General features: G+C 42.5%; 51 protein-coding genes (2 of these 51 running past the window's edge). 38 read left to right on the plus strand and 13 right to left on the minus strand.

Going from position 1 to position 57,671, the window contains the following annotated elements:
* The 4 genes from ACEN9X_RS13495 to ACEN9X_RS13510 all read right to left on the minus strand — a co-directional run.
* On the minus strand, nt 1-83 hold the start of the coding sequence (locus ACEN9X_RS13495) for a TerC family protein (RefSeq protein ID WP_413670857.1). Its footprint begins 691 nt before the window's first position; only the first 83 of its 774 coding nucleotides appear in the window; the start codon lies at nt 81-83; the stop codon falls past the left edge of the window.
* 88 nt (nt 84-171) lie between these two features.
* Nucleotides 172-2,007: a glutamine--fructose-6-phosphate transaminase (isomerizing) gene (gene glmS, locus ACEN9X_RS13500; protein ID WP_413670858.1), complete on the minus strand. Its 1,836-nt coding sequence runs from the start codon at nt 2,005-2,007 to the stop codon at nt 172-174.
* Nucleotides 2,008-2,197: 190 nt separating this feature from the next.
* Nucleotides 2,198-3,550 carry a DUF4270 family protein gene (locus ACEN9X_RS13505; RefSeq protein WP_413670859.1) on the minus strand — a complete coding sequence of 451 codons (1,353 nt, stop codon included), beginning with the start codon at nt 3,548-3,550 and terminating at the stop codon, nt 2,198-2,200.
* Between the two features lie 66 nt (nt 3,551-3,616).
* Complete coding sequence (locus ACEN9X_RS13510) at nt 3,617-4,441, minus strand: glycogen/starch synthase (RefSeq protein ID WP_091219890.1); 825 nt, start codon at nt 4,439-4,441, stop codon at nt 3,617-3,619.
* 153 nt (nt 4,442-4,594) lie between these two features.
* Here ACEN9X_RS13510 and panC point away from each other — a divergent pair, with 153 nt between their 5' ends.
* The 3 genes from panC to ACEN9X_RS13525 all read left to right on the plus strand — a co-directional run bounded on the left by panC (nt 4,595) and on the right by ACEN9X_RS13525 (nt 6,922).
* Nucleotides 4,595-5,425 (plus strand): pantoate--beta-alanine ligase, encoded by an 831-nt coding sequence (panC, locus tag ACEN9X_RS13515; protein WP_413670860.1) that lies wholly within the window; start codon nt 4,595-4,597, stop codon nt 5,423-5,425.
* 149 nt (nt 5,426-5,574) lie between these two features.
* Complete coding sequence (gene panD, locus ACEN9X_RS13520; RefSeq protein ID WP_110587810.1) at nt 5,575-5,925, plus strand: aspartate 1-decarboxylase; 351 nt, start codon at nt 5,575-5,577, stop codon at nt 5,923-5,925.
* Nucleotides 5,926-5,950: 25 nt separating this feature from the next.
* Complete coding sequence (locus ACEN9X_RS13525; RefSeq protein WP_413670861.1) at nt 5,951-6,922, plus strand: TonB family protein; 972 nt, start codon at nt 5,951-5,953, stop codon at nt 6,920-6,922.
* A 2-nt stretch (nt 6,923-6,924) separates the two neighbouring features.
* Here ACEN9X_RS13525 and ACEN9X_RS13530 read toward each other — a convergent pair whose 3' ends face one another.
* A complete protein-coding gene (locus tag ACEN9X_RS13530) occupies nt 6,925-7,452 on the minus strand; it encodes a hypothetical protein (protein WP_413670862.1) in 528 nt (175 codons plus the stop codon).
* A gap of 336 nt (nt 7,453-7,788) precedes the next feature.
* Here ACEN9X_RS13530 and carB point away from each other — a divergent pair, with 336 nt between their 5' ends.
* Nucleotides 7,789-10,605, plus strand: a complete 2,817-nt coding sequence (carB, locus tag ACEN9X_RS13535) for a carbamoyl-phosphate synthase large subunit (RefSeq protein ID WP_413670863.1) — start codon at nt 7,789-7,791, stop codon at nt 10,603-10,605.
* Nucleotides 10,606-10,704: 99 nt separating this feature from the next.
* The gene (locus tag ACEN9X_RS13540; RefSeq protein ID WP_413670864.1) at nt 10,705-11,352 is read left to right on the plus strand and encodes a hypothetical protein; all 648 of its coding nucleotides are present in this window, start codon (nt 10,705-10,707) and stop codon (nt 11,350-11,352) included.
* Between the two features lie 239 nt (nt 11,353-11,591).
* Here ACEN9X_RS13540 and ACEN9X_RS13545 read toward each other — a convergent pair whose 3' ends face one another.
* Complete coding sequence (locus tag ACEN9X_RS13545; RefSeq protein WP_413670865.1) at nt 11,592-12,476, minus strand: hypothetical protein; 885 nt, start codon at nt 12,474-12,476, stop codon at nt 11,592-11,594.
* Between the two features lie 198 nt (nt 12,477-12,674).
* Nucleotides 12,675-13,139, minus strand: coding sequence for a DUF4920 domain-containing protein (locus ACEN9X_RS13550; RefSeq protein WP_413670866.1), 465 nt, complete (start codon nt 13,137-13,139; stop codon nt 12,675-12,677).
* A gap of 216 nt (nt 13,140-13,355) precedes the next feature.
* On the opposite strand from ACEN9X_RS13550, the gene ACEN9X_RS13555 reads away from it, so the two are divergent.
* Complete coding sequence (locus ACEN9X_RS13555; protein WP_413670867.1) at nt 13,356-14,723, plus strand: hypothetical protein; 1,368 nt, start codon at nt 13,356-13,358, stop codon at nt 14,721-14,723.
* 327 nt (nt 14,724-15,050) lie between these two features.
* Here ACEN9X_RS13555 and ACEN9X_RS13560 read toward each other — a convergent pair whose 3' ends face one another.
* Nucleotides 15,051-16,583, minus strand: a complete 1,533-nt coding sequence (locus tag ACEN9X_RS13560) for a serine hydrolase (RefSeq protein WP_413670868.1) — start codon at nt 16,581-16,583, stop codon at nt 15,051-15,053.
* Nucleotides 16,584-16,691: 108 nt separating this feature from the next.
* Here ACEN9X_RS13560 and ACEN9X_RS13565 point away from each other — a divergent pair, with 108 nt between their 5' ends.
* Nucleotides 16,692-18,875, plus strand: a complete 2,184-nt coding sequence (locus tag ACEN9X_RS13565; RefSeq protein WP_413670869.1) for a S9 family peptidase — start codon at nt 16,692-16,694, stop codon at nt 18,873-18,875.
* A gap of 355 nt (nt 18,876-19,230) precedes the next feature.
* Nucleotides 19,231-19,725, plus strand: coding sequence for a hypothetical protein (locus ACEN9X_RS13570; protein ID WP_413670870.1), 495 nt, complete (start codon nt 19,231-19,233; stop codon nt 19,723-19,725).
* A 94-nt stretch (nt 19,726-19,819) separates the two neighbouring features.
* On the opposite strand, the gene ACEN9X_RS13575 is transcribed toward ACEN9X_RS13570, so the two are convergent.
* Nucleotides 19,820-20,230: a single-stranded DNA-binding protein gene (locus ACEN9X_RS13575; protein ID WP_413670871.1), complete on the minus strand. Its 411-nt coding sequence runs from the start codon at nt 20,228-20,230 to the stop codon at nt 19,820-19,822.
* A gap of 24 nt (nt 20,231-20,254) precedes the next feature.
* On the minus strand, nt 20,255-21,301 hold the full coding sequence (mutY, locus tag ACEN9X_RS13580) for an A/G-specific adenine glycosylase (protein ID WP_413670872.1): 1,047 nt from the start codon (nt 21,299-21,301) through the stop codon (nt 20,255-20,257).
* Nucleotides 21,302-21,817: 516 nt separating this feature from the next.
* On the opposite strand from mutY, the gene ACEN9X_RS13585 reads away from it, so the two are divergent.
* The 5 genes from ACEN9X_RS13585 to ACEN9X_RS13605 all read left to right on the plus strand — a co-directional run bounded on the left by ACEN9X_RS13585 (nt 21,818) and on the right by ACEN9X_RS13605 (nt 26,519).
* Nucleotides 21,818-22,114 carry an HU family DNA-binding protein gene (locus ACEN9X_RS13585; RefSeq protein ID WP_090534644.1) on the plus strand — a complete coding sequence of 99 codons (297 nt, stop codon included), beginning with the start codon at nt 21,818-21,820 and terminating at the stop codon, nt 22,112-22,114.
* Between the two features lie 12 nt (nt 22,115-22,126).
* Entirely contained in the window at nt 22,127-22,981 is an 855-nt protein-coding gene (locus ACEN9X_RS13590; RefSeq protein ID WP_413670873.1) for a tetratricopeptide repeat protein, read from the plus strand.
* A gap of 311 nt (nt 22,982-23,292) precedes the next feature.
* Entirely contained in the window at nt 23,293-24,843 is a 1,551-nt protein-coding gene (locus ACEN9X_RS13595; protein WP_413670874.1) for an Rne/Rng family ribonuclease, read from the plus strand.
* Between the two features lie 635 nt (nt 24,844-25,478).
* Entirely contained in the window at nt 25,479-26,159 is a 681-nt protein-coding gene (locus tag ACEN9X_RS13600; protein WP_413670875.1) for a hypothetical protein, read from the plus strand.
* A 120-nt stretch (nt 26,160-26,279) separates the two neighbouring features.
* Complete coding sequence (locus tag ACEN9X_RS13605) at nt 26,280-26,519, plus strand: hypothetical protein (RefSeq protein WP_413670876.1); 240 nt, start codon at nt 26,280-26,282, stop codon at nt 26,517-26,519.
* Here ACEN9X_RS13605 and ACEN9X_RS13610 read toward each other — a convergent pair.
* Complete coding sequence (locus ACEN9X_RS13610) at nt 26,503-26,874, minus strand: barstar family protein (protein WP_413670877.1); 372 nt, start codon at nt 26,872-26,874, stop codon at nt 26,503-26,505. The two genes, ACEN9X_RS13605 and ACEN9X_RS13610, sit on opposite strands and share 17 nt — an antisense overlap.
* A 115-nt stretch (nt 26,875-26,989) precedes the next feature.
* Between ACEN9X_RS13610 and ACEN9X_RS13615 the strand changes: the two genes are divergently transcribed.
* From ACEN9X_RS13615 to radA, 3 genes are all read left to right on the plus strand, one after another.
* Nucleotides 26,990-28,015, plus strand: a complete 1,026-nt coding sequence (locus ACEN9X_RS13615; RefSeq protein WP_413670878.1) for a hypothetical protein — start codon at nt 26,990-26,992, stop codon at nt 28,013-28,015.
* Nucleotides 27,978-30,239 carry a hypothetical protein gene (locus ACEN9X_RS13620; RefSeq protein WP_413670879.1) on the plus strand — a complete coding sequence of 754 codons (2,262 nt, stop codon included), beginning with the start codon at nt 27,978-27,980 and terminating at the stop codon, nt 30,237-30,239. The genes ACEN9X_RS13615 and ACEN9X_RS13620 overlap by 38 nt, the downstream gene beginning before the upstream one ends.
* Nucleotides 30,240-30,318: 79 nt before the next feature.
* Nucleotides 30,319-31,737: a DNA repair protein RadA gene (radA, locus tag ACEN9X_RS13625; RefSeq protein ID WP_413670880.1), complete on the plus strand. Its 1,419-nt coding sequence runs from the start codon at nt 30,319-30,321 to the stop codon at nt 31,735-31,737.
* A gap of 221 nt (nt 31,738-31,958) precedes the next feature.
* On the opposite strand, the gene ACEN9X_RS13630 is transcribed toward radA, so the two are convergent.
* Entirely contained in the window at nt 31,959-32,270 is a 312-nt protein-coding gene (locus ACEN9X_RS13630; RefSeq protein ID WP_413670881.1) for a hypothetical protein, read from the minus strand.
* Between the two features lie 98 nt (nt 32,271-32,368).
* Between ACEN9X_RS13630 and ACEN9X_RS13635 the strand changes: the two genes are divergently transcribed.
* From ACEN9X_RS13635 to ACEN9X_RS13700, 14 genes are all read left to right on the plus strand, one after another.
* A complete protein-coding gene (locus tag ACEN9X_RS13635) occupies nt 32,369-32,662 on the plus strand; it encodes a nucleotidyltransferase family protein (RefSeq protein ID WP_413670882.1) in 294 nt (97 codons plus the stop codon).
* A 190-nt stretch (nt 32,663-32,852) separates the two neighbouring features.
* A complete protein-coding gene (locus ACEN9X_RS13640; RefSeq protein ID WP_413670883.1) occupies nt 32,853-32,999 on the plus strand; it encodes a DUF86 domain-containing protein in 147 nt (48 codons plus the stop codon).
* 61 nt (nt 33,000-33,060) lie between these two features.
* Complete coding sequence (locus ACEN9X_RS13645) at nt 33,061-34,935, plus strand: M61 family metallopeptidase (protein WP_413670884.1); 1,875 nt, start codon at nt 33,061-33,063, stop codon at nt 34,933-34,935.
* A 2-nt stretch (nt 34,936-34,937) separates the two neighbouring features.
* Nucleotides 34,938-36,245, plus strand: a complete 1,308-nt coding sequence (locus tag ACEN9X_RS13650) for a M28 family metallopeptidase (RefSeq protein ID WP_413670885.1) — start codon at nt 34,938-34,940, stop codon at nt 36,243-36,245.
* A gap of 115 nt (nt 36,246-36,360) precedes the next feature.
* Nucleotides 36,361-36,894 carry an AAA family ATPase gene (locus ACEN9X_RS13655; RefSeq protein WP_413670886.1) on the plus strand — a complete coding sequence of 178 codons (534 nt, stop codon included), beginning with the start codon at nt 36,361-36,363 and terminating at the stop codon, nt 36,892-36,894.
* A 467-nt stretch (nt 36,895-37,361) separates the two neighbouring features.
* Nucleotides 37,362-37,940, plus strand: a complete 579-nt coding sequence (locus ACEN9X_RS13660) for an RNA polymerase sigma factor (RefSeq protein WP_413670887.1) — start codon at nt 37,362-37,364, stop codon at nt 37,938-37,940.
* Entirely contained in the window at nt 37,937-38,512 is a 576-nt protein-coding gene (locus ACEN9X_RS13665; protein ID WP_413670888.1) for a hypothetical protein, read from the plus strand. The genes ACEN9X_RS13660 and ACEN9X_RS13665 overlap by 4 nt, the downstream gene beginning before the upstream one ends.
* A complete protein-coding gene (locus ACEN9X_RS13670; RefSeq protein ID WP_413670889.1) occupies nt 38,493-39,953 on the plus strand; it encodes a hypothetical protein in 1,461 nt (486 codons plus the stop codon). Before ACEN9X_RS13665 ends, ACEN9X_RS13670 begins: the two co-directional genes overlap by 20 nt.
* 118 nt (nt 39,954-40,071) lie before the next feature.
* Entirely contained in the window at nt 40,072-41,004 is a 933-nt protein-coding gene (locus ACEN9X_RS13675) for a helix-turn-helix domain-containing protein (RefSeq protein WP_413670890.1), read from the plus strand.
* 688 nt (nt 41,005-41,692) lie between these two features.
* Nucleotides 41,693-42,433 (plus strand): SDR family oxidoreductase, encoded by a 741-nt coding sequence (locus ACEN9X_RS13680; protein ID WP_413670891.1) that lies wholly within the window; start codon nt 41,693-41,695, stop codon nt 42,431-42,433.
* A gap of 132 nt (nt 42,434-42,565) precedes the next feature.
* On the plus strand, nt 42,566-43,318 hold the full coding sequence (locus ACEN9X_RS13685; protein ID WP_413670892.1) for an SDR family oxidoreductase: 753 nt from the start codon (nt 42,566-42,568) through the stop codon (nt 43,316-43,318).
* 109 nt (nt 43,319-43,427) lie between these two features.
* Nucleotides 43,428-43,856 (plus strand): hypothetical protein, encoded by a 429-nt coding sequence (locus ACEN9X_RS13690; RefSeq protein ID WP_413670893.1) that lies wholly within the window; start codon nt 43,428-43,430, stop codon nt 43,854-43,856.
* A 389-nt stretch (nt 43,857-44,245) separates the two neighbouring features.
* On the plus strand, nt 44,246-44,818 hold the full coding sequence (locus ACEN9X_RS13695) for a Crp/Fnr family transcriptional regulator (RefSeq protein WP_413670894.1): 573 nt from the start codon (nt 44,246-44,248) through the stop codon (nt 44,816-44,818).
* Between the two features lie 81 nt (nt 44,819-44,899).
* Nucleotides 44,900-45,757 (plus strand): NAD(P)-dependent oxidoreductase, encoded by an 858-nt coding sequence (locus ACEN9X_RS13700; protein WP_413670895.1) that lies wholly within the window; start codon nt 44,900-44,902, stop codon nt 45,755-45,757.
* 114 nt (nt 45,758-45,871) lie between these two features.
* On the opposite strand, the gene ACEN9X_RS13705 is transcribed toward ACEN9X_RS13700, so the two are convergent.
* A complete protein-coding gene (locus tag ACEN9X_RS13705) occupies nt 45,872-47,275 on the minus strand; it encodes an MBL fold metallo-hydrolase RNA specificity domain-containing protein (RefSeq protein WP_413670896.1) in 1,404 nt (467 codons plus the stop codon).
* Between the two features lie 156 nt (nt 47,276-47,431).
* On the opposite strand from ACEN9X_RS13705, the gene ACEN9X_RS13710 reads away from it, so the two are divergent.
* The 8 genes from ACEN9X_RS13710 to ACEN9X_RS13745 form a co-directional block, all read left to right on the plus strand.
* Nucleotides 47,432-47,803: a BlaI/MecI/CopY family transcriptional regulator gene (locus ACEN9X_RS13710; RefSeq protein ID WP_090534685.1), complete on the plus strand. Its 372-nt coding sequence runs from the start codon at nt 47,432-47,434 to the stop codon at nt 47,801-47,803.
* A gap of 2 nt (nt 47,804-47,805) precedes the next feature.
* Nucleotides 47,806-49,806: a TonB family protein gene (locus ACEN9X_RS13715; RefSeq protein WP_413670897.1), complete on the plus strand. Its 2,001-nt coding sequence runs from the start codon at nt 47,806-47,808 to the stop codon at nt 49,804-49,806.
* Between the two features lie 104 nt (nt 49,807-49,910).
* A complete protein-coding gene (locus ACEN9X_RS13720; RefSeq protein WP_413670898.1) occupies nt 49,911-50,918 on the plus strand; it encodes a LamG-like jellyroll fold domain-containing protein in 1,008 nt (335 codons plus the stop codon).
* 290 nt (nt 50,919-51,208) lie between these two features.
* A complete protein-coding gene (locus tag ACEN9X_RS13725) occupies nt 51,209-51,838 on the plus strand; it encodes a class I SAM-dependent methyltransferase (protein WP_413670899.1) in 630 nt (209 codons plus the stop codon).
* Complete coding sequence (locus ACEN9X_RS13730) at nt 51,838-52,965, plus strand: glycosyltransferase (protein ID WP_413670900.1); 1,128 nt, start codon at nt 51,838-51,840, stop codon at nt 52,963-52,965. The genes ACEN9X_RS13725 and ACEN9X_RS13730 overlap by 1 nt, the downstream gene beginning before the upstream one ends.
* On the plus strand, nt 52,966-54,450 hold the full coding sequence (locus ACEN9X_RS13735) for a lipopolysaccharide biosynthesis protein (protein ID WP_413670901.1): 1,485 nt from the start codon (nt 52,966-52,968) through the stop codon (nt 54,448-54,450).
* Between the two features lie 323 nt (nt 54,451-54,773).
* Nucleotides 54,774-56,810: a gliding motility-associated C-terminal domain-containing protein gene (locus ACEN9X_RS13740; RefSeq protein ID WP_413670902.1), complete on the plus strand. Its 2,037-nt coding sequence runs from the start codon at nt 54,774-54,776 to the stop codon at nt 56,808-56,810.
* On the plus strand, nt 56,807-57,671 hold the 5' portion of the coding sequence (locus ACEN9X_RS13745) for a PorP/SprF family type IX secretion system membrane protein (RefSeq protein WP_413670903.1). 134 nt of this gene lie beyond the right edge of the window; the window shows 865 of its 999 coding nt (coding positions 1-865); the start codon lies at nt 56,807-56,809; its stop codon lies off the right edge, out of view. The genes ACEN9X_RS13740 and ACEN9X_RS13745 overlap by 4 nt, the downstream gene beginning before the upstream one ends.

Consider the following 57,671-nt stretch of genomic DNA (forward strand, 5'->3'; position numbering starts at 1 on the left):
TCGATGCCTAAAACAATCTCCAGCAAGGTAAGTGTGATTAAGGAGATCCATGATTCGGCCTGTTCAAAAATTTCAAAACTCATAGGTTGCAGGTATTTGTTTCTTCCCAAAAATAACAAAACCCCTGCCGTTACTGGCAGGGGTTGGTAAAAATAGGTTTATAAAAGGTTTTTATTCAACTGTAACCGACTTTGCCAGGTTACGGGGCTGATCTACATTACAACCACGCATTACTGCTATATGATAAGCCAGCAATTGTAGCGGGATAGTTGCAACCAGCGGTACAAAGGCCTCGTTGGTTTGCGGAATTTCTATCACGTAATCGGCCATGCCTTTAACTTCGGTATCACCTTCGGTAACAATGGCTATTACGTGGCCTTTACGGGCTTTAACTTCCTGGATATTGCTGATCACTTTTTCGTACGATGAATGTTTCGTGGCGATGAACACTACCGGCATTTCATCATCAATTAAAGCGATAGGGCCGTGTTTCATTTCGGCAGCCGGATAGCCTTCGGCATGGATATAAGATATCTCCTTAAGCTTTAAAGCGCCCTCCAGTGCTACGGGGAATGAACTTCCCCTGCCCAGGAACAGGCAATTGCTTGAATCTTTAAACCGCGCTGCAATTTCCTGGATATGATCATTTGATTTCAGGGCTTCCTGTACCAAATTCGGAATCTCGTTTAAACCAGTTAAATATTCAACCATTTTACTTTGGGTAATTTTACCCCGCTGTTGGGCTATGTAAAATGCAATGAGGGTTAATACGCTTACCTGGGCAGTGAAAGCCTTGGTAGAAGCCACACCTATTTCAGGCCCGGCGTGGGTATAAACACCGGCATGGGTTAAACGCGGAATAGATGCACCTACCACATTGCATATCCCAAAAATGGTTGCCCCTTTTTCTTTAGCAAGTTCTATGGCTGCCATAGTATCGGCAGTTTCGCCCGATTGGGATATGGCTATTACAAGGTCTTTTTCGGTAATGATAGGATTGCGGTATCGGAATTCCGATGCATATTCCACTTCTACCGGCACACGGGCATATTCTTCAATCAGGTATTCGCCTACTAAACCGGCATGCCAGGAGGTGCCGCAGGCCACAATAATGATCCTGTCGACGTTTTTAAGCTTCTCGGTGTATTCCTTGATACCACCAAGCTGAACTTTGCCCTGCTGCGGGTAAATACGGCCGCGCAGGCAATCGCGGATGGAGCGGGGCTGTTCATAGATCTCCTTCATCATAAAGTGATCGTAGCCACCTTTTTCCAGCATTTCAAGCTTTAGGTCCAGCTCCTGGATGTAGGGTGTCTGCACCGAGTTGTCGATATTTTTTACCAACAGGCTTTCGCGATGTACGTAGGCAATTTCGTTATCGTTAAGGTAGATCACATTTTTGGTATACTCCACGATAGGCGTAGCATCTGAAGCAATGAAGTATTCGCCTTTGCCTACGCCAATCACCATTGGGCTACCTTTACGGGCCGCAATAAGCAAATCCGGCTCATCAGCACTCATAATCACAATGGCATATGCGCCTATCACTTTATTTAAAGCCACGCGTACGGCATCTTTCAAATCAAGGCCGGTTTCCCTTTGGATATCCTCAACCAGATGTATTAAGACCTCGGTGTCGGTATCGCTTTTAAAAACGTGGCCTTTGGCTATAAGGGTTTCTTTGATCACCCCATAGTTTTCGATAATGCCGTTATGAATAATGGTGAGTTTCCTGTCGCCGGATGAGTGTGGATGCGAATTACGGTCGCTCGGCTCGCCGTGGGTTGCCCAGCGGGTATGCCCCATTCCCATTGAACCCTTCAGGTCGATACCCTTTACAAAATTTTCAAGGTCTTCAACTTTGCCTGCTTTTTTATAAACCTTAAGGTCCTGGTCAAGCAGGGCAATGCCGGCACTGTCATAGCCCCGGTATTCAAGTCTGTGGAGTCCTTTTATAACGATGGGATAAGCATCTCTGAATCCTATATAACCAACAATTCCGCACATAAAATAATCAAGTATAAATGTTAAACGCCGCAAAATAAACAGCTATATAACACATATCAGCAATAATTATTTTGATTTTTTGTGAAAAAGGCGAAGTTTTAAAATACTTAAAAAAGTATTTTAAGAAGTGGAATTGCCTTAAACAAAAAAATCCCCTAAGCGGGGATTCTTTTGTTTATTAAGAGATATCTTACTTGCGGATCTTGGTGTAAATGATATTCATCCGGATGCTGTATCCCGGTGTGTTTTTATCACTTCCCACTATCACGGAGCGGGCTGCCGTTTGTGTTGATGGAGCTACGTCGATACCTGTTGTGGTATTAACGAGTGTTGTATCAACAGGGGCAATATAAGTGCCGTAATCAACTGTTTTTTTACGGATCAGGTCCTGCACAAAAGCGGTAACCAGGAAGTGGTATTCTTTTGTAGTACGGTTATAACGACCGCCAAATAAACTTGTTTGTGAACGCGGGTCGCTTGAGCTGGCGTCCTGAATCAATGTTCTTTGTTTGGCTATATCCAGCTTGTACATGGTTAGCTTAGGTAAAGGCGCATAAGGTACCCCCGAGCCGGCACGCGGTGTTATCACAATTTCGGCACGGTTTAATACTACTGACGAATCAACAAGTTTATCAAGGCCCGGGAAACTGAGTTTAGCTCTTAAGCCCGCAAGCCCCTGGAGGTAAACCGTATTTTGCGACGTCGTTGTATTGCTCAGGGCAGCCTGGATAGTTGTACTATACGTATGCGTTACTTCGGCAGCGCGGTTAAAGAATGGCAGAGTTACTGATGCCGTATCAATGGTGCTGGATGTAGTACTGGTAGCAGCGGTAACAACCTTATAAAAAACGTCAATTTGCGATGAGCCAAGATTGAGCTGTATGATACCGCCTGCATCGCTGGCTTGTGCCTTCTCTAACGAGAGGTAAAGACCTTTTACCGTACTTTGAAAAGTTGTTGGCGACGCAAGTATTGTACCGCTCGCATTAAACAGGTTGCTATAGATAAAAGATTTGCTTAATGGCACACGCAACTGTGGCGCTACACGCTGAACAGTATCTAATGTATCGGTGCGGATACGGGTTATGGTAATACTGTCATGCGTACGGGCTGTAAAGGTTTTAGAGCCAAGTAACGTGCTGAGATCAGCATCCCAGTGGTTGTTGGTGTAATAGGTTTTGTTCTCTATCTTTTTTTGAAGCTGATACACGTTTATTTTATAGCGTGAAGCCAGCGAATCGCCATAAAAGCCGTCTGCATACTTAAGCACAAGCACAGCCGAATCAATTGTAAGTGTACCTGCAGGTACCGTATAAGCAGCGCCATTTGGAAGGTTAACGCCCAAGGCAACAACGCTTTTTGTGGTGCCGAATACAGGATCGGTAAAGTTGGCAAGCGGTGTTCTGGTCATGCCCGATGTGGCCGCGGTATCATCAGCAACAGTGTTAATAACAATATTGGTATCAACTATCAGGTTACCATTGATCTCGTTTTGATCATTGATGCCCAAACCGATACCATCCTGGCGTTTACAACTGTTCAAAATAAAAAGACTTATTAACAGGGTCAATAAGTCTAATCGGAAAAATTTCATATATAATATTAAGTCTTATGCAACATCCACCAATTCGTCGTTGGTAATTTCGTCGTAAAAATTGTAATAATTTTCGAAATCTGCGGTAGAATCAAATTCTAAAACCGATTTATTGCTGTTTTTAACATTATTTAACACATCTGCATCAATATCAGGGCTGCCTAAAACAATACCGTCTGAATAGTGAATGGCACCGGCGTATAACGCTGAATTAGTGCCGCCTTTGTAAGGTTCCACGTGTTTCTCGTTCATATTGCTCATGATGGCTTTTGTAGCAAAGTCATCATGCATTTTCTCTTTAAAATCATTTTCGTAAATAGAGTAAATGATTTTTGAGTGCTTAAATGTAGGGTCGTCTTTGTAAGTTGTTTTCAGATAAGCAGGCACGAGTGCGCTCATCCAGCCGTGGCAATGAATCACATCCGGTGCCCAGCCTAATTTTTTAACAGTTTCCAATGCGCCTTTGCAAAAGAAAATCATGCGCTCGTCATTGTCGGCGTAAAATTTACCGTCTTTGTCTGCAAACACATGCTTACGCTGAAAATATTCTTCATTATCTAAAAAATACACCTGCATACGCGCCGCCGGGATAGATGCTACTTTGATGATCAGCGGGTTATCATTATCGTCTATGATGATATTCATACCTGATAACCTGATCACTTCATGAAGTCTGTTCCTGCGCTCATTAATGTTGCCGAAACGCGGCATAAGGATACGGATCTCGTAACCTTTCTCCTGCATGGCCTGCGGAAGTTGGCGTGTTATTTCGGCAATTTTTGTGAGTTCAAGGAAAGGAGACATTTCATGAGTTATAAACAAAAGCTTAGATTTACCCATCACTAAATCAGTATTTAAAATGTAAAGAAGTCAAAAAATTTGAGTTTGCAAATATAACTAATATTATATAAACTGCCAACGAATTATGCAAGTAACTTTTGGTTATTTTTAAGCAATTGTACACCTTTGCCAAATTTTGTAATAACCATTACATTGAAAATATTTACCACCAAAAAAGAAATAACAGATTACTTTAACCGCAAGCCGGTAAAAGTAATTGGTTTTGTACCAACCATGGGTGCGCTGCATAAGGGGCACCTGGGTTTAATTGAACTGGCAAAGCAGCAAAGCACCCAGGTTGTTTGCAGTATTTTTGTAAACCCTACCCAATTTAATGATCCGAAAGATCTTGAAAAATATCCCCGCCCAATAACCGACGATATCCGCCGCCTTGAGGAAGTTAACTGCGATATTTTGTTTAATCCGCAGGTTACCGAGATGTATGATGATAATGAGAAATGGCATTTTGATATGGGTGATCTGGAGCACCTGCTGGAAGGGAAATTCAGGCCGGGGCATTACCAGGGCGTTACACAGGTAGTAAATAAACTATTTAATATTGTAAAGCCTGATATCGCATTTTTTGGCCAGAAGGATTACCAGCAGGTTATGGTAATCAGCAGAATGGTTGAAGCGTTGGAGATGCCAGTTAAGCTGGTAATGTGTCCTATTGAACGTGAGCCCGACGGCCTGGCCATGAGCTCGAGAAATATTCATCTTACGCCATATGATCGCGAACATTCGCTTATACTTTCAAAAACGCTAAACTGGGTTAAGGAAAATTTTGATGTTAACAATATCGATGCTTTACAGCAGCAGGCAGCTCAAATGATCAGCGCTGAACCGGGTGTTGAACTGGAATATTTTGAAATTGCCGATGGCAAAACGCTGCACCCCGCCACCCCGGCATCTGAAACTATTGTTGCCCTTGTTGCAGCCCGCGTAGGTAAAACAAGATTGATTGATAATGTGTTGATTGGGTAGCCTATGGTTCATAGATCATGGTTCATGGTTTTTAGCAAATTTGCTATTGGGTGCTTGGTTGAAATAATCATAAACTATTTACAATCAGCTAACAAATACTATGACCTATCAACTATGAACCATGAACTAAATATTCCTAACTTTGCGCCATGATAATTGAAATATTAAAGTCCAAAATTCACCGGGTTAAGGTAACGCAGGCGGAGTTGAATTATGTGGGCAGCATCACTATTGATGAAGACCTGATTGAGGCTGCAAATATCATCCCCAATGAAAAGGTTCAGATAGTGAACAATAACAACGGTGCCCGTTTTGAAACTTATGTTATCAAAGGCGAGCGCGGAACAGGTACAGTGTGCCTCAACGGAGCTACAGCTCGCCTGGCACAGGTGGGCGATATAGTGATCATTATGTCATATGCATACATGGAAACGGAAGAAGCCCGCAATTACGAACCTATTTTGATATTCCCCGATTCAGATAATAAACTGATTAAGTAAATTAGCGGCGCCTAAGCCGCAATTTATGAAACCATTTTTTACAATCACCCTTTTTCTTGTCACTGTAACCGGAGTTTTTGCGCAACGCCAAAACGTTTACTTTATCAAAAATAACGGCAAGTACGTTGATATACGTGATAGTGCCGATTATATTCGTGTGGTGCGCGAGCCAGACTCGGCTTCAACGTTATATAATGTTTTTGAATTTTATCTCAACGGAACTCAAAAACTCATCGGAAAGTCTGTAAAGATCGATCCGCCGCAATTTGAGGGACAGTGTGTTAGGTATTATGCTTCCGGCAAAAAGCAATCAGTTATCTTTTACAAAAATGGCATAAAGGCAGGCGACGATATAGAATTTTATCCTAATGGCAGGTTATATGCGCAGTTTTCGTATCCGAAAGATAACAAGGACCTTACAGCCGACAGGTCTGGCAACTACCTCATCATAGCCAATAAAGATTCATTAGGCAATACGCAGGTAACCGACGGGAATGGCTACTTTAAAGGTTACAATAGCAAGTTTGCTTATGTTGAAGAAGAGGGACCTGTAAAAGAGGGCAAACGCGATGGGCGGTGGAAAGGCGATTTTCAAGACTTCAAAACCACTTTTACCGAAATTTATGATAATGGGGTGTTGACATCGGGTACAGCTACCACTAAAGATGGAAAAGTAAATACTTATCTGAAGTCTCGTGAGGTACCTCCGCAATTTAAAGGTGGGCTTGAGCGGTTCGGCAGGTTTTTATCAAATAATATTAAATATCCCGATGATGCCCTTCGCCGGGGTATTGAAGGTACTGTGATTCTCTCTTTCGTTGTAGAAAAAGACGGAGCATTAACAGATATTAAAGTGAGTAAATCTGTTGTACCTGTTATTGATGACGAAGCTGTGCGGGTGCTCAACAACTCGCCAAAATGGGTGCCAGGAACGCAATTTGGCTTTCCGGTTAGGGTTAGCTACAGCGTGCCGGTCTCCTTTGCGATAAGCAGATAAGCCTAATTGGATGGATATGATCCTATTCCCAGCGATACTTTCAGACTTACATCAGTTGCGGCAGCTTTACGCAAACGGTAAACCATCCTGATACGTACGGCCGGTTCACGCACAAGCACATCTAAAAAGTGCGAGTTGTCAATATCCAGTACGATGCTGTTACCTGAGTTGGGCTGGATATCTTTGCGGATAGCTACCATCACTTCCTCGCTGCCATCATTTTTACCCATGTATACCCGCAGCGAAGAGATATTGCCAATGTTATAATCAGATGGATCACTCGATTGTAATTTGGCTGAGATAATACGAACCTCACTTATTTTATTGGCGTTGTTGCCGTCTTTAGTAAAATCCTGGTCAAAGCTGTTGCCCGTGCTTACAGCGGTTTGAGGTTCATCAATTGGGGCTGATGCCGGGATAACCATGGTTGCAGTGTACGGAAATGTTGATTTAACAACTGATTGCAGCATGGCGCAGCTGCCAAAAAATAAAATAGCCACAAGCAATAGAAAAACAGGCTTCTTTATCATAGTTCTTAAATATAAAAAGTATTTGCGGATTGGCGCAACTACAGGTTTAATTGGAATTTTTACAGGGCCGGTCTGTAAGTAAATATAATAAGATTTTACGGAAATATTAAGCCGATTGTTTTATGAAAAAGTGGCCTGATACTTAAAAAAAGCGGGGTGCGATTGTCGCAATGTTAAATCTGAAAAAAAAAAATAAATGGTGTCTGTTAAAAGTCTATCTTTGCACCCCGACGCTGAAGTCGGGATTTCTTGGCTTTCAGCGCATAGGAAAAACCGTTTAAAGGCTTAACCGTCTTTAACTTTTGACTTAGAACTTTTGAATTAAAAAAAAGCCCTATGCCCAAAGACACCTCCATTAAATCCGTTCTGATCATCGGCTCCGGCCCAATCATCATCGGCCAGGCTTGCGAATTTGATTATTCCGGCTCGCAGGCTGCTCTCTCGCTAAAAGAAGAAGGCATCTCCGTTTCCATTATTAACAGTAATCCGGCAACTATCATGACGGATAAAGTTATCAGCGACCATGTTTATCTTCTGCCGCTCACCTGCGAAAGCATTGAGAAAATTTTAACCGAACAACAGATCGACGCTGTTTTGCCTACCATGGGTGGCCAAACTGCTTTGAACCTGTGTATCGAAGCGTCTGAACGCGGCATATGGGAAAAGTATGGCGTTAAGGTTATCGGTGTAGATATTGCTGCTATCGAAAAAACCGAAAATCGTGAGGCTTTCCGCCAGCTGATGGTTGACATCGGCGTAGGGGTTGCCAAATCAAAGATCGCTAACTCGTTCCTTGAAGGTAAAGAAGGTGCACAGGAAATCGGTTTCCCGCTGGTTATTCGCCCAAGCTACACGCTGGGTGGTAAAGGCGCAGGTTTTGTTCACAAAAAAGAAGATTTTGACGCGGCCCTTAACCGCGGCTTACAGGCTTCACCAACTCACGAGGTTTTGGTTGAACAGGCTGTATTAGGCTGGAAGGAATACGAATTGGAATTGCTGCGCGATAGCAATGACAACGTGATCATCATCTGCTCTATCGAGAACTTTGATCCGATGGGGATCCATACCGGCGACTCTATCACTGTAGCCCCTGCCATGACCCTGAGCGATCGATGCTACCAGGAAATGCGCAATCAAGCAATCAAAATGATGCGCGCCATCGGTAACTTTGCCGGCGGCTGTAACGTGCAGTTCTCGGTAAACCCTGCTAACGAGGAGATCATCGCTATCGAGATCAACCCGCGTGTATCACGTTCATCAGCGCTTGCTTCAAAAGCTACCGGTTACCCTATTGCTAAAATTGCTGCGAAGCTGGCTATAGGTTATAACCTCGATGAAATTGAAAACCAGATCACCAAAACCACTTCGGCTTACTTTGAGCCTACATTGGATTACGTGATCGTTAAAATACCTCGCTGGAACTTTGATAAGTTCAAAGGCGCCAATAAAGAACTTGGCCTGCAGATGAAATCTGTAGGTGAGGTTATGGGTATTGGCCGCAGCTTTACTGAGGCTTTACAGAAAGCCTGCCAAAGCTTGGAGATCGGTCGTGCCGGTTTAGGTGCCGACGGTCGCCAGAGCCGCAACCTGGAAGAGATCATGGCAAGCCTTGAGCATCCAAGCTGGGACAGGTTGTTCCACATTTACGATGCGCTAAGCCTGGGTGTGCCTATAGAATCGGTTCGTAAAGTAACCAAAATCGACCGCTGGTTCCTGAACCAGATCCAGGAGTTGGTTAACCTGGAAACAGAGCTTCGCCGTTACTCGCTAAATAACGTGCCTGAAGAGTTCCTGTACACCCTTAAGCAGAAAGGTTTCTCAGACGTGCAAATAGCCCATATCTTGGGTAATGTAACCGAGGAAGATGTTTATCAGCGCCGCAAAGCCCTGGGCATGCACCGCGTTTACAAAATGGTTGACACCTGCGCTGCTGAATTCCCTGCTAAAACTCCATACTACTATTCGAGCTACGAGGGCGAAAACGAATCTGTAGCATCTGATAAGAAGAAGATCATTGTATTGGGTTCAGGCCCTAATCGTATAGGTCAGGGTATCGAGTTTGATTACAGCTGCGTACACGGTTTGCTTGCCGCTAAAGAAGCAGGATTTGAGGCCATCATGGTTAACTGTAACCCTGAAACGGTATCAACCGACTTTAACATGGCCGATAAGCTGTACTTTGAGCCTGTTTACTGGGAGCATGTACGCGAGATCATCGAACTTGAGAAACCTTATGGTGTAATTGTTCAGCTGGGCGGTCAAACTGCCCTTAAAATGGCTGAGAAAATGCACGAACACGGTATCCGCATTATTGGTACATCATTCGATAATATGGATATTGCAGAAGACCGCGGTCGTTTCTCTGATCTGTTGAAAGATCTTGACATTCCATATCCAAAATACGGTGTAGCCGAAAGCGCTGAAGAAGCCCTTGAAGTTGCTCACAAAGTTGGCTACCCAGTGTTGGTAAGACCAAGCTATGTATTAGGTGGCCAGGGCATGAGCATCGTGATCAACGATGAAGACCTGGAGAAAGCGGTAGTGAGCCTGCTGCGCAACCTGCCGGGTAACCGCGTACTGATCGACCACTTCCTTGACCGTGCCGCAGAGGCCGAGTCTGACTCGATCAGCGATGGCGAGGATGTACACATCATTGGTATGATGGAGCACATTGAGCCTGCCGGTATCCACTCTGGCGACTCATACGCGGTACTGCCTCCGTTCGATTTTTCGGATAGTGTTATCCACCAGATTGAAGAATATACCAAAAAGATAGCTAAAGCACTTAATGTACGCGGTTTGTTGAACATCCAGTTTGCAGTTAAGGATGATAAGGTTTATGTAATTGAGGCCAACCCGCGTGCTTCACGTACTGTGCCTTTCATTGCCAAAGCTTATGACGTGCCGTACATCAACATCGCAACCAAAGTTATGTTGGAGACCAACAAGCTTAGCGACTTTACTATCGAGCGCAAACTTTGGGGTTATGCCATCAAAGAACCGGTATTCTCATTCGATAAATTCCCTGAAGTTACCAAGGAGCTTGGCCCTGAAATGAAATCAACCGGTGAGGCTATCCGCTTCATCCCTAACCTGCAAGATCCATACTTCAGGCACCTGTACAAAGAGAAATCGATGTACTTGAGTAAATAATTAAAACATTAAATTGCAGCCTTTGTAGTTTAATTGCTAATAACGTGAACCTGCAACCCTAATTGCAGGTTCACTATTGTTGTATTTAGTTACTATAGATTGAAAGTTAATACGGCTAATGGTCAGGAAATCAACCTCAAGAGCGTTGATCCTGATGATATGGATGATGTTTTATTGAAAATTGAAAAATCATTTAACATCAGTTTAAACGACGCATCAGCAAACGATGTACAAAACTTTGGTAAACTTTGCGACGTTGTTCTCGAAAAAGTAAAGAAAACGAATGATGGCTGTACTACACAGCAGGCATTTTACAAACTTCGTAATGCTATCAATGCATCGGCAGGGCATGATAAGGATATCATAAAGCCCCAAACAAAACTGGCAGACATTTTTCCGCGCGATAGCCGTATTGAGGCTGTAGCGGCCATTGAAGAGGAGATGGGTTTCCAGATCAGCTTGCTTCAACCCAAACAATGGATAGTTAACCTGTTTTCGATGGTTTTGGTAGTTAGCTTCGTGCTGGCCTTCTATTACCTGGCTATAGGTATTGCCGGTATGGTAGTAGCCGGCATTGGCTTAAAACTTGCAGGCCGTTTCGGAAAAGAAATGCATGTGAAAACCATCGGCGACCTGGCCGAAAAAATTGCGCGCGAACACTATTTAAAATGCCGTCGCGATGCATCTACAGTAAATAAGAACGAAGTTTCTGAAAAATTAAGGCAGCTCATTGTAACAAATGCTTAATATTGATCGTCGGGGTTTATGTATCACAGATTAACCCTGGCTATTAATTGAATTTTCATGGCGACTACCTGAAAAAAGGGATCCGACCAACAGCTGTAGCTTGGGTACGACTTGTTTATAGTTTCTCGTTTACCCGGCTTGAATAGTGTCCATGCGCTTGTTTTCGGAAATGGCCTAAATAACAAAGGCATATCAAAAACGCGAGCTAACAGGCTTGGCGTTTTTGATATGCGAATTAATTACTTAACTTTTATTTCAATGTTGTAAGCAGTGCCTTTATGCTTGTAAGCAACGCTGAACGTATTATCTGTAAAGCTTGCTAATTGAAATACGTTATTGTTGCTTTCACCCTTTAGCTGGGCAGTTATCAGCACAATTCCATTCTCAAAGCTAACATTCGAGACGAGGAACGGCTTGTCAATTATATCCTGGGATACATCCGTATCACTCGCGCCCAATTCGTATTTTTTCTGAGCAGTAAAATCTGTTTTAGAGCCTATTAATAATTTGAATTTTTCGTAATCCGGCAAAATGTTAGAGTAGCCCACGCCGGTTAGGTTGGTTTCGGTGGTTGAGCCACTTTGAAAATAGCCTCCATATTTATTACCCTCGGTACGTTGATTGGTAAGATAGACAATATTAGCTCCGAACATTGCCGCCTGGATCTTCATTTTATGATACGCCCTGTCTTTAACCCTCTCCTGGTTTGAAAATACGGTAGTTCCTTTAGCTTTTGAACTCACATCCGTTAATTTGTATAGTCCTTTAACTTCACTTTCAACTGCGGTAATGGTTACTTTGTCATAATCCATTACTCCGTTAATTGTTTTATATGATGTTGCCTCGGCAAAAGTTTGAACACGGCCACTTTTGAATACTATTTTCTGTATAGTGTTTTTATAAACTGAATTTAGCAAATCCTCACCTGGGTAGGAATACTTAACTGCATCTGGGGTAATCTCTTTAACGTTGCAGGCGATTTTGGCATTGTTGGAAATAATGGTATCAACCTGAGCCTTGCTTGTAAGGGACGAAGCAGTGAACAAAATAGCTAAGGTAAATATTTTAAATAAAGGTAAAGGTCGAAAATTTTCGGTAAGCCCGAAAAGTAAAGTTTGATTCATGACACGTTTAAGTTAATTAAGTCATCAAATATAATAAAGATCACTTAATTAAGCTATTGTTCATTCTATTGATTAATTATATTTAATGAGCTTGTAGGTCAAAAATTCGGTTTTCGGCATTCGTTAATGCTTACTACATAGTTTTTATTAAGGGGTTGTTTTAATCAACCTCTTGTTATTTAACATAGTTTTGCCTGCCTATTTATCTACCATCAATCCCTTTACCTCAAAACTGATCTTTCGGTCGGAATTGGCGTTTGCCTTATGCTGTTTTTTGCCGTTAACGGTATCTCCTGCCATATGTTGAAGATCGTTGGCAATAAATTGTTTGGCAGCTACACCTGTAATGATTACTGTACGGCCTGCAAGCTGCTTTGGCAGGTTTATGCCTGCATTGGTAAAATGAGCGGAAATAATCCGGTTATAGCCAGCGCCAAGTTCAAACCAGCCTCCTTTTTCTTGGGTTACTTTAATCACCTTGCCGGTTATAACGGTAGTAATCCTTGTTTTTTTACCCATAAAGGTTTCCAGCTTTGAGGCTTGCATTAAGGCTGCGGTATCGGGCTTTTCGCCAAATACCATACCGTGTGGTAAGGGCACATGCTTTTGTGCAATAGCTACATTAGCAATTAAAATGGATATGAGCAGCAGTATTAGTTTCATGGTGCTTAAATAACAACCCTTCAGCAAAAATGTTGATGAGTTTTTGATTGCTTAGGTAATGCTACCTGTTTGTTTTTATGGTTTATAAGCTGTGATGAGCCCATCGCCTGTAATAAGTATGTTAATATTTGTTAAAATGTTACTTTAAAGTACTTTGCTACGTATTGATAAGTTAATTTTGCTTACTTTACTACATAATAACTTTTAAACTAACTCGTGAAAAAGAGCTTTACTAAAACAATTTTATTTGCCGCATTCTTAATAGCCGTTGCTTTAGCAGGCGCAAGCTGCAGTAAAAAAGACGCCACAGTTGTAAGCGTGCCAACTTTAACTACAATGGATGTGGTGACTGCCGAAACAGGAACAATAGCCTATACAGGTGGTTTATTCAACGGAACGCAGGATGTGAGCCTGAGCAGTTATGGTATTTGTTACAGCTCATCAAATCAAACTCCTACTACGGCCGACAATAAAACTAAAGATACCGTAATCCAGTTTGCCTATACTACCAAAATTACAGGTTTAAGCCCTAAAACAACTTATTATGCCCGGGCTTATGCTATAAACAGTGCAGGTACCGGTTATGGCAAGGTTGTTCAGTTCACTACAGGTGATGGTACAGCATCAACAGGTGGTACAGTTAGTACGCTTGCTGGTAATGACGGGGCCGACTTTATTGACGGTTTAGGCAGTGCTGCTTTTTTTAACAGTCCGCAGGGATTAACTGTAGGCACTGATGGGAATATTTATGTGGCCGATTCATTTAACAGTGCCATACGCAAAGTTACCACAGCCGGAAATGTTACCACGCTTTCGGGTAATGGTACTATAGGTTATGTTGACGGGCCTATAGCAACCGCGCAGTTTTATGCCCTGCAAGGTTTAGTTACGGATGCGTCGGGCAATATGTATGTTGCCGATTATGGCAACAACAATATACGCAAAATAAGCGCGGATGGCGTTGTAAGTACTTTTGCAGGCAGCGGCGATGCCGGATATACCGACGGTACCGGTACCAAGGCTACATTTAACAGTCCGCGTGCATTGGCAATTGACGGTTCGGGAAATATTTTTGTTGCCGATCTTGGTAATAACCTTATTCGTAAAATAACTCCGGCAGGTGTAGTTACCACGTTTGCAGGCAGCAGGGGCGCAAGTTACCTGGACAACGAAACTGCAACCAGCGCAACTTTTAATAAGCCTAACGGCATAGCTATTGATGCCAATAACAACATATATGTTGCTGAGGCGCTTAATCATACAATCCGTAAAATAACTCCGGAGGGTGTAGTTACTACTTTTACCGGTGGTAATAAACAAACGGCCCTTCTCGGCGGCCCTTCGGCCATTGCCTTTGATAAAAACTCGAACCTTTTCATTGCCGATCAGAATGGGAGGATCCTGGAGATTACAAAGGATAAAGTATTAAAAGTAATTGCCGGTAACGGAACAAACGGCTTTGCGGAAGGTGTTGGTACTGCCGCTAAATTTAACTCGCCGCAGGGTATCACTGTTGATGCCGGCAACAATGTTTATGTAAGCGATTATTACAATAACCGCATCCGTAAGATTGTGTTGCAATAAGCGGTTTACCTAACAGATATTTTTAACGCCATAACAACTTCCAGTTTTGGGAGATGTTATGGCGTTGATTCTTTATAGGGTTTTTTATTTAGAGAAGGGTCACCGGGATTTTTAAAACTCCCCTGTTGAGAGGGGGCGCGAAGGATCGGTGTGATAGAAGGGGTGTGCTATGCGCTTAGATCGAAGCGGAACACACCCCTCCGCCCCTCTCAAGAGGGGATTCGCACAATCCCACGCTTTTGTGCAGTCTGTCTTTCATTCATAGAATACAGGAATAGATTCAATATGTTTTTATTGAAATCCTGTCACCTAATTTAGTTCCTAATCCTAATTCTTCTTAAAATCATAAGCTCCCCGTTCCACAAAATCAGCCACTTTTACACGTACACCGGTAACCTCGCCATTTTGTACGGTAAAAGGAAATACTGCTTTACCGAGGGTTGGGTCAGAAAAGGTCACGTAAAAACGGTTGCCACCAAGTGGTTTTAACAAAGCATACATTTTGGGATGATGTTCAAAACGCATTTCAAGGTTGTTGCCTTCGCCCTGGGTAACTTCCATGCTGCCATAAAAATCATTGCTGTATTTGCCGATGTATTTGTTGGGCAATAGCAAAGGTTTAGGGTTTAAGGCAACTGAATCTTTCAGCTTTCTGTCCTCAGCCTGTTCTGTTGCGGTATTAGCTTTATATTGTTTTAAATATCCCTCGCTATAATTGCGGAATGGCTGTTTAAAGTAAGCATCTAAAATATCCCATCGCAGGGCCTCAAACAGCTCATTCTGATCGGTATTGGTTAATATAACGATGCCAAGGTTATCCTGCGGAGAAAGTGTTACAGACGACAGGTAACCGTTAACCCCGCCATCGTGCATTACCAGCCTGTGGCCCGAGTAATCCTGGATAAACCAGCCCAAGCCGTAAAGCTCAAAATTGTTTTCGCCGTTCATATGGTGAACGCTGCCCACGATATCCTGGGGCTGGCGTGTAGCCTGGATAGCTGCCGAAGGGATCACCTGGCGCTGGCCTACCTTACCATCGTTCAGCAGAGCAAGCACCCATTTGCTCATGTCATTTACCGATGAGCTGATTGCCCCCGCAGGCGCCAGGCCATCTATCTGGCAATAGGGGATAGGTGTAAGCCTGCCATCAACAATAGTGTGCGGCACGGTGCGGTTTATGGAAGTTGGCAGATCTTTGCTTAAAGCTAAAGTATTACCCATGCCAAGCGGCGCAAAAATAGCTTCTTTCAGATAAGCCTCCCACGAATGGCCGTTGGTTACCTTTGGGATGATTTCGCCGGCAGTTAAAAATGCGGCGTTGGTATAACCCCAGCGTGTGCGGAACGGATAGGTAGCTTTAAGCTTACTCAAGCGAGCAATTACGTCCTGGCGGGTAAGGTTGGTGTTGTAAAAAGTAAAGTCGCCCTGAAAGGTCTGAAAGCCGAGGCGGTGACAAAGCAGGTCGCGCACCTGTACCAGCTCACTTGCATTCTTGTCTTCCAGTTTAAACTCCGGAATGTATTTGGTCACCTTTTCATCTAACGATAACTTTTTGTTGGCCTGGAGCATGGCAAGTGCTGTTGCCGTAAAAGCTTTGGTATTGCTTCCTATCATAAACAGGGTGTTTTCATCAACCTTGTTCATAAGCCCAAGCTCTTTAATGCCATAACCTTTCATGAGCACTACCTTGTTATCCTTCACAATACAAACGGCCATGCCAGGTACACGCCAGTTGGTTAAGGCCTTGCTGATATAGAGGTCTAAACTATCTTTAATGAATTTGCTCCTGTCGGCCCGCTGGGCGTTAACTGATGCAAAAAATAACATGCAGGCAGTGAGCAATAGAGGTATTTTTTTCATTACAGAGGGCTTTAGATTTCTTTATTGTGCTAAATTAACGCAAAATTTACAGTGACGTTACTTAATAAATAAAAATAACGCTGCTCTATTAATTCAAACTAAATGTATATGAAATTTTACCGTTCGGGATTAATTTTCCTTACCGCGCTACTGTTAATTATTCAGCAAAATATCGCCCGTGCACAACGGGCCGCTGTAAACTGGACTAAAGACGGCTACCAGTATTACCGCATTACCGGTGGGCAGATTATCATGATCGACGCCCGCGATACCTCTAAAAAAACTGTTTTTATCACCAAAGAAGAATTGACCCCTGCAGGCAAAGCGCCTATCAGCGTAAAAAGGTTTACCGTGAGCGATGATAACAAAAAAGTGCTCATCAATACCAATACCAAAAAAGTGTGGCGCTACGATACCCGCGGCGATTATTGGGTTTATGATTCAAATACAAAAAAACTTTGGCAGCTGGGGAAAAACCTGCCCGAATCGTCGTTGATGTTTGCCAAGTTTTCGCCTGATGGCAGCAAAGCAGCTTATGTAAGCGGACATAACATTTATATGGAAGATTTAGCTGATGGTTCGGTTAAGCAATTAACTACCGATGGCACCCAAAAACTCATCAATGGTACTTTTGACTGGGCTTATGAGGAAGAGTTTGGCTGTCGCGATGGTTTCCGTTGGTCGCCGGATAGCAAATCAATTGCGTACTGGCAATTAGATGCAAGCAAAACCAAGACGTACCTGATGATCAACAATACCGATTCTGTTTATCCGTTTGTTGTGCCGGTTGAATATCCGGTTGCGGGCGAAAACCCAAGCTCATGCAAAGTGGGGGTTGTTAATACAGCTACCGGCAAAACCACCTGGATTAATGTACCCGGTGATGCCATACAGCATTACATCCCCAATATGGAATGGGCCGATAATTCAAACGAAGTTATTCTTGAACAGCTTAACCGTGCGCAAAACGAGAGCCGTGTGTTTATTGGTAACGTATCAAACGGAACAACCCGCGTTATCCGTGAGGAACACAACGACTCATGGATTGACGTTAAAGCCCGTGTAGCAGGTGGCGACCCTGTGGGCTGGGGTTGGATTGAAAAAGGCAAAAGCTTTTTATGGTTAAGTGAAAAAGATGGCTGGCGCCACCTTTATAAAGTAACCCGCGAAGGTAAAGAAACACTGATCACCAAAGGCAACTATGATGTAATCAGCATTGATATGATTGACGAAGCTTTGGGTTATGTATACTTCATCGCTTCACCGGATAATGCTACACAGAAATATCTTTACAAAATAAAATTAAGCGGCGGCAAAGCCGAGCGCGTTTCGCCGGCAGACGAACCGGGTACGCATGGTTATGATATTTCGCCTAATGGCAAGGTGGCGCTGCATAACTTCAGCAATAGCTATACCCGTCCGCAAAGTGAGGTGATCAGTCTGCCCGAGCATAAGCACATCGGTGGCGCTGTAATAACCGTTGATAAGGATGCTAAAAACAAACCCGAGTTTTTCAAAATAAAAACTGTCGACGGTATTGAAATGGACGGGTGGATGGTAAAGCCAACCAATTTTGATCCTAATAAAAAATACCCCGTACTGTTTACAGTTTACGGCGAACCTGCAGGACAAACCGTAACCGATACCTGGGGTACAGGTCGTAACAGGCTGTATGAAGGTAGTATGGCCGACGACGGGTATATTTACATGTCTGTTGAAGGTCGTGGCGCTCCGGCCCCCAAAGGCACAGCATGGCGTAAGGCTATTTACAAAAACATTGGTATCATCAACATCCGCGACCAGGCCATGGCTGCCAAAGAGATTATCAAATGGCCGTTTGTTGATTCAACCCGTATTGCAGTGCACGGCTGGAGTGGCGGTGGTTCATCAACCCTTAACCTGATGTTTCAGTATGGGGATATTTACAAAACCGGTATCGCAGTAGCGGCTGTTGGTTCACAGCTTACTTATGATAATATTTATCAGGAGCGATACATGGGCGTACCTACCGATGAGGCTGGTCGCGCAGCATTTATTAAAGGCTCGCCGGTTACTTATGCAAAAAACCTGAAAGGTAACCTGCTTTATATTCATGGCACGGGCGATGACAATGTACATTACAAAAATGCCGAGTTGCTGATTGATGAGCTGGTTAAATACAACAGGCAGTTCCAGCTGATGTCATATCCTAACCGTACGCATTCGATATCAGAAGGCGAAGGTACAACACAGCATTTGCGCACGCTGTTTACGCAATACCTGAAAGCTAAATGCCCTCCGGGAGGAAGATAAACACAATTGCAGGCAACGCGGCTGATCATCATGGTCAGCCGCTTTTTTTTGCAGATACTTAAGCGATATATAGTTTCTATTTAATTAACTTTATTAACAAAAAGGGGGTTAACAGGGTTAACACAATTTAGCGCTAATTTTTACTTAAACTATTTATAATAAGATAGTTAAGTGTTTTTTAGGCCAAAAAAGTGTTAACCCCCTTTTTGTATATTATCGCCACATTTCAACTCATAGATAACGCAACCCGAAAGGTGGTTAAGGCTAATTTGATTTATGATAGGCCTCTTTTGTTTTCGCCCCTAAAAGAGTATGTTGCTGTATCGTTATACTTTTTTTTAGCGTAACCATTGATATGAAACAGTTTACGAATCCTGCAAAAGCGTTAGGCTTATTAGCTATTATTTTAGTAACTGCATTTTGGGGCTGTCATAAAGAGACGGTAACAAAGAGTGAGCTAAACATATCCGGAAAATGGATTGTTCCGGCTGCCTATTCAAAACAGTGGATACAATATGAATACGATTTTAAAACCGACCATACATTTGAAGGCACGGTGACCAGTATTGACTCAGCTTCCAAAAAGCTTATCGGAACATCATCCAAAAGGGTTGGAAAATATAAGATCCAGAATTCGGTATTAACCTTATATGATATAACCGATTATCAAAACAAAAACAACGCATTTGGGCTTGTTTCGGAACTGGTGGCTATTAATAATATTATTGCGGTAACTGCCAATTACAATATGGTTTTAAATGCCGGCGGAGATGTACTTACGCTGACATATATATGCGGGCCGGCCGAAGATTGTACAGCGCCGCAGGGGGTGAACTATTTTAAACAGTAACTGGTTCATAACTCTCCGATGCCCTAACAAAAATGCCAGCAGCAAGTGCTACTGGCATTTTTATTTAGGGTAGTTTTGGTAAAGTATCGGCAAATTAATAATCCTCGGCATTTAAATGATCAATAAACGAATCCCCGTTTTTTGAGGGTGATTTTAATGGCTCAGTTTCAAAATCACTTTTGCGGCCAAGCATAGTAAAGTTTTCAGCCACAATTTCGGTAGTGTACTTTTTAATACCCTCCTTGTCCTCAAAGGAACGGGTTCGCAACTTACCTTCAATGTAAACCAGCTTCCCTTTTGAAAGAAATCTGGCAGCAACTTCGGCCAACCCGCGCCACATGACAATATTGTGCCACTCGGTTTGTTCAACCTTTTTGCCATCCTTATTAAAGGTTTCTGAAGTTGCCAAAGGGAAACTCGTTACAGACACCCCGCCTTCTAAATTTCGTACTTCAGGGTCTTTCCCCAAATGGCCAACGAGTATTACTTTGTTTATTCCAGACATGCCATAAATTAACGCAAAATTATTTTACAAATTAAAAATATTTTTTAATAATATAAAAATGATTTTCGGCAGTGCTAATTCCGGCAGGTTTTGAACGTTGATTTTTACCCAGTTTTCGCCCATTTTTAAAGGCTGATGATTTGTTTTTATCAGCCTTACAAAAAGCCGCTGGTGGGTAAGGATGTGTTTATGAACCGGCGAAACTTCAATAGCCTCAATATCATTACCAAAAACAGCTAAAACATCAGGTTGTTTCAATAATTCTTCAAGACTTAAAAGTGTATCTGTTTCAACCATAGGCAAATCAAACATATTAGCCCATATATCCTTATCGCCCCTTTTGTTCATTAAAATGGTATCACCTTCGGTTATCAGGAAATAATTAAAGAACCGTTCGCGCACTTTTAAGGTTTTTAACTTAACCGGCAGAGCAGTTATTGCGTTGGTCTTAAATGCTACACAACCGGTACGGATTGGGCAAATATCACAGTCGGGATTTTTGGGTTTGCACAGCATTGCGCCAAACTCCATCATAGCCTGGTTATGTAATCCCGGAAATTTCTTATTAAGAAAATCGTCGGCTGCCTGTTGAAACGTTTTTTTACCCAAAGTTGAGTTGATAGGTTCGTAAATACCCAGATACCGAGCCAGTACACGGTAAACATTGCCGTCAACTACAGCTTTAGCTTCATTGGCGGCAAACGAGGCAATGGCGGCGGCGGTGTATTCGCCGATACCTTTAAGTTTTATCAGTTCATCATAACTATCCGGAAAGCGGCCATTATAGAGCTCCCGCACCAGCCGGGCTGTTTTGAGCATGTTACGTCCCCTTGAGTAATAACCCAGTCCCTGCCACAACTTCAGGATCTCATCCTCATGGGCAGCGGCAAAGCTGCTTACATCGGGATATTTTTCCAGGAAGCGATAAAAATAAGGCATGCCCTGTTCTACACGGGTTTGCTGCAGGATGATTTCAGACAGCCAAATCACATAAGGATCGGTAGTATTACGCCAGGGGAGGTCGCGTTTATTGTTTAAGTACCATTGTACCAATTCGTCGGTAAAATTCATCGCTGTAAAAGTAATTAAGAAACAAGAAGGCAGGAAGAATCGGGAGAGAAGAAATCAAGAACCAGGAAATCACGAATCAAGAGAAGGAATTAGGGGACAAGAAATCAGGAATCAAGAGACAAGAAATCTGTAATTAAGAATCAGGATGTCAGGAACCAGGAGGCAGGAAACAAAGGACAGAAAACGGGAATTGAGAAACAGGAAATCGGCAAACGGGAGAGGCAAAATTCAGAAATGAGGGATAAAATATTAGCAGCTAACCTGTGAAATTGCAAGCCTTTACTACGAGCCGGAATGGCAGATTTTCACACTTTTTTTCACACTTCTTTACACTTGTAAATTGAGATTTAAGTCGCGATTTATAAGCCTCTCATACTCAAAATTGTAACGAAAATGTAGGTTTTACGCCGTTGGCAAAAAAAAACGGATAAATATTTCGCTGTTAACGGATAAAGCAATACTTTTGCAACCCCAAAACAGTTAAGTATTTATAAAATAAAATTAAGTAAATAAGATATGACTAAGGCAGAAATTATAACTGAAATCTCATCAAAGACAGGTATAGAGAAAGTAGACGTGCAGGAAACTGTTGAGGCGTTTTTCAAAGTTGTTAAAAGCTCAATGGTTGGCGGCGAAAACGTATACGTTAGAGGATTCGGTAGTTTTGTGGTTAAAAAAAGAGCTAAGAAAACAGCACGTAACATTTCAAAAAATACTGCCATCATTATCCCTGAGCACTTCGTGCCAAGCTTTAAACCGGCTAAAACTTTTGTTGAGAAAGTAAAGTCAGGTAACAAAACCAGCAAAAAATAATTATACGCCATCATGAATAAAAAGCAAATAGTCGTTAGTGCAGCCGTAGTTGTTATTATGGGCTATTTGTATTGGTTGCCCGTAAAAGGTTTAGTAAAGCCTAAAGACGATAAAAACAGCAAACCGGCTATGGCTGCCTCCGCAGGCGCCGCTAAACCGGCTGCTAATGTTACCGTTGATATGGTATCGGCCCCTGCCAAAGCAGCTATTGGGGATGCATTGGCGGCTAAGATCAACGACCTTGAAGCCCAGCTAAAAAAAGCATCAGACGCAGATGCGCCGGCTTTGCAAACGCAACTGGCTAAGCACTGGGACGATGTTAACCAGCCTGCACCTGCAGCGTTTTACTACCAGGCATTAGCCCGAAAAGAAAACAAGGTTCAAGACTGGATAAATGCCGGTAACCGTTTTAATGATGCATATAAACTTACACAGGATACTTTATTTCAACCTGCGTTTGTAAATAATGCTGCCGAAGCATTTCAAAATGCTTTGAAATTACAACCCGAAAGCCTTGAAGGTAAAACCGGGTTGGGCATAGCTTACGTTAATGGGGCAGCCGGCCCTATGCAGGGAATTGCGCTGTTACTTGAGGTTGTTAAAAAAGACCCGAAAAACTGGAACGCTAACCTTAACTTAGGTATGTTCGCCATGAAATCGGGTCAGTATGAAAAAGCGGTAGGCAGGTTTAAAACACTGCTTGCGCAAAAGCAGGAACTGGAACCTACTTTCTATTTAGCCGAAAGCTACAAGCAATTAGGCATGAAAAAGGAAGCTATCGACGCTTACCAGAAATGCAAAGAAATGATGCCTGACCCTGTATTCAGTCAGCGCATTGATGGATATATTAAGGAATTAAATAACTAACACACATTTAAAAATTATTATTATGCCGAGCGGTAAAAAACGTAAAAGACACAAAATGGCTACCCACAAACGTAAAAAACGTTTAAGAAAAAACAGACATAAAAAGAAATAAGCATTTGTGTTAAGTCGATAGTACTTAGTCTTCAGTACAAAGTCTTTTTTCGCGACTTTAAATTTTCGACTAACGACTTAAGACTAAACATTAGTGATTTTACCTGCCCCAAACCGGGGCGGGTACTTTTTATTTATTAGTGTTTTTTTACCCACTTATTAACACACGGTTTTTGCCGTTATAAGAAATGGAGTAGCAATTGATAAAAGAATTAATTATCGATTCATCCCCCAACGGGGCTACCATTGCATTATTACAGGATAAACAACTCGTAGAGCTTCACAAAGAACAGGTAAGCAACAACTACACAGTTGGTGATATTTACCTGGGCCGTATCAAAAAGATCATGCCCAGCCTAAATGCCGCCTTTGTTGACGTTGGCTATGAGAAGGACGCCTTTTTGCATTATCTTGATCTTGGTCCGCAGGTACAGAGCCTGCTTAAACTGACCAAGCAGGTACGTAGCGGGGGATATCAATCTAAGCTATTGGATGGGTTTAAGCTTGAGGCAGATATCAATAAGGGAGGAAAAATCTCCGAGATATTAACCAAAAACCAGCTTATCCCGGTACAGATAGCCAAAGAACCCATATCAACTAAGGGGCCGCGTTTAAGTTCCGACCTGTCAATAGCAGGCCGGTATGTTGTTTTAGTACCCTTTTCGGAAGCAATTTCCATTTCGAAAAAGATAAAAAGCAATACCGAGCGCACACGTCTTCGTAAAGTAGTTGAAAGCATTAAGCCAAAGCATTTTGGCGTTATCATCCGTACAGTTTCCGAGGGTAAAGGGGTTGATGAACTACAGAAAGATCTGCTTGACCTGATCTCGAAATGGGAACAGTTTATTACCAAGCTGCCATCTGTTGAGCCTTCAAAAAAGGTATTGGGCGAAATTGGGCGTACGTCAACTATCCTCAGGGATATCTTGAACCCCGATTTTCAGCACATTTATACCAACGACAACGGTATGTTCGAAGAAATTCGGTCGTACGTTCATGAAATATCGCCCGATATGGAAAGTATAGTGCGCCTGCATAAGCACAAGGAGCCTATATTTGACCACTTTGGTATTGAAAAGCAGATCAAAGGCGCGTTTGGAAAAACCGTTAACCTTGCCGGTGGTGCTTACCTGGTAATTGAGCATACCGAAGCCCTGCACGTTATTGACGTAAACAGCGGTAACCGTACCGCCAGCAAAGAAAACCAGGAAGAGAACGCGTACCAGGTAAACAAAGAAGCAGCTAAAGAAATTGCGAGGCAATTACGCCTGCGCGATATGGGCGGTATTGTGGTGATCGATTTTATCGATATGCATAAGCCGCAAAACCGTAAGGAGCTTTTTGATTTTCTGCGTGCCGAAATGCAGTACGACCGTGCCAAGCACACCATTTTGCCTCCAAGCAAATTTGGATTGGTGCAAATCACCCGCCAGCGTGTAAGGCCCGAAATGAACATTGTTACCAGCGAGGTTTGCCCAACGTGTAACGGAACCGGCACTATAAGGCCAACCATTTTGCTGATGGACGATATTGAAAACAATTTCAATTACATCCTTACCGAGCAAAACGAAAAAGGGATTACCCTGTGCGTACACCCATATATTGAAGCCTACATTAAAAAAGGCATCTATAACCGCCAAATGAAGTGGTTTATCAAATATGGCCAATGGATCAAGGTTAAAAGTAACCCATCGTACCAGATCACGGAATTCCATTTCTTCTCATCAAAAGACGAAGAAATTAAACTGTAAAACTTTCAGAAGTGCAACTGTTTGAAAATGGCACAAATTAAAGATCTTTAAAAAGAGCAGGTGTTTGGATGAGCACTTGCTCTTTTTTTGTTTGGGGAGCATGACTGTGAATTATCGCCGCCAAGCTATTTTGTAAACATCAGTATCCTATGATCCTTTTGTTTTATTAATTTATACATATCTGATCCCCTTCTTTTGATTACGGAATCGCCAATTTCAATTTGGTAGCCAGTATCGTATCCGGCACCTATATAGTATTCTTTATTGTCAACTGTAATTGTTGGAAATTGCTTAACATCATACCGAATATCCATTACGATGCCTATAAACTCTATATTTCGGTTTTCCTCGTCGATTTTTTTGTCTTGATTGAACCAATATATCAAGACAAAGGAAAAAATTACAACGGCAACAAATATTGCGGATAGAAAAAGCCCTTTATTTTTTTCTAATTCTTTATTTATAAAAGTATTTAACCCTGTTCCTGGTCGAAGTTACGCTACGCAGACTTCGACCAGTCGGGAATGATTTAAGTTTTACAGATGCTAAACTAAAATCAGTTGACTGACTGGGGGGGATTTTTTGCAAATATCTATAAGAATATCAGTATATTTATATAGTTAACAGCACATTATATGGCAAACGAATCTGAACCTGAAAAAAAGACAACGCGGCCCACTGCCGACGAAATTTCTACCAGAAAGCTTGAAGCATGGCTCGGCTTTATCAAAACGCTCGGCTGGCCGCTTGTGGTGCTCCTTTTTTTAAGTATCAATTGTAATGGTATAAAGAACATTGTTGATGAGATACCCCAAAAACTTCAGGAATCGGATAAGGTAACTGTTGGCAGTCTTTCTCTTGAGATAACAAAAAGAGCTTCTCAATTAGGAGTGCCTGAACTGGGCGAGATCACAAAAGGTCTCTCAGCAGAGGCCATAGAACAGTTGTTAATCACCGGTAACCGAATAAATACATACCCCGGCACAGTAGCAGATCGGGCAAATGAAATAACTGTTCCGGCAGGGAAGTTTAAAGCGGCTCTGTTGGAATTGGAAAAAAATGGACTGATAGCATTTAGCGTACCAATTAATGATTTTGATGAACGCCTGAAGCAATTTGAACCCAATCATGAGCATAATGGCAGCGTGGGGAATCAAACGGGAGAAGATGAAAGGAGTAATTATGTGTTGACTCAGGAGCAAGCTAAAGAGTTTATGAGTTTCCTGACATCAGAAAATTACCGTCTTACTGAAAAAGGGCGTAAAGCGTTTGATTTAATAGTATCTGCTGTTAAAACCAATATTAAAGCCGATTAAGGAATATGGAAAGAATTGAATGATATAAGTGAGTTGTATTCTTATGTCAGCTGTTCCTGATCGAAATTTGGCGAGATGCTATATATACATATCACAATGTTTAGTAATTATTTTTGAGATATGGAGATAGTGGATAAAATAAAAGAAATTTTCGAGCCAACTTTCGAAGTTTTGAAGGTAACGAGATCAGGCCCGGATAGCTTAAATGCAGAAGCCTATATTACGATAGATGCAAAGCATGAAGGAAAATCACATAAACGAGTTTTTAGGGAGGCTGAACTTGTACAATTAAACGCAGAAGCTAAGTTAACTGAAACCATAAGAGCGCTTTGCGCCGTGATGCTCACATCAGAAGATTAATCTCTAAAAACGGTCTTAATTTCTCGGGAAAAACCACCTTGAAATAATGCTCCTCATTATTACACCAATCTCCGGTCGCCTCAAAAAGTACATTTAGATAAACCTTTATTTTATCATCAGCAAGAAGTGGCAGCTCATGATGAACCAACGCGATTCCTTTTTTCGTCATCCAATGAAAATCACGCAAACAATCATACAGCGCGTCCCAATTGTTCCCAAAGTAGTTCGGAAATTCAAGCACCTCACTTAGTTTTTTTAATAGCTCGTCTTCTCCTCTAACTTCTGGAAGATGAGCGATAAATTCATTTTCATCAAAATACTTACCGGGCTCCTCTAAAAAAACAACGTTTCTCAAAAGCATCTTTATTAAATTACGCAAGGATATCCCTTTATCCCAAATCTATTCTCCCCAAACAATATATCAAAAATTCCCTTACTTTACCATCGTTAAATAACCTGGCGCATTACTTATGCTCAAATATTTCCGGTGGTTTATTATAGTTATCGTATTGCTTCCAACAGCTTCCTGCCGAAAACCCGGCAATGCTTCAACCGCTTTTTACTACTGGAAAACGGGTTTCAGCCTTAACGGGCAACAGGCAGCTTTGCTGAAGCAAACCGGCAACAACATTTACATCCGTTTTTTTGACGTAAGTTGGAACGATAGGGAGCAACACTCATACCCCAATGCTGTTGTACAATTTAATGAGATCCCCAAAGGTTTATACATCACGCCGGTTATCTACATCGTCAATAAAACTTTTGAAAACACTGCCGATACTGCAGTAGCCTCGCTCGCGGCGCATTGTAATAAGTTAATTAATGAACTGGCCGGGGAAAAGAAGATCAATTATACCAAAGTACAAATTGACTGCGATTGGTCATTAAATACACGGTTTAAATACTTTAGTTTTCTTGAGGCTTTTAAAAAGCTGAACCAAAAACAACTGGAAGCTACCATCCGTTTGCATCAGGTTAAATTTAAAGACCGTACAGGTGTACCTCCTGTCGACCGTGGTGTGCTGATGTTTTACAATATGGGTAAACTTAACTCCGGTTTGCATCAGCCTAATTCAATTTATAACGAAGAAGATGCCGCCAGGTATGTGGATTATCTAAACACATATCCCTTAAAACTGGATATCGCCTTGCCCTTGTTCTCGTGGGCCATCCATGTAAGAGATGGTCGGGTGATACAGGTTTATGGAAAAATCGGAAGACAGCAACTTACAGATCACTCTCATTTTGAAAAGATTGAAGGGCAGGCAAACTACCGCGCTATAACAAGCTTTTTTATGGAAGGAATTTATGTAAAACAAAATGATATTTTTAAGCTTGAAGAAACGGATATTAACACAATAAATACTGCCGCGGAGCAATTAAATAAAAACCTGCCTCATCAGCAAAACAAAACCATCATTTACTATGAACTGGCCAATATCGATTCGTCAAAGTTTAATGCAGAAGCGCTTAGGCAGGTTTCTGCTGATCTTTAGTTTTTGTACGCTGACTGCCGCCGGGCTGATCTGGGCTTGTGCCGATTCTGACGATTCGGACTATTCTGTTTTTGCGCCTGAGTATTTCGTTAACAAGCAGTACTCGCCATTCTTTTATTCCAGCTATGAGATTTACTATCGCCAGGGCTATGCCGAAAGTAGTAACACTTGGTATAATGACATTATAGTTAATGAGTGGGATGCGCATTTTAATCATCAGTTTTCTACTGCATCGCTAAAGTTTTTATTGCTGAAAGCAACACCCGGCCAGGTAGATTCGGTATACCGGAAATTTACCGGCACTTTAAAAACTTTACCTGCAAAATATCCCGCAATAAGCACAGGTACGGTTTCGCATAAGATGCTGGCTGCATTTTATACTTATCTAAAGCTGGCTAAAAGCTGCGAATCCTACACCGTGAACAATGAAGACTATGTTTGGGAAAAAGTGACACCCAATCACGCACCTGCCAATCTGGAGAAAACACTGACCAATGCTTATAATACAGAAACTGATCCGTTTATTAAGGAACGGCTGTGGTTTCAAATGGTGCGCTATTATTACTTCGCGAATAACAGCGCCGCCAATGCCAAAACGGTAAAGCTATTTGAGCAGTTCAGCACGCATTTTCCTAAAAACCTTACTTATTATCGTACTATGGGTTATGTGGCCGGTTACTATTATCAGCAAAAAAACTACGCGCTATCTAACTACCTGTACAGCCTTTGTTATGATTATACTTATAAACTGAAGATCCCGAGCTTCTGGAGTTTTCATCCTCAAAACGAAACGGACTGGCAGGCAACATTAAAACTGGCAAAAACGCCCGAAGAGAAAATTACATTATGGCATCTGCTGGGTGCACAATATGATGAAGGACGGGCTATTAAGGAAATAGTGGCTATTAATCCCAAATCCGAAAAAGTTGACCTGCTTCTCAGTCGCCTTATCAATATCCGCGAAGCAGGAACTGTATCAATAGAAACGCCTCCGGTTGATTCGGCCCGAAAATCAGGAATAAACAACAGGCGCCTTGTTGAAACCATCGCACTGAAAAATAATACAGCCAAACCATACTATTGGAACCTTGCCGCCGGTTACCTCAACTTTTTGGATAGCAACTACACCGCGGCCGGAAGGTATTATGCAACAGCAAAAAATCAATTTCCTGCCGGCGACAAAATGATTGTTGCGCAAGCCAAATTGCTGGATATGATGCTTTATATCAAAAACCTTAAAAAAATGGATGCCAACGCCGAGGCTAAATTAATTGAGCCGCTTAACTGGCTTGCCAACCTGCGCGATAATAAGCTTAAAATAAAAGATCTGCGGTTTAGCAACGCCATATCCGTTTGTAACCTGTCTATTTCCCGCCTTTATAAAAAACAGGGTAACGCTATCAGGGAGGTATGTTTTAACAATAACGCACAGGATTTTTACGCCGATAGCGCGAGAGTGCAGCACATGATAGATTTGTTAAATAAACCAGATAAAACTGCCTTTGAGTTGGCTATGCTGCGTTACTACCCAATAACGCTGAATAATTTATATTATCATCAGGCTATTGCCTTAGCTTATCAGCAAAAATTACCGGAAGCTATTGCACAGCTTAAAAAAATGAAGCCGGAAGATTTTGTGCTTGCAGGCAACCCATTTGCAGGCAGGTTAGTTGACTGTCATGATTGTGACCATGCAGCTATGAAGATGAAAAAGTTTACACCGCTGAACTTTTTAGAAACGCTGTATAACATGGATGCTAATATCAAAATCAGGAAAGACATTTATCGGAATGCTTTTTCGCTTGCCAATGCATATTATAACATCACTTATTACGGTAACGCAAGGCTGTTTTATGAGGCCGACGTGGTTGCTTCTGGTGCCACCAGTCGTTATTATTATGAAGGAGAAGAAAGGATGGATGAAAAGTTAACCTCCATGCGTACAGCAATCAGGTATTATGAACTGGCAAGGAAAAGCGCCGCGAACGATGAACAGCGCGCCCTTTGCACATTTATGCTCGGCAAATGCGCGCTCAATGAAATTTACAATGATCCAAACTTTAAAAATGCTGATAAGTTTGCTGAGATAAAAGCAAGTAAGTCGGTTATTGATACCTATTACAATTATTTTGCTGAACTAAAAGAAAAGTATAACAAAACGGCTTACTACAAAGAAGCACTGAAGGAGTGCGGATATTTTAGGGATTATGCAAATAAGAAGTAGCTATGTTTTGCTAAATTAATTAGTAAAAATCAAAATAATCTGCATATTTGCACATCTATAATCCGCACATCTGTAAATAATGGCCAAATCCAAGATCGCGTACTTTTGTCAAAGCTGTGGCTTTGAATCGCCCAAGTGGCTGGGTAAATGCCCGTCATGCCAGCAATGGAACACTTTTGTTGAAGAGGTGATTGAAAAAGGCAATGCATCAGTACCCGCCTGGAAACCGGCATCAACCAGTCAGCAGCGGGCCAATAAGCCCGTTCCGGTAACAGAGATCACATATACCGAAGAACACCGCGTACCTACTCCCGATAAAGAGTTTAACCGCGTATTGGGTGGCGGCATTGTCCCAGGCTCATTGGTGCTTATTGGCGGTGAGCCGGGCATCGGCAAATCAACCCTGATGCTGCAGTTGGCCCTGAATATGCCTAATCAAAAGGTACTGTATGTATCGGGCGAGGAAAGTGAACGGCAGATCAAGATGCGGGCCGAAAGGTTAGCCCCCCAACCCCCTAAAGGGGGAGCCATTGGCGAGGGGGCATATATACTGACGGAAACATCAACCCAAAACATTTTTAAGCAGATAGAAGCGCTGGAGCCGGATATGGTGGTGATCGATTCTATCCAAACCCTGCATTCGGCACATATCGAATCAACACCAGGTAGTGTATCGCAGGTGAGGGAATGTACTGCCGAGCTGCTCCGTTTTGCTAAGGAAACATCAACGCCAGTATTTTTGATTGGTCATATCACCAAAGACGGTATGATAGCCGGCCCTAAAATCCTGGAGCATATGGTTGATACCGTATTGCAGTTTGAGGGCGACAGGCACCACGTCTATCGCATACTGCGTACTATAAAGAACCGTTTCGGCTCGGCATCTGAGCTGGGTATTTACGAAATGATGGGCGAGGGGTTAAGGGAGGTATCCAATCCGTCGGAAATCCTGCTTTCTCACAGGGAAGCCCCTTTAAGCGGCATCACTATTTCGGCTACTTTAGAGGGTATGCGGCCCATGCTGATTGAAACCCAGGCATTGGTTAGTGCATCGGCCTATGGCACTCCGCAACGTACCGCCACCGGTTTTGATACCAAGCGTATGAGCATGTTGCTGGCCGTGCTGGAGAAACGCTGCGGGTTTAGGCTGGGTGCGAAGGATGTGTTTTTAAATATTACGGGCGGTATCAGGGTTGAAGACCCTGCGATTGACCTGGGTTTGGCGGCGGCCATTATCTCATCGCACGAGGATATGCCTATCCCGTTCAAAACCTGTTTTGCCGGAGAACTTGGTCTTTCGGGCGAGATCAGGGCAGTGAACCGGGTAGAGCAGCGCATTGCCGAGGCGCAGAAACTTGGCTTTAATCAGATCTTTATTTCCAAATATAATCTTCCGGCCAGTGGCCAGGATAAAAAACGAATGGATCTGTCACGATATGATATCGACATTAAAATCGTGAGCAGTATTGAAGAAGTGTTTGGATTGTTGTTCGGATAAGCGGTAAGCTTAAAACAGAATGCTCAAAGTGAAAAGCGATTTTTACTTCTTGTCATTTCGAACGAACCCGCGAAGGGGTTCGGGCGGATGTGAGGAGAAATCTTCTGCGCCATAAAAGTCGCACTGTAAAGCTCGCTGTTTATGGAGTATAAGATTTCTCTTTCGCCCCAACGCTCATAGCTGCCCCGTACTCTATCGAAATGACATTTTATTTAATTTTCCTAAAACTTCAGGTTTAATTTAAGCCAGCTCTGAACATCTTCCTGGCTGGTGATTTCGGCCGGAAGTTTATCGTGGATCAATTTCTCCATTTTATTGCCTGTATTGGCAAAACGGTAATCCCATAATATCATAAGCTTATTGATCAGGTATACCATTTCGTTCCCTTCATTCTTATTGAATGTGGTATGATCGGGCCTGCCATTTACACGCGGATCATTTGGGATGTAAGCAGTCCATTTATAATCGGTGTAGTGCAGGTTTCTTCTTGAAAAAAGGATCATAAGCCAGCGGATTTCTTTAAATGTACGCATAATTAAATGAACGGGGCTGGAATGGGGATTTTAAATAGGACGGCAATGGAGCTTTAAGGAGATAGTTTTAATAATTGATTCGTTATATTTGTATTGCGATGCAGCTATCAACTAAGGACATACAGATACTACAGGATTACTTTTCGGGGCAGCCAGTAATAAGGGCCTATTTATTTGGTTCGTATTCCCGCAATGAAGCTGATGATAAAAGTGACGTAGATATTTTGGTTGACCTTGACTATTCAAAGCATATAGGCTTAGGGTTCGTTTCAATGCAGGACGATATCCAACAAAAGCTGCATAAAAAAGTAGATCTTATTTCGTCAAAAGCTGTTTCCAAACATATTTTTCCGTTTATCGAGAAAGAAAAGATCCTGATTTATGAGAGGTAAAATGGGCGATAGCCAACGCCTTCTGCATATTTTGGAAGCAATTGACGAAATTCATTCCTACACGCTAAATACCGACCTAACAACATTTCTTTCAAATTCAATGATGCGATTTGCTTGCGTTAAGCAGATTGAAATCATTGGCTAGGCTGCTAACTATATCACTCCCGAAACAAAAGCGCTGTTCACTGATATGGAATGGAAACAGATCATCGGAATGCGGCACATTCTCGTTCATGAGTATTTCGGCGTCGATTTTGCTCTTATCTGGCAGGTAATCATCGGTGATCTTCCTGTTTTGAAGCAGAAAACTTTGGCCGTATTAAATGTCATCAGCTAATAATATTCATTTAAATTTTTTGCCGATTTAATAGTAATTTCAGCGCAGATAATTTAAGTTGATGAAAAAATTACTACTCTTTACCGTCGCTTCGGTATTTGCGTGCAATGTTATGGCACAGCAGGAGCCGCAAAAAGCTATTTACTATTCCATATCATTTCCAAACGCAGCCCATCACGAGGCCGAAATCAGCATGACTATTCCGCAGGCGCCATCCGGCAATTTCAGGGTACGGATGAGCCGGTCATCTGCCGGCCGTTATGCCACGCATGAGTTTGGAAAAAACATTTACAATGTTAAAGCTACTGATGTCGATGGCAAAGATCTGCCGCTAACGCAAATTGAGGGTGATGTTTACGAGGTAGGAGAACACCCCGCTACTGTGAAAGTAAGCTATACCCTTTTCGGCAACTGGACAGATGGTACTTATACCTCCATCGATCCAAGTCACGCTCACCTCAATATGCCCGCCACTTTTATGTGGGTAGTAGGGCAGGACAAAAGGCCGCTTACCTTTGAGTTTAACGACCTTGATAAATATGGCTGGAAAGTAGCTTCTCAGCTTAAGCATGAAGGCTCAAGTGTATACAGTGCGCCAAATATGCAATACATGATGGATAGCCCAACCGAGCTATCTAATTACAATGTTAGCAGCTGGGATGTGATAAATACCGATGGCAAGAAAGAGAAAATAAACCTTACGATGCACTCGGATGATAGCCAGGCTGTAATTGATAACTTCGGTAAGATGATCCAAAAGCTGGTATTGGAAGAAAAGGCTGTATTTGGCGAGCTGCCTACCTATGATTTTGGCGAATACACTTTTGTGAGCGACGTAAACACTGCGGTATCCGGCGACGGTATGGAGCATCGTAACTCAACTTGCATAACAATTCCCGCACCAAAGGTTGAAGGCTTTGAAAACAACCTTATGGGCGTTTATGCACACGAATATTTCCATAGCTGGAATGTAAAACGTATCCGCCCAAAATCATTGGAGCCATTTAATTTCGAACACGCCAATATGAGCAGCGAACTTTGGTTTGCCGAAGGTTTTACTCAATATTATGGCGAACTGCTGCTTTCAAGAGCAGGTTTTGTTACACTTGATGATTATACTAAAACCATTGCCGGTTTGGTTAACCAGATTTTAAATACGCCGGCTGCTGCCAAATATTCGGCTGCGCAAATGAGCCGTTACTCGGTTTTTGCCGATGCCGGTGTATCTATCGATCCTAACAATAACGTTAACGATTTTACCAGTTATTATACTTATGGCGGTGCTATTGCATTAGCGCTTGATCTTCGCCTGCGTAGCGATTTTAACATGACGCTTGACGACTATATGCGTACTGTTTGGCTTAACCGAGGTAAAGTGATGAAACCGTATACTATTCCTGATTTGCAAAGCGATTTGGGCAAAGTAACCAATAATCCCAAATTCGCGGCCGATTTCTTTAAGCGTTACATTACCGGAATCGATAAAAATAACTATGAAGAGCTGCTGGCAAAGGCAGGTTTAGTATTGCGCAAAGTGCAGCCAGGCAAAGGTTGGGCTGGTCCGCTGGCTGTAACCCCGGGTCGCGGTCGCGCGGGGCAGGTGCGTGCTGCTGATGCAGAAGGCCTGCCAATACTTTCGAGCACAACCATAGGCACCCCGGTTTATAAAGCGGGCCTTGATGCCGGTGATGTTATTTTGAAAGTTGACGGAAAAGATGTGAAAGATCAAAAAGGCTTCAGCGATATTATTGCTGATAAAAAGCCGGGCGATAAAGTTACCGTAAACTATAAAAATCGTACAGGTGCCCACGAAACCACGATTACGCTTGAGGAAAACCCCAACTTTGAGGTTGTAACCTTTGAAAAGGCTGGCAAACAATTAAGTAAAGATCAGGAAGCTTTCCGTAACAACTGGCTGCAGTCAAAAGTCAAATAACTATGAAAAAGATATCAATAGTAACGGCAGCATTATTAAGTATTTCGGCTTATGGTTTTGCGCAGGATGTAAATAAATTGATCAGTAAAGATGATGTAACCAGGATCATCAAAACCTTGTCGGCCGATGATATGCAGGGCAGGGCAACTTTTACTCCGGGTATTGAAAAGGCGGCCACGTTTATTGAAAGCGAATATAAAAAGGCCGGCCTCAAGCCCATGGCAGGTAATATAGGTTACCGTCAAAATTTTACGATGGTACGCTCAACACCGGTTAGTTTAACTGCAAGCATCAATGGTAAGGTTATAGCAGCCGACAGTGCGTTTGCCAGCAGTACAGATTCATTTAAATGGGCCAGTGATAAAGATGTACAGGTAGTTACTGTTGGGCCTGATAAAAACTTCAGGACAGAGTACCGTGCAGCTTCGCAAAGTGGCAAGAAAACACTTTTGCTTATCGATCCTAAGTTTAAAGAGTTGTTTGGCCGCATTAAGACATATTTAGGGGCCGGCAGCACAAACTTTAAAGGCAAGGTAAAGCAGCCTATGGTATTTGTGTTAGGGAAGTTTGATAATGCGACTTCGTTTGATGTTAACTGCGACATAAAAAACGAGGAATTGCCGTTGTTTAACGTTGCCGGTATCATTCCAGGTAAAACCAAGCCCGATGAATACGTTATATTTTCGGGTCACTATGATCACCTGGGGATTATCAAACCTGATAAACCCGGCGTAACTGATAGCATTGCCAATGGCGCGGATGACGATGCCTCGGGCACAACCGCTGTATTAAGTCTGGCTAAATACTACAAAAAGCTGAACAACAATGCCCGTACGCTCATCTTTGTAGCCTTTACTGCCGAAGAGATCGGCGAATACGGTTCGCAATATTTTGCTAAGCAGGTAGATGCAGATAAAGTAGTTGCCATGTTCAATATTGAGATGATAGGCAAGGCTTCAAAATTCGGCACCAACTCTGCGTTTATTACCGGGTTTGAAAGATCAGATTTCGGCAAGATATTACAGAAGAACCTGGAAGGTACAGCCTTTAAATTTTATCCGGACCCATATCCGGATCAAGACCTGTTTTACAGAAGTGACAATGCATCCCTGGCCGAAGTTGGCGTACCTGCTCACACCATTTCAACCGATCAAATTGATATCGACAAACTATACCACACTGTTGGCGATGAATTTGGCACGCTTGATGTAAATAACATCACTTCAACAATTCGCGCTATAGCACTTAGTTCGCGCACTATAGTTTCGGGCAAGGATACACCAACAAGGGTTCCGAAGAAAACTGAATAAGTGATTAGAGGTTAGTGATTGGAGATTAGTTTTCCTGGTAATGCTGCTATCTAAAAAAAGCTTTTACACAAATCCCCTCCGATGAGGGGATTTTTATTTAATGTAAATTCGCGCTATGAACAAAATACTCAAAATAGCAGTTGTAGGCCCCGAATCGACAGGTAAGTCAACCATGTCAGAATATTTGGCGGCTCATTATAATACAATAGCCGTACCTGAGTATTCGCGCGAATATTGCGCAAACCTCACAGGCGAATGCACCTGGCAGGATGAGGTAAACATGTTTCACGGTCAGTTGGCGCTCGAAAAAAAACTGCTGCCGCAGGCCAATGGTATCCTGATTTGTGATACTACATTTTTGACAGTAAAGATCTGGAGCGAAGAAATGTTTGGCAGTGCTCCGCAAGAAGTAATTGACGAGTTGCCGCAACATCCTTACGATTTTTATTTGCTCTTAGATATTGATTTGCCCTGGCAGGATGATCCCTTGCGCAACTTCCCCACCAAACGGGAGTATTTTATGAATGTTTGGCATCGGGAGCTTGAGGCGCTTAAGGCTAATTATAAAGTGATATCCGGACTGAATGAACGACGATACGATAACGCAGTCGAAGCAGTCGATGGCTTTTTAAAAACTATTTCAAAGTAAAAAACGTCATTGCTGAGTATCCATCAGAGAAACCCCGGAAAAAATCGTGACGAGATGTGAAATATAATTTAGCGATGTTGTGCGGGGGGCTGCGTTAGGGATTGCAGTGAAAAGCCCACAGCGTGTATTGGGATTGCGGGCAGGCAAGGCGAGGACTTGCAACGGAAAGCCCGGGCCGCAGGCAACGCCCACGTTGTAAATCGATCAAAAAAATACATCTAATAATCAATAACTTACGATCATGTCGTTATAAAGCACGAAGCAATAACCGATTTTACAGAGTGAATTTGCATGGCTACTCTGTTTAATGGGGACTGCTTCGTGCAATGACGTTCTTTATTAAGAATTTTTAGGTGATATGCTTACGTGATCTCCTGCTAACTTAAAATTCTCAAAAAAATTATCAGTAATTAAAAAAATATTTTTCACATACGTGCAACGTTGCAAAATGCCTTGCGTCTATTATCATGAAGCCGGTCACGAATTTGGAAGCAATATATATTGATAAACATTACAACCTGGTAGTTGAGTGCAAGCAGGGAAGCAAAAAAGCCTGCTATGAGCTTTACCGTCTGTATTCGAAAGCTATGCTGAACGTGGCCTTTAGGATAGTGGGCGATATTGCCGAAGCTGAAGATGTGTTGCAGGAAGCTTTTGTGGATGCCTTTGCCAAGCTGAAGGATTTTAGGCAGGATACCACATTTGGCCTCTGGCTTAAGCAAATTGTTGTGAACCGATCAATTAACCTGCTGCGCAAACGCAAGCTTGAATTGGTGGAGTTGGAAGACGGTCACCTGGAAAATATTGCCGACGAAGAAAATTGGGACGACGAGGACATACAATACCAGGTTGCCAGGGTAAAAGAAGGCATGAACATGCTGCCCGATGGGTATCGTGTTATAATTTCATTATATCTGCTTGAAGGATATGATCACGAAGAAATAGGACAAATATTGAATATATCAGAAAACACATCAAGAACCCAGTTTTTGAGAGCTAAAAGGAAGTTAATTGAAATTTTAAACAGGAAAGGACAAGTATCATGAGCAAGCGATTTGAAGATTTCATGTACGACAACAACGAAGAATTTAACGAGATAGAACCATCGGCAGATTTGTGGGGCAAAATTGAGGCACAGCTCAATTTTTTGGACGAGGAAGATCAGCAGCCCAAAAAACGCGAAGCAAAGACTTTTTCGCTGGGCTTCGTGCTAAAGGTAGCCGCTTCAGTGATCATTGTCATGGGCATAGGCTTTGGTATATATATACAAAGCCAGAAAGGCGCAAAAAGCGTTGACTTTGCTGCCATTAACCCCGAGTATGCACAACAGCGGGTACATTATGCGTCGCTTGTTGAAACCAAGCTTACCGAACTTAAATCAGCATCTAAAAACGATCCTCAGCTATTCAAGGAGTTCAGCGCCGAGATAGCCAAGATGGATTCCACCTATAAAAAACTAAACAATGATTTAGCCACCAGCCCTAACCAGGAACGTGTTTTACGTGCAATGATCCGGAACCTGCAAATACAAACCGAGGTGCTAAACCAGCAATTAAATGTAATTGAACAGTTTAACCAGATGAAAAAGGAACAAAACAATGAAACTAAAAATATTTAGTCCGGCCCTGCTTACACTTATCGGCTTGTTAACCATAAGTACAGCAAACTTTGCACAGGTGAGCCCAGCAGTACCACCAGCGCCGGCCCTACCCAAACCGCCTCCTACACCGCCCCCTGCTGCTGAATTGAATGGAGATGATTGGACTTCGGCTACCAACAGCAAGGAGTATCAGCAAAAAATGAAGGAGCTGAACGCTAAAATGCGCGAGCTGCAAAAGGAAATGAGCAATTTGCGTGTACAGCAGCAAAAGCAAATACACCTTAAGCTGCAAAATATGCTGAAACTGAACAAACAGCTTGCTTTCAAATTTAAAGACAGCATGAAGTTCAAAAGCTTCGACTCGTTAAAATTTAAAATGAAGTTTAAGGATTTTGACAGCATGAAGTTTGCAGACAAGTTTGAGAAACTAAGTCCCAATATCAACTTCGGCTTTAAAAACTTCGACCAAAACTTCAGCTATAGCTATGATGGTGATGAAAGCTATGAAAAACAGGTACAGAACGGCGACATAGTTGAGAAAACCAAAAGCTACAGTAAAAGCTACAATGTTGATGGCAATGATGTAATTAATATCGACAACAAGTTTGGCAAGATTACGGTAATTACCTGGGCTAAAAGCGAAGTTAAGGTCGACGTGCAGATCAAGGTAGGGGCCAATGATGAAGATAAGGCTCAGAAACTGCTGGATAACGTAACTATCAGAGACAGTAAGGATGGTTCGGGGGTATCGTTCAAAACTTCTATAAGTCAAAATGATGATGATAATGGTAGTTGGGGCAACTTGTTCGGCAAGAAAAACTCTGTTCGCAAAATGGAGATCAATTACACTGTTTACATGCCGGCTAAAAACCCGCTTACCATAACCAACAAATATGGCAGTACTGAATTGCCCGATTTGAGCGGTAAACTCAATATCAACAATTCATACGGAAGTTTAAATGCAAAAGCGTTGAGCAACCCGGCCTGCCAGATCAGGGTTAGATATGGCAGTGCGACTATCGGCACCCTTACAGGCAGCGACCTGGATGTTGCCTACGGCAGCCTTAACCTTGGCGATTGCGATAAGCTTAATGCAGATGTAAGCTACGGCTCGGCAAAAATTGGCCGCATTACTACTTCGGGCAATATTAATGTGAAATTTAGTGGTGCGCTGAATATTGGCGAAGTTGATAAAAATGTAAAAAGCCTTTCGGTTAATTCATCATACTCAAGTGTAAAGTTAGGTGTAAGCGATGGTCAGAATGCCGATTTCGACATCACAGTACACTATGGCAGCTTTAATTATGGGGGCCATGATGTTAACATCACCAGTAAAACCCCTGCCGACGGTGAACGTGGTTTTAACCCAACAAAAACCTATAAAGGTCATTTAGGCAAAGGTGGCAGCGATAAAACCATTACCATCAGCACCAGTTATGGTAGTGTAAGCTTTGATTAAAAAGTAATAGACATAAATCCACGACGGCGTATCAGTGACGATACGCCGTTTTTTATTGATTAGCCTGCGTCTTGTAAATCTCCCGTATCCCTCATAGCTTTGGAGTAAATACCTCACCATGCACCAGGATAATGAAAAGCAGATCTTTAATACTCTTTATGATCAATACAAGCACCTGGGCTTGCCGCTTGAGCTGATAAAGCATACCGATTTTACGGTTTTTAACCTGAAAGACATCAACCAGCCTGTGCCGTTTAAATCGCCATTGAGCCGGCTTAATTTTTTTGTTTTTGCCTTTATTAAAGATGGGAGCGGCGATTATACCATTGATGAACAAAATCATAAGTTGCAGCCCCGTGCCATTTACTTCACCAATCCGGGGCATTTTCGTTCGTTTAACTGGGAGCGCATTGGCGATGTATACCTGTTTACGCTCAGCGAATCGTTTTTGAAAGAAAACGTGCATGCCAATGTTTTTGATGAATTTCCCTTTTTGCTGGCCGAAACATTTCCGGCCCGTGTACTTACTCCCGAAGTTTTTGAGGAGTTTGATATTTTATATCACCAGATCCTGAAAGAGTACAATTCAGATAGTCCATACCGTTACCGGATTATTGGCAACCTGTTTGTGGTGGTGCTGTTAAAATTCAAAGAATATTTCTGGAAGGATTATAACCCGATATACGAAGGTAACCGGAGCTCGGAAATTGTAAAGAACTTTAAACGCCTGCTCGAAAAACGTTACCGCGACCTGAGTAGCGGCATTGCAGAACAGGCTTTCAGGGTGCAGGATTACGCCGATGCGCAAAGTCTTCATCCCAATTACCTGAGTAATGTTATCAAAATAAAAACCGGCAAAACCATCAGCACCTGGATAGCCGAAAAAACCATATCCGAAGCCAAGGCACTTTTACAAAACTCTAAGCTATCCATTAAGGAAATCGCTTTCCGTTTGGGCTTTTCTGAAGCAACTCATTTCAGTAATTATTTTAAAAAGCATACCGATACTTCGCCTGTATTGTTCAGGAAAGAGCATGCGAGGGTAGTGTAGCCAATATCAACGCCATAAAGAAGGAACAGCAAGCGTCATTGCGAGGGACGAAGCAATCCCAAATTGTACAGAGAGCCCTGCTTAGCCGCTTTGCTAATCGGGGATGCTTCGTTCCTCGCAATGACGGGAGTAGAAAGAGTACTTTACTTAATCTTCCTTCTTGCCCCATCAGGGTCTCTCGCAGATTTAAGTTAACCCACAAAATTGCTTTGCCGTTTAATCAACCAGGCGTTTTGTTTTGCCCTCTGAGGCAAAGGGTATTTCTATACTTTTTATGCTACAAATCTTTTGCACCTCTTGTGCAACTGTCCTTAAGCATCTCAATTAATACCTCACTATGTTGTAAAACCTTGCCGGCCCTGGAGGGGCCACGTGTTTATAGCCTTAAAAGAGGATATTTTGGGGCTCCGTAGGTGCCTCCTATTGAAATTTTAGGTTAGTGAATTTCGTTGATTAACTTAAACTCGCAGAGGGCTCTGATGGCTACGCCATGCATTCGGTGAGTTGCAGGTCCCTCTGCGAGTCTAAATTAATCCATAAACTACACCTTCGCCCAATTGCAAAATCCCCAATCTTAGATATTCGTAAGTAATGCTTTGATATGTGTATCATTCAGGGGCCTTGCTCTTGCCACCTTTGTATTGTCAATCAACGACAACAAAACATAAACAATATAACAAAGGAAACCATGAACACATTAGCATCAAAAGTAGTATTAGTAACCGGCGCTTCAAGAGGTATCGGTGCAGCAGTAGCTCACAAATTAGCAGCCGAAGGCGCTAAAGTAATTATCAACTACGCAGGCGGTAAAGAAGCTGCCGACCAAACAGTAAATTCCATCAAACAACAAGGCGGCGATGCCATTGCCCTACAGGCCGACGTAAGCAAGGCCGGTGAAGTGGCAGCGATGTTTGATGCAGCCATTGCCCATTACGGCAAAATAGATGTACTGGTAAACAACGCCGGCATCATGATCACCAAATTAATAAAAGACACTACCGACGAGGATTTTACCCGCCAGTTTGATATCAACGTTCGAGGAACATTTAACACCATGCGTGAAGCCGCAACTAAGCTGGCCAATGGTGGTAGCATCATCAATTTTTCGTCAACTACTACCCGCGTTATGATGCCAACTTACGCTACCTATGTAGCAACCAAAGGCGCGGTTGAACAATTAACCCGGGTATTTGCCAAAGAAGTTGGCGCAAGAGGCATTAATGTAAATACAGTATCTCCCGGCCCAACAAATACCGAACTGTTTACCCAAGGCAAACCACAGGAGCTCATTGATCGCCTGGCATCATTATCGGCCTTTAACCGCATCGGCGAACCCGAGGATATTGCCAAAATAGTAACCTTCCTGGCCAGCGACGACGCCAAATGGATCTCAGCACAGAATATTGGGGCTAATGGTGCAATGGCGTAAGGCCCCCTAACCCCCTGAAGGGGGAATGAAAGCGGCAAGACTTCAAGAATCGAGAAATAAGACAAGAATAATCAAAGAATCATTAACGGAATCGGTGAAATCAGCTTCATCGGTGAAATCAAAAAAAAAATCATGAACTCATTAAATAATAAAGTAGCAGTAATAACCGGTTCAGCCCGTGGTTTAGGTAAAGCAATAGCAGAACGTTATGCAGCATTGGGTGCTAACATCGTAATCAATTACTCACGCGATAAAGCATCGGCCGATGAAGTGGTAAGCAACATCAAGGCGATGGGTGCAAATGTAATAGCTGTACAGGCCGATGTAAGTAAAGTGGCCGATATTGAAAGGCTGTTTAAAGAAGCAAAAGATGCCTTCGGGAAAATTGATATTGTGGTAGCCAATGCAGGGATCGAATTGGTTGAAACCCCGGTAACTGATTTTACTGAAGAGCAGTTCGACCGCGTGTTCGGCATCAATACTAAAGGTACTTATTTTACCATGCAGCAGGCGGCTAAAAATGTAGAAGATAATGGCCGGATCATCTATATTGCATCAAGCACCACCTCGTTCCCGGTACCCGGAATGGCAGTGTATGGCGGCAGCAAAACCACTCCGCGCTACCTGGTTGATATTCTTTCAAAGGAGATTGGTCACCGTGGTGTAACAGTTAACTCCATCATACCATTTGCTGTTGATCATTCGGGTATCTTTGCCGAAGCTGATAGCTACCCCGCATTAAGGAAACAATTGCTTGACAGTTGTCCGATGGGCCGCCTGGCCGAAGTTGAAGATGTGGCCAATGTGGCCGAGTTCTTCGCCAGCGATCTTTCATCATTCGTAAATGGTCAGCATCTGCTGGTAAACGGCGGCGCAACAAATTAATTATCAGTTTAGTAACATAGGGTAACAGGTGGTAGTCTTAGCTATAACCTGTTGCCTGTATTTAACAGGTTTTAAAATAGTACTATTTGGTTTATACATCTACCATACCATGAAAACGCTTAATCATTATATTATATACGGTACATTAATTACTTCATCAGTAAATGCCCAGGCAGCAAAAACACCTGCTTCAACAATACAAAATATCAATACCATGAATACCGAGAAGCTAAATAACCCGGTAGTAAAACAAGCCATTGATGCCCTGCAAAGTGGGGATAAACGAGCCTGGTTTGCTTTGTTCACCGCTGATGCCGGGCTTTTTGATGACGGCAACGAAATGAACTTTAAAAGCTTTTTCGAAAAAGCTTTAGGGCATGAGCGTTTTACCAGTATCGACAAGGTGGAACAAAATGGCCTGCACCTCTACGGCAAATTTCACAGCGACCAGTGGGGTGATTTTAAGACTTATTTTAAGTTTACGATTGGCATTGATGATAAGATCAGCAAACTGGAAATAGGGCAGGCGAGTTATTAAAACTTAAAATCGTCCGGCTCTCTTCATCACGTCATTGCGAGGAACGAGGCAATCCCAAACTATACAGATAGGCTCTGTAAATCGGCGATTGCTTCGTGTTTTATAACTATGTAGTTGTAAGTTATTGATTATTAATTTTTTTTTAAAATCGATTTTATAACATGGGCGTTGCCTGCGGCCCGGGCTTTCCGTTACAAGTCCTCGCCTTTCCTGCCCTCATTCCCTACACACGCTGCGGGCTTTACACTGCAATCTAACGCGGCCTCCGCACAACATCCCTAAAATATATTTTGTAAGTCATCACGATTTTTTTTCAGGATTTCCCTGATGGTTACTCGCAATGACGTTTTTATGGCAATTTTGAAATCCCTTTCCCTGATATTTGTACTATGCAACAGCAACTTATTGCCCGCTTACAGCAGTTAAAGCCTATCCCGGTTGATGATCAGGAGCTTATTGTAAAAGCCTTTGAGCCCATGAAATTTAAAGAAGGGGATACGCTTTTGCAGCTTGGGCATGTAGCGCGGCAGTTGTTTTTTGTAACCAATGGGGTGCTCCGCATTATGGCGCGAAACGATAAGGGGAATGAGGTTACTTATTTCTTTTTAAAAGAAAACCAATTTTGCACTATCCTATACAGCTTCAATAACAATCTGATTGCCGATGAAAGCATTCAGGCCGCTTGCGATACGGAATTACTGGCCATTAGTAAAAACAATTTGCTGGCTTTGTATGATAAGCTACCTTACCTTAAGGAAATGATCGATCAGATTTCGCAGAATACGCTTTTAGAAAAAATAAAAACCCGGAACACCTATCTTGGTTATGACTCATCAGAAAGGTACCGCTTATTTTTGGAACGACAGCCTGAAGTGGCCAGGAGGGTACCGCTTGCCGATATTGCATCTTATTTGGGTGTAACGCCCCAATCCTTGAGCAGGATCCGTAAAAATATCCGTTAATTATGTTCTTGACATTTGTTGGATGAACGCGCGGAGTAGACATCAATAAAATCTATATAAAACAAAAACAAAATAGCTACTATGAATACAGTAAAAATAGGATGGATAGGACTGGGCAAAATGGGTGTTCCCATGTCGCTGCAGTTGATCAAAGCAGGGTATCCACTAAATGTTTATAACCGCAGTAAGGATAAAGAAGAAGGATTTAAATCACAGGGAATCGGTACTGCCGCATCTCCGGCTTTACTATTAAATAACGTCGACGTTGTTTTTGTGATGGTATCAGATGACAAGGCCATCAACGATATTTTTAATGGAGATGAAGGTTTGCTGACTGCAAAAGCGAGCGGTAAGATCATCGTTAATATGAGCACCGTATCGCCTGCCATTAGTAAGGAGATGGCAGATGCATGTAAGGCTCAGGGTAACTATTACCTGGATGCCCCGGTATCCGGCAGTGTAAAGCAGGCTGAAGATGCCATGCTGGTGATCATGGTTGGAGGTGAGGTCGGTGCATTTGAACAGGCAAAACCAATCCTCGAAAAAATGGGTAAACTGGTGATGCTTGTAGGAGACACAGGTTCGGGCAATGTGGCCAAGCTGGCCATTAATACCCTGCTTGGTATTGTTGCACAGGGATTTGCCGAAACGGTAACGCTGGCACAGCAAAATGGCATTAATGCAGAAGCACTTACAACGCTGATCAGCAATAGTGCATTAGGAAGCCCGTTCATCAAAATTAAAGGTGATGCCATTGTTAACAATAACTATAACGCAGCTTTTGCATTAAAACATATCGCCAAAGATCTGCGCCTGGCCAAAGATCTGGGTTTAGCTACCCCGCTGGGTGAAACCGCCTATCAAACTTACCAGGATGCGGAAGCCGCTTTTGGAGAAGAGGATATTATTGCGGTAATTAAGCAGGTAGGGAAGGTGTAATAAGCAGACGGTGTCTGCGATCGTCATTGCGAGGTACGAAGCAATCGCGAACTATGCAGGGCGGACCTGCTAATAAGGGATTGCTTCGTACCTCGCAATGATGGTTTGTTAGTTTTACTCCAAAACTAACTTCTGATGCTGATAAGGAATTTCAATATGTTTGAAACCATGTTCCTTTAGTTTCGCGGCAAAGTGTTGTTGCACATCGTACTCGCCGTGAACCAGAAATACGGTTCTTACCAGTGCGGGATCCTGACAGGCCAGAAAATGGAGCAGGTCATCATAATCGCCATGGGCACTCATTGATTTGATGGAGCGTACCTCGGCCTTAACCTCATACATTTCGCCAAAAATATGTACTTCATGATCGCCCCTTAACAGCCTGCCGCCTAATGAATTGGGCTCTGCGTAGCCAACCATTAAAATGGTATTCTTTTGGCTGTTGATGTTGTTTTTGATGTGATGTTTTACCCTGCCTGCTTCGGCCATGCCCGATGAGGAAATGATTACGCATGGTCGCGGGTCATCATTCAGGGCCTTTGATTCCTCCACGCTTTCAATAAACCGCAAACCCTTAAATCCGAAAGGGTTGGCATCGGTTTTTAAAACCTCCTGTACATTTTTATTATAAACCTCCGGATGGTTCATCAATATTTGTGTCGCCTTTTCTGATAATGGACTATCTACGTAATAAGGAACATCCGGTAGAATCCCTCGCAGCTCCAAACTATTTAAGGCATAGAGCAGTTCCTGCGTACGGCCAACGCTGAATGCCGGGATAATTACTTTGCCTTTTTTTACCTCACAGGTTTGTTTGATGATCTCCAATAATGACTCTTCAATTGGTCCAAGCTCTTTATGCAACGAATCGCCATAAGTTGATTCGAGCAGGATGTAATCGGCCTGTTCAAAAGTTTGCGGACTTTTCAGCAGCAGATCGCCGTAACGGCCAACGTCGCCGCTAAAAGTGATGTGCGTATCCTTGCCATTTTCGGTAACGGTAAGGTGTATCGCCGCGCTGCCCAAAATGTGCCCGGCATCGGTAAAGTTGAATTTTATTTCAGGAGTAATTGCAAATTCCTCGCCGTATTCAACAATTTTAAACAGGCGCAGGGCTTCCATTACATCATCTTCTGTATATAGGGGGGTAAGCAGGGGCAGGCCTTTACGGGTGCGATGCTTATTACTATACTCTGTATCCTGCACCTGGATTTTTGCCGAATCGAGCAGGAGGATCCGTGCAAGATCCATGGTGGCCGAGGTGCAATAGATATTCCCGTCGAAACCTTCGGCTACCAATCGCGGTATTAAACCGCAATGATCAATATGAGCGTGCGAAAGGATCATGTGCGTAACTGCTTTGGGATTAAAGCCGAAATGTTCGTTCATTTCTTCAGTTTGTTCGCCCAGGCCCTGAAACATGCCGCAATCTAATAATATGTTGGTGCCGTCGTTGAGGCGAAGTAAATGTTTGCTGCCGGTTACATTACGGGCAGCACCATGGAAGGTTATGTTCATTTATAATCTGGTATGAAGTATCACAACGAATATGACGATTTAAAGTTTAAGAAAGTGATAACTAAAAATTTAGTTGCAAATTAAAAATACATCTCTTACCTTAGTTAAACCAATTGAAGATATTAATACACGAGGTATTAATTTAAAAGTACGCACATGGAAATTAAAGAGTTAACCCGCGCCGAGGAGCAGATTATGCAAGTGCTCTGGCAATTAAAAAAAGGGTATGTTAAAGACGTTATCGAGCAGTTACCTGAGCCCAAGCCCGCTTATAATACCGTATCAACAATTATCCGGATCCTGGAAACAAAAGGTTTTGTTGGGCATGAAGCGTTTGGCAAAAGCCATGAATATCACCCGGTTATCAGCAAGGAGCAATATCAGAACTTTGCTGCCGATAAACTGCTGAGCGGTTATTTTGACAACTCTGTTAACCGCATGCTTTCATTTTTTGTAAAGAAAGAAAAGATCGACCTGAAGGAGGCCGATGAGATCATGAAACTGATTGAGAAACTAAAAGAAAAATAGTTATGAACTGGTGGCAATATTTATTACTGGTAAACATATACCTGTTGCTGTTTTACGGGTTTTATGTGCTTTTGCTTCGTAAAGAAACCTTTTTTCAGCTTAACAGGCTTTACCTGGTAAGTGCCGCTTTGTTATCATTTATGATACCCGTTATCCAGGCCGATTGGGTTCAAAACCTGTTCATTACCCAGCAAGTAAAGTACACGCTTTACAGTAGTCCTGTATTGGTTTATCACTTTAAACCTGTAGCAGAATCGCCCATTAGTATAGGGGAGGTATTGTTCATTATATATTTTGCAGGCATTGTTTTTTTATCAGGCAGGCTGATTTGGCAGCTGTTTAGGCTAAAAAAGGCGATCAGCCAGCCCGATTCACCGGTATCTTATTCTTTTTTCAAAAAGGTAAAATTAAATGCTGATGGTGAGGCTAATGAAGCAATAGCCACGCACGAGGATGTACACGCCAAACAATGGCATTCGGCCGATGTGCTGCTGGTTGAGCTGGTGATGATCATTAACTGGTTTAACCCGATAGTGTATTTTTATCGCAGGGCAATAAAACACATCCACGAGTTTATTGCCGACAGGCACGCAGTTGAGGCCGGCACCGATAAGGCCGATTATGCTATGCTATTGTTAAGCCAAACATTTAATACGCCGACACATGGCCTGGTTAATTCATTTTTTAACAAAAGCCTGTTGAAAGAACGTATCATTATGCTGCAAAAAAATAAATCGCACCGCACGGCACTTATTAAATACGGGCTGTCGGCTCCATTGTTTATTTTGATGATGGTGCTGTCATCAGCTACAATTAATAACAGTGATACCATTACGGTTATCAACACTAAAGCCGATAAAGTTTTCTCAACCCCGGCCAGTAAAGTAACAGAGATTACTATTGATGAGCCTCCTAAACCTGAGAGGCCGGTTGCCGCAGCTGATACCTCACCGGTATATACCTCGGTTGCCAGTTTGCCCGAATTTCCGGGAGGGTTGGAAGCCTTTGGCAAATTCCTGTCTTCAAATATCAAATACCCTGCGTCGGCCCGTGAACAAAAAATCCAGGGAAGGGTGATCATAACCTTTATTGTTGAAAAGGATGGCTCGCTTTCAAGTGAAAGGATTGTAAGAGGTATTACAGATGATCTGAACAACGAAGCGTTAAGGGTAATGATGCTGTCGCCGCGATGGAAGCCGGGAATGCAAGGTAACCGCCCTGTAAGGGTTCAGTATTCGGTACCGATCAACTTTGCACTCGCTCCCGATGCCGACACTGTAAAAACGGTTGCTCCGGCAAGATTTTCTATAGCTTCGGCCCAGTCAGGCCCTGATGCTGTATTCACATCAGTTGAGCAGGTACCGGAATTCAAGGGAGGTATAGAAGCCTTCGGTAAGTTTTTGATGACTAACATTAGATATCCAAAAGCCGCCCATGACAATAATGTTCAGGGAAGGGTGATTATCACTTTTGTTGTTGAAAAAGACGGGTCGCTATCAAACATGAAGGTTGTGAGAGGGATAGGCTCAGGTTGCGACGAAGAAGCCGTAAGGGTGCTAAGTATATCACCTGCCTGGAAACCGGGAATCCAGAATGGGAAGCCCGTAAAAGTTCAATATTCTGTGCCGATAAGCTTTACACTGACAGATGATAAATCGGCAAAACCCGGCGAAAATAAAACCGGGGATGTTGTAAATCCATCAGGCGGAGACAGGCCAATATATGGCGGGTTGGTTGTTGATACAACGAAGCAGCATGTAATAGTTAGTGACAAGTATAGTGGTAAATCAGCGCCTTTAATTATTATTGATGGGGTAGCCCTGGCCCAGGGCGCATCGTTAAATAGAATTAACCCGAACGATATTGAACAGATAAGCGTGTTAAAAGATAAAACTGCTGTTGCTATTTATGGGGATAGGGCCGTAAATGGTGTGGTGCTGGTTACTACAAAAACAGCGGCCAGGAAAAAAGCAGCTACGGTTAGTCCGGTGAAAAACAATTGATTTCATCCCCCGGTAATTTACTGCCTTTCGGGTTGTGGTGAATTTTGACGTAGTATTAGTCTATTGATGTAAATGTTTATATCTTTGTGGCAAAACCTTATTACATGAAAAAAAGAATGCCTCTTGTATGGGCTTTAGTAACTATTGCTATTTATTCTTCTTGTCACAAAGAGCAAAACAATCCCACTCCTCAGCCTGTAAAGCTTCAAAATATAGCCATTACGGATACTTTAACGGCTTACATTGGTAATGTATTGCAAATGGATTTGAAGGTAGATCCTGTTTCATTTGATACCTCAAAATTTTCATGGCAATCTTCTGATACTTCGATTGTATCTGTTTCTAAAACAGGAAAGATCACGGTTAAGAATGAAGGTACCTCAAAGATATCGGTTACTGATTCTGCCAAAACAAAATCAGCCACTTGCCTGGTAACGGTCAAAGACAGTTTAAGTATTGGCTTGCTGGCTTACTACCCTTTTAATAATAACCTTAACGATTTTTCGCCTTATAAAAATAATGGCAAAGCTAATGACATATCCTCAACAACTGATAGGTTCGGAAACGCAAACAGTGCTTTCTATTTTAATGGATCGAGCAGCTATATTGTTGTAAAAGATAACCAGGCATTACGTTTAAGCAATACCAATATTACCTTAAGTACGTGGGTTAAATTAGATGAGTATAATTACTCTTATGGTGTTAATTTGCTAACAAAGCACTATTCAGGCGTTGAAAACGGATGGGCCTGGGGTATCACAGGCTATGGATTTTCAACCTTGGGTATTGTAACTTACGGCACAGGTGGTGGTAGTGCCGCTGCCCGCGGAACTCAGGTAATTAGCCTGAACCAATGGCATTTGGTTACCAATGTTTACGATGTATCCAAACATCAGCTAAGCATCTATGTTGACGGCACGCTTGATACCATAACAAATAATATGCCGGCGCCTAACATGAACACAGATGCCGACCTGTACATTGGGCGCGATAACCCGGGTGTTTCATGGGAAGGGTACCTTGTACGCGGCTCTATGGATGAAGTAAGGATTTATCACAGAGCGTTAAGCGCTTATGAGATCCATAAACTGTTTGTATCAAAAAAGTATTAAAATTTATACGGGTAATTTAAAGATAAAAGGACCAGTGGCCGACACTTGGTCCTTTTATCTTTTAGGGCATAAACAAACCTGGTGTTACACACCATCGTGCTGTTTTTAGTTAAGATTTATTTATTTTATTGACTGTTTACCGGCAGCTTTTATTGCTTATAGGCAAGTATTGGGGCAACGCATGAAGTATTTTTAACAATCAGCAAAAACATGTATTTTTGGCGGATATGACTCGCAACAGCCGGCTAAATCCAACCCTTTTCTCAACGCGATATGTACATTTAACAAAGTTGCGTAATGCAACTTTAAAAGCAATACAGGATTTAACCGATGCTGATAAAGGCCTCGTGCTTATTGATTTTGGTTGCGGTGATATGCCCTACAAATCGGTTATTGAACCCATGGTTGGTAAATATATCGGTGTTGACCTGGATATTAACCCGTTGGCCGACTATCATATCGATTACGATAGTAAAACCACTTTGCCTGATAATTTTTGCGATATCATTCTGTCCAACCAGGTATTGGAGCATGTTGATTCACCGCATAGCTATCTTTCTGAGGCTTTGCGTATTTTGAAACCAGGCGGTAGCATTATATGTACAACACACGGCTACTGGTACTATCATCCAACCCCCTATGATTATTGGAGATGGACAAGTGCCGGTTTGCGTAAAACTATTGAAGCCGAAGGTTTTAAAATTACCTCATTTCATGGTATTATGGGGCTTGCAGCAAGCGGCATCCAGCTTTTCCAGGACGCCATATTACTAAAGCTGCCTAAATTTCTGGCCCCACCTTTTGCGTTTGTGATGCAAAGTTTTATCCGTTTGTTCGATAAGATCCACTCGCAGCCCCAGCGCGATCGGGATGCTTCGCTGTATGTGGTCATCGCACAAAAAAATGTCGAAACTGTGTAATGGAGCAATTTAACCTTTGCATCATAAAGCCCAATAAAGACGCTTTTTCTGAAACCTTTATACAAGCGCATGTCGATAGGTTGGCCGGTAATAAAAAAGTATTGTACGGTGGCGCCTTTCCGGTTTATGATCAAGAAGGGAAAACGCTGATCCGCTCAAAGCTGGGCTTGCTCAGCTATCTTATCCAAAAGCGAATTTTCAAGAAGGAAAATATCGGGGTACGTACCCGTGCCCTGTATAAATATCTTAAAGAGTACAATATTGATGTTGTGCTTGCCGAATATGGCATGGTGGGCGCATCTGTTGCTGAAGCTTGCAAAATGGCTGCTGTTCCCCTGGTTATTCATTTTCATGGGGCCGACGCACATCACAGGCCAACTATAGGCAAATATTTGCCGCTTTATCCTCAGGCCTTTGATTATGCTTCGGCAATTGTGGCGGTATCAAATGATATGGTTGAGGCTTTAAAAAAAATGGGTGCCCCGGCATCAAAAATACATCTCAACCCTTACGGCGTTGATGGAACCAGGTTTCCGCTGATTGATATATCAAACTCCGGTCCTGATTTTTTGTCGGTTGGCCGGTTTGTTGAGAAGAAATCGCCGCTATCGGTTATCAGGGCCTTTAAGCAGGTGCATTTAAGTTTTCCGGAAGCTCATTTATGGATGGTAGGCGATGGGCCTCTTTTGGATAATACCAGGCAACTGGTATCAGAACTTGGCCTTTCCGATAGTGTAACATTAACCGGTGTGATGACATCAGCTGAAATTCGTGCACTTATGGAAAAAGTACGGTGCTTTGTACAGCATTCGGTAACGGCTGCCGATGGTGACATGGAGGGAACTCCCAATACCATTCTTGAAGCAGCTTCTGCAGGCCTGGCTATCGTAAGTACAGCACACGCCGGAATAAAAGAGGCTGTGGTTGACGATGTAACCGGCTTTCTTGTTCCTGAACATGATATAGACGCTATGGCAGCTAAAATGAAGCAAATTGCCGGCGATATTAAATTAGCCGCTAAAATGGGGTTGGCTGCTCATGATCACATTGTCGAAAACTATGATATAAATAAGCGCATTGCTTTGCTTGATAATATTATCCAAAGCAGTATCACCAATAAAAATTAAATGAACCTATTACAAAAACAAGGATTTTTTAATAGCCTCATATTGTATGCCGGGGTAGCGTTGGGTTTCTTTAACCTCATCATTCTTTTTCAGCGGGTACTTACTACTGAGGAAATAGGTTTTTTTATTTTAATGGGCACCATATCCCTGCTTTACGCACAGTTTGCCGGCTTAGGTATTGGTAATATTATCCTTAAGTATTTTCCATATTATCGCAGCGAGGATAAAAGGCATGGCGGGTTTGCATCTTTCGTAGCCGTTTGGAGCCTGATTGGTTTCGTGATCTTTACTATACTTTTTGTTGTATTTAAAGATGCCATTATTGATTATTATAAGGATAAAAATGGCGCTTCGCTGCTAATCAAATATTTTTATTATCTCATTCCATTATCGTTTTTTACACTGGTGTTTTCGGTGCTGGAAAACATGGCGCTAACTGTATTTAAAAATGTGTTGTCGTCCTTTTTGCGCGAAGTGGGGTTGCGTTTGTTTACAACTGCCAGTGTTTTATTAATAGCCATTAAGCTGATTGACTATCGTGGGTTTTTACAGATATACATAACGGCAAACCTAATAGCCGTATTGGTGTTGCTGGCTTACATAAGGAAAGGCAAACATTTTAAGTTTTCATCAGTCGGTACGCAATTGCTGAGTGAAAGAAAAACATTTCTCAGTTATGGCATTTTTACTGTGTTGAGCGGTAGCTCCTTTGTAATGATCCAGAATCTTGATACCCTGATGCTGAGCCTGCTTACCAAACAATCATTTAGTTATGTAGGGATTTATGGTACGTTTTTCGCCATCGCAGTAGTTATTAGTTTGCCGGCCAAAGCATTGAGCCGTACTTCGCTGCAGATCATATCCCAATCGTGGGTTACTAATGACCTTGCAAAAATTGGTAAAATCTATTACAAAACATCGGTAGTACAGATGCTTATAGGCTGCCTGTTTTTTATTGGTTTGGTTATCAACAAGCAATTTATTATCATGTTGCTGCATAAACACGACTACACAAGCTATTTCAATGTGTTTATTGTGGTGGGCGTAGCATTTTTGGTTGATATGACCGGCGGTTTAAATGGTTATATCATGAATGCATCTAAATATTACAGGCTTACCACTGTTTTTATAGTATCGGCAGTAGTACTGTGCGTATTATCAAATTTGATCCTGATACCACGGATGGGCATGATGGGGGCTGCCTTGTCATACCTGATCACCATGTTTGTGCTAAACTTTGCGTACTGGCTATTTATTAAAATGAAGTTTAACCTACAACCCTTTGCAAAAGCCCACCTTTATATTTTAATGATTTTTGCGGCTTGCCTGCTTATCGGGCTTTACCTGCCTTCGTTAAAAAATGTATACCTGGATATGGTTTACCGTTCGGGCATTATCGGTGTGGTGTACGTGTTTCTTGCCTACGTTTTAAAAATTTCAGAAGATATTAACCTTTTATTCGATCGTGTCCTGAAAAAAGCATAAACCAGGGAAGCATCGTGTGCTGAGATATCCAAACCAGCCCTCACGTGGTATATCTCAAACTATTCCCCGGATCACGTTTATACGATTTAAAAGTTTCTTGATAATGTGAACATTATAATTGTTTGTACCGTACAACAGGGCAGGATACCGTTGCAATGTGACGTTATGTTTAAACCTGGATTAACAATAATACATTTTATTAGCCCCCAATTGAGTTAAATTAATTTTGATTTGCTTTAAAATGTTTATTGTTTTCGGTTAAAATATTCTGAAAATTTAATAATATGAAAGATAATTATTATCATTATCCGTTAATTTAAGCTATGCACCCTGAACCTGCACGTTTGCATAAAACGTTTTTATGGGCGATGTTTTGCCTGTTTTTTTTTCCATTCGCTGGCTTTAGCCGGGCGTTTGAATCTCCATTGCCCCTTCATACAGATATAAGATCTGTTGAAACGTCATTTGCTCCATATGCTTTAACTGCTGCGCCCCTGCAGGCAATTACCATTTGTTCGGCTGCTGCTGCCGTACTTAACGGCGATGTAAAAACGCCAACTCCTAATAGTTACCTCTGGCAGATAAACAGTAACGGTAATTGGGTAAATGCACCATCTGCAAATACAATGAAAGATTATATAACATCATCATTAGTAAACAACTCTGCAGCAAGTATAGTGTATAGTTTGCGCAGGCAAACCACTACCGGTGGTGTTGTTGCCTATGATTCATTTTATGATGTTACAGTTAGGCCAATCAGGGCAGTGAGCAATAATTTTATTAATACACCTGCTGTTACTCAATTCTGCAGTACAGGTAATCCTACTAATATTACGGGCAGTACGGCTGCCGGCGGAGATGGTACTTTTTCATATCAATGGCAATCATCAACAGATGGCGTAACCTTTACTGATATTGCAGGGGCTACATCAAAAGATTATGATCCACCTGTTTTAAATAAGTATACTTATTACCGCCGGGTGGTAACATCGGGCGCATGTACAACAGCCTCTGTCAGTAATGAGATTACTTTCCAGGTTTCACCTCCACCCCCTCCTCCATCACCAGTTGCATCTAATGTAACCATTTGCCAGGGAACCCCGGCCACCCTTGCAGTTGGCTCACCACAGTCGGGATTAACCTATAACTGGTATGATTCGCCGGCTAAAACTACGTTACTTGCCACGGGTACATCTTTCACTACTCCTGTTTTGAATGCCAGCCGGAGTTACTATGTTGAGGCATCCAACGGTACCTGCGGTAGTACGCCAACAACTATAGCAGTAACAGTTGTGCCATTACCCGCGGTTCCGCAATTTGCACAAAGCACCGTTAGCGTTTGTTCCGGTTCCACAACAACAATTACTATACAAAATGCACAAAGCGGCGTTGTTTACAACTGGTACAGCAGCGCAACCGACGCCAATATTTTACATACCGGAACAACTTACACAATCAGCAATGTAACAGGTGCAGTATCTTATTATGTGCAGGCTGTAAATGCCGGTGGCTGCAGTTCATCCGCGCGGGGTACGGTAAGTTTATCTGTAGTTACCTTGCCGGTGGTTACCGTAAGCAGTTCGGGCACTTCCATTTGTCCGGGTACCAGTGCCACCTTATCCGCTTCATCGTCGGATGCAGTTGCAATAATATCATGGTATGACGCACCTACAGGCGGAACCCTGCTTGCTAAAGGCAACACATACACTACCGGTAACTTAAGCGCCGCCAAAAATTATTATGTAGAAGCTACAAACACCACCGGATGTAACAGTAACGGGAGGGTTACGGTACAGGTGCAAATGACTAAACCGCTTGATCCTCCTGTAGTAACCGTAGGGGAAGTGACATCATCGAGCATAACTTTTCAATGGAGTGCGGTAAGCGGTGCAACAAGCTACCTGGTAAGTACCGATAACGGCTTAACTTATGTTGAACCAAATTCGGGAAGCGCAGGTTTAACGCATAAGGTGAGCGGTCTTGACCTTAACCAGTCGGTAACAATCAGGGTAAAGGCTTTGGGTGCTACATCCTGTACGCTCAGCGAGGCTTCGGCAGCGGTAACGGCATCCACTATTGATAATAATAATGTGATATACGTAGCTAACAATTTTACCCCCAACGGCGATGGAAATAACGATATCGTTTATGTACACGGCAAAAATATAAATACGCTTTCCTTTTATGTTTATGACCAATGGGGGCAATTGCTTTTTACCTCAACCGATGTTAGCAAAGGATGGGACGGTTATTTTAAAGGCTCATTAATGCCCGTGGGCGTATATGTATACTATTTAAAAGCAACAATGAATAATGGGGCGCAATTGACTAAAAAAGGAACAATTACGCTATTACGATGAAAAAATTACTACTAATTATTTCCATAGCGCTGCAGCTTGCAGTTGCCGGAACAGTGAAGGCGCAGGTTGATCCGCATTTTTCACAGTATTATGCTTACCCGCTTTGGCTAAACCCGGCGCTTACCGGTGTTTTTGATGGCGATACGCGCCTGTCTGCCAATTTCAGGGACCAGTGGACAAACATCAGCAACGGTTACCGTACAGCCGGGGTATCAGCCGATTTTAAGCCGACTGATAAAGTTGGCATTGGCATTAATGTACTTGATCAAAAGGCGGGTACCGCAGGTTATAATTATTTTACAGCTTATGGGTCATTTGGTTATGGGATAACCCTATCTGGCGACGGGAACCAGCGCTTACACTTTGGTTTGCAGGCAGGCGTTATCAGCCGCAGTTTTGACCCTGGTAAGCTTCAGTCAGATAACCAGTATGATCCAAACAGCGGCTTTGATCCGACATTGCCCAATTTTGAAAATTTTGGATATTCATCAAAAACGGTATTTGATGCCGGCGCCGGTATCTATTATTACAATGCCGACCCGATGAACAAAGCCAATTTTTTTGGCGGGCTTGCCATTAACCACATCAATGATGTAACTGATCCTTTTGCAGCCGGTGGTATTAGCAGCAAGCTGCCTATGCGGTTTACTGCACATGGCGGTATCCGGATCAAGGCATCTGATTTTTTTGACCTCATCCCTAACGTTGTTTATATAAAACAGGGACAGGGTGAAATCAAAGCCCTTGGTTTATACTCCGAGCTTAAATTTGCTGATGACAACGGGCTTGTACTTGGTGGTATGATGCGCTTGCAGGACGCTGCAATTGCCAATGTTGGCTACCATATCAAGCAGATGGTTA

The organism is Mucilaginibacter sp. Mucisp86 (assembly GCF_047324315.1).
GTDB lineage: Bacteria > Bacteroidota > Bacteroidia > Sphingobacteriales > Sphingobacteriaceae > Mucilaginibacter.

What these genes read in the sequence shown, in the direction of transcription:
- ACEN9X_RS13650 (WP_413670885.1), top strand. Translation starts at nt 34,938, where the DNA reads ATGAAAAAGATATCAATAGTAACGGCAGCATTATTAAGTATTTCGGCT.
- ACEN9X_RS13715 (WP_413670897.1), top strand. Translation starts at nt 47,806, where the DNA reads ATGAACTGGTGGCAATATTTATTACTGGTAAACATATACCTGTTGCTG.
- ACEN9X_RS13635 (WP_413670882.1), top strand. Translation starts at nt 32,369, where the DNA reads ATGCAGCTATCAACTAAGGACATACAGATACTACAGGATTACTTTTCG.
- ACEN9X_RS13600 (WP_413670875.1), top strand. Translation starts at nt 25,479, where the DNA reads ATGGCAAACGAATCTGAACCTGAAAAAAAGACAACGCGGCCCACTGCC.
- ACEN9X_RS13680 (WP_413670891.1), top strand. Translation starts at nt 41,693, where the DNA reads ATGAACACATTAGCATCAAAAGTAGTATTAGTAACCGGCGCTTCAAGA.
- ACEN9X_RS13740 (WP_413670902.1), top strand. Translation starts at nt 54,774, where the DNA reads ATGCACCCTGAACCTGCACGTTTGCATAAAACGTTTTTATGGGCGATG.
- ACEN9X_RS13670 (WP_413670889.1), top strand. Translation starts at nt 38,493, where the DNA reads ATGAAACTAAAAATATTTAGTCCGGCCCTGCTTACACTTATCGGCTTG.
- ACEN9X_RS13690 (WP_413670893.1), top strand. Translation starts at nt 43,428, where the DNA reads ATGAAAACGCTTAATCATTATATTATATACGGTACATTAATTACTTCA.
- ACEN9X_RS13730 (WP_413670900.1), top strand. Translation starts at nt 51,838, where the DNA reads ATGGAGCAATTTAACCTTTGCATCATAAAGCCCAATAAAGACGCTTTT.
- ACEN9X_RS13735 (WP_413670901.1), top strand. Translation starts at nt 52,966, where the DNA reads ATGAACCTATTACAAAAACAAGGATTTTTTAATAGCCTCATATTGTAT.
- ACEN9X_RS13660 (WP_413670887.1), top strand. Translation starts at nt 37,362, where the DNA reads ATGAAGCCGGTCACGAATTTGGAAGCAATATATATTGATAAACATTAC.
- ACEN9X_RS13705 (WP_413670896.1), bottom strand. Translation starts at nt 47,275, where the DNA reads ATGAACATAACCTTCCATGGTGCTGCCCGTAATGTAACCGGCAGCAAA.
- ACEN9X_RS13620 (WP_413670879.1), top strand. Translation starts at nt 27,978, where the DNA reads ATGCAGAAGCGCTTAGGCAGGTTTCTGCTGATCTTTAGTTTTTGTACG.
- ACEN9X_RS13645 (WP_413670884.1), top strand. Translation starts at nt 33,061, where the DNA reads ATGAAAAAATTACTACTCTTTACCGTCGCTTCGGTATTTGCGTGCAAT.
- ACEN9X_RS13655 (WP_413670886.1), top strand. Translation starts at nt 36,361, where the DNA reads ATGAACAAAATACTCAAAATAGCAGTTGTAGGCCCCGAATCGACAGGT.
- ACEN9X_RS13640 (WP_413670883.1), top strand. Translation starts at nt 32,853, where the DNA reads ATGGAATGGAAACAGATCATCGGAATGCGGCACATTCTCGTTCATGAG.
- ACEN9X_RS13565 (WP_413670869.1), top strand. Translation starts at nt 16,692, where the DNA reads ATGAAATTTTACCGTTCGGGATTAATTTTCCTTACCGCGCTACTGTTA.
- ACEN9X_RS13560 (WP_413670868.1), bottom strand. Translation starts at nt 16,583, where the DNA reads ATGAAAAAAATACCTCTATTGCTCACTGCCTGCATGTTATTTTTTGCA.
- glmS (WP_413670858.1), bottom strand. Translation starts at nt 2,007, where the DNA reads ATGTGCGGAATTGTTGGTTATATAGGATTCAGAGATGCTTATCCCATC.
- ACEN9X_RS13665 (WP_413670888.1), top strand. Translation starts at nt 37,937, where the DNA reads ATGAGCAAGCGATTTGAAGATTTCATGTACGACAACAACGAAGAATTT.
- ACEN9X_RS13590 (WP_413670873.1), top strand. Translation starts at nt 22,127, where the DNA reads ATGAATAAAAAGCAAATAGTCGTTAGTGCAGCCGTAGTTGTTATTATG.
- ACEN9X_RS13630 (WP_413670881.1), bottom strand. Translation starts at nt 32,270, where the DNA reads ATGCGTACATTTAAAGAAATCCGCTGGCTTATGATCCTTTTTTCAAGA.
- ACEN9X_RS13615 (WP_413670878.1), top strand. Translation starts at nt 26,990, where the DNA reads ATGCTCAAATATTTCCGGTGGTTTATTATAGTTATCGTATTGCTTCCA.
- carB (WP_413670863.1), top strand. Translation starts at nt 7,789, where the DNA reads ATGCCCAAAGACACCTCCATTAAATCCGTTCTGATCATCGGCTCCGGC.
- ACEN9X_RS13720 (WP_413670898.1), top strand. Translation starts at nt 49,911, where the DNA reads ATGAAAAAAAGAATGCCTCTTGTATGGGCTTTAGTAACTATTGCTATT.
- ACEN9X_RS13710 (WP_090534685.1), top strand. Translation starts at nt 47,432, where the DNA reads ATGGAAATTAAAGAGTTAACCCGCGCCGAGGAGCAGATTATGCAAGTG.
- ACEN9X_RS13695 (WP_413670894.1), top strand. Translation starts at nt 44,246, where the DNA reads ATGCAACAGCAACTTATTGCCCGCTTACAGCAGTTAAAGCCTATCCCG.
- ACEN9X_RS13545 (WP_413670865.1), bottom strand. Translation starts at nt 12,476, where the DNA reads ATGAATCAAACTTTACTTTTCGGGCTTACCGAAAATTTTCGACCTTTA.
- ACEN9X_RS13685 (WP_413670892.1), top strand. Translation starts at nt 42,566, where the DNA reads ATGAACTCATTAAATAATAAAGTAGCAGTAATAACCGGTTCAGCCCGT.
- ACEN9X_RS13585 (WP_090534644.1), top strand. Translation starts at nt 21,818, where the DNA reads ATGACTAAGGCAGAAATTATAACTGAAATCTCATCAAAGACAGGTATA.
- ACEN9X_RS13510 (WP_091219890.1), bottom strand. Translation starts at nt 4,441, where the DNA reads ATGGGTAAATCTAAGCTTTTGTTTATAACTCATGAAATGTCTCCTTTC.
- radA (WP_413670880.1), top strand. Translation starts at nt 30,319, where the DNA reads ATGGCCAAATCCAAGATCGCGTACTTTTGTCAAAGCTGTGGCTTTGAA.
- ACEN9X_RS13550 (WP_413670866.1), bottom strand. Translation starts at nt 13,139, where the DNA reads ATGAAACTAATACTGCTGCTCATATCCATTTTAATTGCTAATGTAGCT.
- ACEN9X_RS13530 (WP_413670862.1), bottom strand. Translation starts at nt 7,452, where the DNA reads ATGATAAAGAAGCCTGTTTTTCTATTGCTTGTGGCTATTTTATTTTTT.
- ACEN9X_RS13570 (WP_413670870.1), top strand. Translation starts at nt 19,231, where the DNA reads ATGAAACAGTTTACGAATCCTGCAAAAGCGTTAGGCTTATTAGCTATT.
- panD (WP_110587810.1), top strand. Translation starts at nt 5,575, where the DNA reads ATGATAATTGAAATATTAAAGTCCAAAATTCACCGGGTTAAGGTAACG.
- ACEN9X_RS13675 (WP_413670890.1), top strand. Translation starts at nt 40,072, where the DNA reads ATGCACCAGGATAATGAAAAGCAGATCTTTAATACTCTTTATGATCAA.
- ACEN9X_RS13700 (WP_413670895.1), top strand. Translation starts at nt 44,900, where the DNA reads ATGAATACAGTAAAAATAGGATGGATAGGACTGGGCAAAATGGGTGTT.
- mutY (WP_413670872.1), bottom strand. Translation starts at nt 21,301, where the DNA reads ATGAATTTTACCGACGAATTGGTACAATGGTACTTAAACAATAAACGC.
- ACEN9X_RS13525 (WP_413670861.1), top strand. Translation starts at nt 5,951, where the DNA reads ATGAAACCATTTTTTACAATCACCCTTTTTCTTGTCACTGTAACCGGA.
- ACEN9X_RS13575 (WP_413670871.1), bottom strand. Translation starts at nt 20,230, where the DNA reads ATGTCTGGAATAAACAAAGTAATACTCGTTGGCCATTTGGGGAAAGAC.
- ACEN9X_RS13605 (WP_413670876.1), top strand. Translation starts at nt 26,280, where the DNA reads ATGGAGATAGTGGATAAAATAAAAGAAATTTTCGAGCCAACTTTCGAA.